The following is a 56750-nucleotide window of genomic DNA, read 5'->3' on the forward strand; positions in this document are numbered from 1 at the left end:
GAAGTGCGGCATCGTGTAGAAGCGCACCGCATCCGAGAGCATGCCGCCCCACGTCGGCGTCGGAGGCCTGATCCCCACACCGAGGAACGACAGCGCCGCCTCGAACAGGATGTTGCTGGGGATGAGGAGCGTGGAGTAGACGAGGATCGGCGCGATCAGGTTGGGCAGCAGCTCCCGGAAGACCACGTACAGGGGCCGGGCGCCCAGGCTGCGGGCCGCGTCGACGAACTCCCGCTCGCGCAGCGACAGCGTCTGTCCCCGGATGATCCGGCCGATGTAGGGCCAGTTGAAGAACCCGATCACGAAGATGAGCAGCCCGATCCGCAGCCCGTCGCCCTTGAAGCTGAGCTCGCTTTCGAACTGGCTCACCACGCCGACCAGCGCGATCGCGAACACCAGGAGCGGGAAGGCCAGGAACACGTCCATCGCGCGGCTGATCAGGGTGTCGACCCAGCCGCCGAAGTATCCGGCGACCACGCCGAGGACCGTGCCGATGATCACCGACACGACCGTGGCCAGGAACGCGATCAGCAGGGAGACCCAGGCGCCGGCGACGATCCGGCCGAAGATGTCCCGGCCGTTCACCGGCTCCAGCCCGAACGGGTGCTGCGCGCTCATCCCGCCGAAGGCGCCCTTGGGGGCGAGAGTGGACTGGTCGATGAGGTCCTGGTGGAAGGTGAGCGGGTCGAACCCGAGCGCCTTCGTGATGAAGGGCCCGACGATGGCCACGACGATGAGGAAGAGCACCACACAGGCGCCGGCCATGGCGACCTTGTCACGCTTGAGGCGCATCCAGGCGATCTGGCCGAGCGAGCGGCCCTGGATCGCCTTGGCGCCTCCCACCCCCTCCAGAACCGCCTCCGGAGCGGCCTCGGTTTGAGAGCCGCTGACGTCCATCGGCACGGTCATGGGGCCTCCTTGATCGGCTCCATGACCCGGGCGTGGTCCTGCGAGATGACCTTGCTTCGCGCGGTCATACGGTGTCGGCCCCCTGGGTCCCAGACGACATTGTTCAGGGGGCCGCCATTTTCGGCGGCGCCCCTGGAACGCACAATGTATGCGCTGAGCTGGGATGACTAGTCCCAGGGGCGTCGCTGTGGCTCAACTGTGATTTACGCGAAACTCATTCGTGTTGATCTTGAAAGATTTGTCGGAGTCTCGTTCCGGTTGTGTCCCGGATCTGTAACATTGCACTGACCGGTAACTTGGTCCCGGTATGTGGGATTTTTCAGCTGATCCCGCGGCGCTTCAGGATGTCCTCGATGTCGGAGAAATCGTCCGCGGCGGCAGGCTCCTTGGCCCGCTCGACGGGCCGTGGCGCGGGGTTGCCCCCGGCCGGCTTCGCGCCCTCCCGGCCCGGCCGCCTTCCGGTCGCCGCGCCTGCCACGCCCCCGGTGGCGGTCCCCCGCGCCGTCCCCGCCGTATCCGCGTCCCCCTGGGGGGCGCCGCCCTTGCGCGCCCGGGACAGGGCGCGGCCGCGCAGGGCGCCCGAGGCGAAGAAGAGCAGGACCGACAGGCCCGCCAGCACCACGCCGGCCCAGACCGCGGGGGACAGCACCAGCCCGGTGACGAAGCCGACGAGCGCCGCGCCGACGTTCCACAGGGTGCTCAGCGCCCCGGTGAGGTAGGCGGCGAGCGGGAGAAGCGACCATGCGGTGGCTCGCAGGCCGGCCGCGGCCCCCCTGCGCCGGAAGGCGAGATAGCTGAGCACGATGCCCACGCCGGTCAGCCCGCCGCATAGCGGCAGCCAGGCGATGTCGTTGAATGTCACGGCGGCCCCCTTGTGAACGGCGTACCTCCATCCTGGCACGCGGTCCGGCGGCCCGCCGGTTAATGATCTTGACTGGTTTCGATCAGTCGAAGAGCGAGCGGAGCAGGTGGATGTCCACGTCCACCAGCGACGGCATGACGAGCCTTCCCGGCGCCGGGGTGATCGGCACGACGCTCGGCACCGCCACGACGCGGCAGCCCGCCTCCGTCGCCGACGCCACGCCGTTCGGCGAGTCCTCCAGCACGACGCACCGGGCCGGGTCCACCGCCAGCAGGGACGCGGCGGTGAGGTACGGCTCGGGGTGGGGCTTGGTCCAGGTGACGTCGTCCGCGGTCACGATCACCTCGAAGTGCTCGCGGCTGATGGTCTTGAGCACCGCGTCGGCGATGACCCGCAGCGACGAGGTGACCAGCCCCGTGCGCACTCCCTCGTCGGTCAGGGCGCGCAGCAGCTCCAGGGCGCCCGGCATCGCCACGACGCCGGTGGACAGGCGGCTCTCCATCCCGTCGATGAGCCACTCCCCGACCACCTCCGGGGCGATGTCGGCCCCGGTCAGCGCCAGCATGTAGGCGACGGTCCGGTCCCATGAACCGCCGACGAGGCGCTCCTGGTGCTCCGGGCCCCACGACCCGCCCAGGCGCACCGCCACCTCGGCCTCGACCTCGAACCACACCTTCTCGGAGTCGACGAGCAGCCCGTCCATGTCGAAAAGAACAGCGTCCACGTGGCCCCTTCCCCCGGCGAGCGGACCCCCGATGAGGGGGGACTGACATCGTAGATGTCACCCGGGGTCGTACGGCTCGGCGGGAGCCGTGTAACGCTCCTCGATCAGCTCACGGATCCGGCGGCGGCCGTCCTGGGCGGAGTCCCGGCAGTCACGCTCCACCTCGGCGACCAGGTCCGCGAGTTCCTGGTCCTTCACGCACGTGGCGATCCAGGCGGAGTAGTCCCCGGCCCGCAGGTGGTGCAGCCACGTCTCCTCGTCCACGCCGTCGCCGATCCGGAGGAACAGGGTCAGGTTGTCCGCCGGCAGGTCGAGCCGCCCGCCGGGGCCGCGGAAGCGGAAGCTCTCCTCCTCCCCCAGACTGCCCGCGGCGTACTTGCGGCGGTGGCGGTGGCGCTCCCCCTCGGGCGGGGCCAGCACGGCGTGGACGGGCGGCCCCTCGGACGGCTGCCAGATCACCAGCTCACCGGTCGGCAGCGCGTCCCACTCGCCGCCGGGCGCCTCGACGCCCAGTGAGCGGGCCAGGCCGTCGAGCACCTGTCCGGGCCGGTCGCCGATGGCGATGACGCCGGTCAGGATCTTCCTGACCTCCTCGCTCACCGCCTCGGGATGCACGGTCACCATGAGCAGCGAGCCGGAGTCCGCGAGCCCCGACGCGTTCTCCAGCGCGAAGCCGGTGGGCATCAGGTGATGCGCCTCGTCGACGACCACCCAGTGCGGGGTCCCCTTGGCCGACCGCGACGCCGCGATCCTCGGCAGCAGGTCCTCGAAGAAGCCCGGCCGGTCGTCCAGCCGCACGCCCAGCAGGTTCACGACCACGCTCAGCCCGGGGTCGCCCAGCGCCTTGGCCACCTCCTCGACCACCGGGGCCCGCCGGGCGTCACCGAGCACCAGCGCGCCCTTCAGCCCGTCCGCGTAGTCGCCCTCGGGATCGATCAGGCAGAACTGGTATCCCGCCGTGCCGATCCGTTCCAGCAGCGCGCCGGTCACCGTCGACTTGCCGCTGTGGGACGGCCCGGCGATCAGCAGGCGCGTCCCGTAGGGCGACAGCCGCACCTCTTCCCCGTCACCGGCCCCATCACCGCTGTCACCGGCCCTGTCACCGGCGCTGTCACCGGCGCTGTCACCGGCCACCGAGCCGAGCAGGATGTGATGGCGGTCGAGCGGCACGCCGGACAGGTCGTCGTCGACGAGGCGCTCGACCAGCTCGGCGACCCCGCCGCCTTCGTCCTTCGACGTCACCAGGTCGCACCGTTCCTTGACCGCGGGCAGCGCGCCGGCGACCGCCACCGCGCACTCGCACATCGACAGGAACGCGTGGTCGTTCTCGGCGTCCCCGACGCCGACGATGCTGTGCGGGGACAGGCCGAGCTCCGCGGCGGCCTCGGCCAGCCCGGTCCCCTTGGTGACGCCGGCCGGCAGCACCATGACCGCACCCTTGTTGAAGATCACTTGGAGATCGAGCCCGAGCTCGCGTACGGCCTCCAAGGCCACGGTGTGGTGCGGCTCCACCGTCGCGACGATCACCTCGCCGGTCTCCAGCGGTTCGACGCCCTCCTCGCGGAGCCGTCGGGCGAAGTCCTCCGGCGGCGCCTGGGCGAGCGTGCGGGTCTCGCGCTCCGCCGGTCGATGGAGGACACCGCCGTTCTCCGCGACGACCACGTCGAACAGGTCGAGCCGGTCGAACGCGGCGGCCAGCTCCTCCAGCCGCCGCCCGGTGACGAGGATGAGCCGCCGCCCGGTCCGGCTGAGCCGTTCCAGGGCGGCGACGGTGTAGTCGTCCACCCGCCCGCCCGAGGCGAGCGTGCCGTCGAAGTCACATGCCAGGGCGTGAAAGCGCATGAGCGCCCGCTACCCCTTTGGGACCGCGCCCAGACGGCACAGTCCCTACACGTTGAAGTACTTGGCCTCGGGGTGGTGGGTGACCAGGGCGGACGTGGCCTGCTCGGGGTGGAGCTGGAACTCCTCCGAGAGGGTGACGCCGATGCGCGCGGGGTCGAGCAGCTCCATGACCTGAACCTGATCCTCCAGGTTCGGGCAGGCGGGGTACCCGAAGGAGTAGCGGCAGCCCGCGATGTTGACCTTGAGCATGTCGGTCAGCGACTCGTCGCCCCCGATGCCCAGCTCCGAGCGGACCCTGGCGTGCCAGTACTCCGCGAGCGCCTCGGTGAGCTGGACGGACAGGCCGTGCAGCTCCAGGTAGTCGCGGTAGGCGTCCTTGGCGAACAGCTCGGCCGCCGCCTCGCTGACCCGGTTGCCCATCGTGACGACCTGGAAGCCGACCACGTCGACCTCCCCCGACTCACGCGGCCGGAAGAAGTCGGCCAGGCACAGGTGCCGGTCGCGCCGCTGGCGGGGGAAGGTGAACCGGGTGCGCTCCTTGCCGGCGTCGTCGAGGATGATCAGGCTGTCGCCCTCGCTCACGCAGGGGAAGTAGCCGTAGACGACCGCCGCCTCCAGCAGGTTCTCCGTCTGCAGCCGGTCCAGCCACATGCGCAGCCGCGGCCGGCCCTCCTTCTCCACGAGCTCCTCGTACGACGGCCCGTCCCCGCCCCGGGAGGCCTTCAGGCCCCACTGGCCCATGAATGTCGCCCGCTCGTCGAGGTAGGCGGCGTAGTCGCCGAGCGGGATGCCCTTGACCACCCGGTCGCCGAGGAAGGGCGGGGTGGGCACCGGGACGTCGGTCGCGACGTCGGACCGGGCGGGCAGGTCCTCCACCGCCGTGCGCTCCAGGACGGCCCCCGTCTTCACGCGGCGCTCGCGCAGCGGCGGCAGGGTCGCGCCGTCCTCGCCGCGCTTGACGGCCATGAACGCGTCCATCAGCCGCAGGCCCTCGAAGGCGTCCCTGGCGTAGCGGACCTCGCCCTTGTAGAGGTCGGCCAGGTCCTGCTCGACGTACGCCCGGGTGAGGGCGGCGCCGCCGAGGAGCACCGGGTACTTGCCGGCGATGCCCCGGGAGTTCATCTCCTCGAGGTTCTCCTTCATGATGACCGTCGACTTCACCAGGAGCCCGGACATGCCGACCACGTCGGCGTTGTGCTCCTCGGCGGCCTCGAGGATCGTGGAGACCGGCTGCTTGATGCCGAGGTTCACCACGTCGTAGCCGTTGTTGGTCAAGATGATGTCGACCAGGTTCTTGCCGATGTCATGCACGTCGCCCTTGACGGTGGCCAGGACGATGCGCCCCTTCGTGCTCCCCTCGACCCGCTCCATGTGCGGCTCCAGGTAGGCCACGGCGGTCTTCATCACCTCGGCCGACTGCAGCACGAACGGCAGCTGCATCTGGCCCGAGCCGAACAGCTCGCCCACGGTCTTCATGCCGTCGAGGAGCACGTCGTTGATGATCTCCAGGGCGGGCCGCTGGGCCAGGGCCTCCTCGAGGTCGGCCTCCAGGCCCTTGCGCTCCCCGTCGACGATGCGCCGCTTGAGCCGCTCCCACAGCGGCAGCCCGGCGAGCTCGGCCGCCTTGTCGGCCTTCATCGAGGCCGCGTCGACGCCCTCGAACAGCTCCATGAACCGCTGCAGCGGGTCGTAGCCGTCGCGACGGCGGTCGTAGACCAGGTCGAGCGCGACCTGCCGCTGCTCGTCGGGGATCCGGGCCATCGGCAGGATCTTCGACGCGTGCACGATGGCCGAGTCGAGCCCGGCGTTGACGCACTCGTTCAGGAAGACGGAGTTGAGCACCATCCGAGCCGCCGGGTTGAGGCCGAACGACACGTTGGAAAGGCCCAGCGTCGTCTGCACCGCCGGGTAGCGGCGCTTCAGGTCGCGGATCGCCTGGATCGTCTCGATGCCGTCACGCCGCGTCTCCTCCTGGCCGGTGGAGACGGGGAAGGTGAGGCAGTCGACGATGATGTCCTCGACCTTCATCCCCCAGTTGTGGACCAGGTCCTCGATGAGCCGGGTGGCCACCCGGACCTTCCACTCGGCGGTGCGGGCCTGGCCCTCCTCGTCGATGGTGAGCGCGACCACGGCCGCACCGTGCTCCTTGACCAGCCGCATGACCTTGGTGAAGCGCGAGTCGGGCCCGTCGCCGTCCTCGTAGTTGACGGAGTTGACGACGGCGCGCCCGCCGAGCATCTCCAGGCCGGCCTCGATGACGGCGGGCTCGGTCGAGTCGATGACGATGGGCAGCGTCGAGGCGGTGGCGAAGCGGAAGGCCAGTTCCTTCATGTCGGCGACGCCGTCGCGGCCGACGTAGTCGACGCACAGGTCGAGCAGGTGGGCGCCGTCGCGGGCCTGCGCCCTGGCGATCTCGACGCACTCCTCGTAGTCGCCCTGGAGCATGGCCTCGCGGAACGCCTTGGAGCCGTTGGCGTTGGTCCGCTCGCCGATCGCCAGGTAGGAGGTGTCCTGGCGGAACGGCACGGCCTGGTAGAGCGAGGCCGCGCCCGCCTCGGGGCGGGGGCGCCGCACGCCGCGCTCCCTGCCGCCGACGCGCTCGACGACCTGGCGCAGGTGCTCGGGGGTGGTGCCGCAGCAGCCGCCGACCAGCGCGAGCCCGTAGTCGCGGGTGAACGCCTCGTGCGCGTCGGCCAGCTCGCCGGGGCTGAGCGGGTAGTACGCCCCGTCCGAGGTGAGCTGCGGCAGCCCGGCGTTGGGCATGCAGGACAGCGGCACCCGCGCGTGCCGCGCGAGGTAGCGCAGGTGCTCGCTCATCTCGGTCGGGCCGGTGGCGCAGTTGAGGCCGATCAGGTCCACGCCCAGCGGCTCGATCGCGGTCAGCGCCGCGCCGATCTCGGAGCCCAGCAGCATCGCGCCGTTCGTCTCGATGGTGACCTGGGTGATGATCGGCACGTCCCGGCCGGCGGCCTCGACGGCCCGCTTGGCGCCGACGACGGCCGCCTTCACCTGGAGGAGGTCCTGGCACGTCTCGACGATCAGCGCGTCGGCCCCGCCGGCGATCAGGCCTGCCGCGTTGTCCCGGTAGGCGTCCCGCAGGGTCGCGTACGGCAGGTGTCCCAGGGTGGGCAGCTTGGTCCCCGGGCCCATGGAGCCGAGCACGAAGCGGGGGTGGTCGGGGGTGGACCAGTGGTCGGCCCGCCCGCGCGCCAGCCGCGCGCCCGCCTCGGACAGCTCGAAGATCCGGTCGGCGATGTCGTACTCGCCGAGCGCCGCCCGGTTCGCGTTGAAGGTGTTGGTCTCGACGCAGTCGACGCCCACTTCGAGATACGCGTCGTGGACGGCGCTCACGATGTCGGGACGGCTGACGTTGAGCACGTCGTTGCAGCCCTCATGCCCCTGGAAGTCGTCGAGCGTCGGGTCGTAGGACTGCAGCATCGTCCCCATGGCCCCGTCGGCGATCAGAACGCGATGGGACAACGCTTCTCGGAAGGACGGTCGGCTGGTCATGGAGCAAAGCTTAACGGCCCTTGCTCGAGGATGACTTGACCGCTGATCGAACAGGGGAACTCCTGTTCCAGACGGCGGGCCGGGGCACGCGCCCCTCGGTCGCGGCCCGCCGCGACCGGCCGAGGGAGCCGCGAAGGTGCCGCGAGGGTCCGCCCACCGAATAGTCTTGGAGTGAGCGATACTGCTGTGGGCCACTGAGGGAGGCGGCGTGTGATCGAGTTCGAAGGGCTCCCCGAGCTCGTCGACCCGGTGCTGATCGCCGCGTTCGAAGGGTGGAACGACGCGGGCGAGGCGTCCAGCGGCGTGCTCGCCCACCTCGATGCGGAGTGGAAGGCCACCCCCCTGGTCGAGCTGGACCCGGAGGACTACTACGACTTCCAGGTCACCCGGCCCATCGTGGAGATGGGCGACGGCTTGACCCGCTCCATCGTGTGGCCCACCACCCGGCTGCTGCTCGCCCGCCCGCCGGGCGCCAAGCGGGACGTCGTGCTGCTGCGCGGGATCGAGCCGAACATGCGGTGGCGGTCGTACTGCGCGGAGATCGTGGGGCTCTGCCACGACCTGGGCGTCGACCTCGCCATCCTGCTGGGCGCGCTGCTCAACGACTCGCCGCACACCCGGCCGGTGCCGATCGTCGGAGCGGTGAGCGACCCCGGCATGGCCCGCGCGCTGAACCTGGAGCTGACCAAGTACGAGGGCCCCACCGGCATCGTCGGCGTGCTGCAGCACGCCCTGGGCGGCGCCGGGGTGCAGGCCGTGTCGCTGTGGGCGTCGGTCCCCCACTACGTCGCGCAGCCGCCCAACCCCAAGGCCACGCTCGCGCTGCTGCGCCGCATCGAGGACATGCTCGACATCCCCATGCCGTACGGCGAGCTGGCCGAGGAGGCCCGCGCCTGGGAGCACGGGGTCGACGAGCTCGCGGCCCAGGACACCGAGGTCGCGGAGTACGTCAAGGAGCTGGAGGAGCGCAAGGACGCCGCCGAGCTCCCCGAGGCCAGCGGCGACGCCATCGCGGCCGAGTTCGAGCGCTACCTGCGCCGCCGCGACCGCGGCACCGACCGCTAGGACGCCTCCCGCACGGGTGCGGGCGCGGCCGGCAGCGGGCGCGGCTCGGCGAGTTCGTGGGCGGAGCGGGCCAGCCAGATCAGCGTCAGCGCGTCGGCGGCCACCGTGGCCGCTTCGTAGACGACTCCGGTGTCCACCAGCGGCAAGCCCACCAGTGCGGAGCCCGCCAGGGAGGCGGCGCCGTACCGGACCGTGGCCCGCCGCCAGCGCTCGTCCCGCCGCTGCGCCCGCAGGACGAGCAGAGTCCAGATCAGCGCCGCCAGGCCGCAGACCTGGAACAGCCAGTCGGCGTCGGGCCAGTCGAGCGCGTCGAGCACCTCGCCGGCGGCGGCGCCTCCGTAGGCCAGCGCACCGGTGGCCCGCACGCGGTCGGCGTGCCTCAGGTCGCCCGCCACCACCGGATGGAACAGCACCACGACCGCCAGCATCACCACGGCGTCGAGCACCCTCGTCCACCAGGGCCACGACGACATGAGGAAGTACAACAGCCAGGTCGCAGCCGACGCGTACAGTCCCCCCCGCAGCCGCCGCGCATCCCGGTCCGGCTCGGGCGGCGGGCCCGTCAGCGGCCCGCGCAGGCTCTGCCACAGCGCCCAGGCCCACAGCGCGCCGAACAGGATCAGGGCGAGCACGTTCGGCCACGTCCCCGCGACGCCCTCGTCCACCTCCATGAACAGCGTCAACCGCCACAACACGCCGAGGTCGCCGGTGGCCGACGCGATCACGGCGGCGACCATCACCGCGACGGCGTACGCGACGACGACGAGCAGGGCGGGAACGCCGAAACGGTGGCGACGGAGCATGCGGCACTTCCTGGGGAACGGGAGCGGGCAGCCCACTTTAGCGGCCGTCGCCGCGAATACGATCAAGCATCCCGATGGCCGCGCCTGATCCCGCGTCTCCCGCCGCCGGCCGTTCCGCCGTCGCTCACGCCCGTCGCCCGTCGGCCGGGGGCCGCCGCCGGCGGGGCGCGGCGTGCCGTCAGGCGGCGGGCGCGGGCTGGGAGCCGGACAGGCGCCGGGTGCGCCGGGGGGCCGCGGCCTCGTCGAACCGGGTCCACACGAGCTCGGCCACGTCGCCGTCCACCCCTATGGGGGCGCTCACCACGTCGGCGCCGCTGGTGACCAGCCGGTTGTGGAAGAAGCCGGGGGCGAGCAGGTAGGACGCGACGGCGACCCTGGGGGCGGGCCCCGACCGCACCCGCTTCATGGCCTCGGCCACGCCCGGGTCCCCGGCGGAGGCGAAGGCCGCCGTGACGGGCCGCGAGAGCCGTACGGACAGCAGGCGGGCGGCGGCCCGCACATCCTCCAGGGCGGCCGGGTCCGACGAGCCGGCCGCGCCGAGGATCACCGCGTCCCACGGCCGCAGCCCGGCGGCGGCGAGCCGCCGGGCCAGCACCGAGGTGAGCAGCCGGTGCGGCCCGAGCGGCCCCGCCATCAGGGCGTCGGGCCTGACCCGCGCCACCACGGCCGGCAGGTCGATGTGGACGTGGTATCCGCCGGCCAGCAGCAGCGGGACCACCACCACGGGCCCCGGCACCGCGGCCAGTACGTCGGCGAGCAGCGGCGAGCTGATCTCCAGGTAGCCGAGCTCGACCCGGCGGCCCGGCCGCGCCCGGCGCACCCGGTCGGCGAGGGACTCCATGACGCATTCCCACTCGCCGGTGCGTGCGCCGTGCGCCGCCAGCACCAGGGTCGGCGTCACCGGTCATCCCTCCCGCAGGCCAGGCGGTAGCCGCGCTTCACGACGGTCTCCACGATCCCGGACGGCCCGAGCGCCCGGCGCAACCGGGTGATCGCCATCTCGACCGCGTGCTCGGCGGAGTCCCGGGAGGGCCCTCCCGGCAGCACGACTCGCAGCTCGGAGCGCGCCACCACATGGCCGGGCCGCTCCGCGAGCCGCTTGAGAACGGCCATCGGGGCGGGCGGCAGGGGCTTCAGGTCGCCGTCGACCACGACGGCGTGCCCGCGGATCTCCAGCTCGTGGCCCCCCGCGACCAGCCGCGTGACGCTGCTGGCCGGCAGGTGGCGGGCGAGCGTCCGGGCGAGGGCGCCGAGCCGGGCCCGGTCGGGCTGGACCACCCGGACGCCCCGCGACGTGAGGGGGTTGGCGGTGACGGGCCCCACGCAGGCCGCCACGACCCGGGTGTCGAAGGCGGCCAGCAGCGCCTCCTCCAGCCCGTCGCCGCGTGCCGCGTTGAGCATGGCGAGGACGGCGGGCGCGCTGGTGAACGCGACCGCGTCGACCCCGCCGGAGACGGCCTGGCTGACCAGGCGCCGCAGCGGGGAGGTGTCACGGTAGGGCAGCCACCGGTAGACGGGGACCTCGATCACGTCGGCCCCCGCGTCCCTGAGCGCCGCGACGAAGCCGGTCAGCGGCTCGCCGTGGAGCTGCACGGCGATGCGGCGGCCGCGCAGGTCCTGGGCGAGCAGGTACTGCTTCACCTCCTCGCACGACTCGGTGGCCGGCGTCCAGGCGTCGACGAGCCCGGCGGCACGAACGGCCCCCCTGGCCTTCGGTCCGCGGGCGAGGAGCCGGGCGCCGCCCAGGTGCTCGTTCAGGTCGCCGGACAGGCCCCAGCCCTCGGCCGCGGCCATCCAGCCGCGGAACCCGACCCCGGTGGTGATCACCACGTCGTCGACGGGCGCCTCCAGGCAGGCTCGGGTGGCCGCGAGCAGCCCGGTGTCCTCGGCGAGCGGCACGATGCGGATCGCGGGGGCCCGGACCACCCGGGCCCCCCGCCGTTCCAGCAGGGCCGCCAGCTCCTCGCGGCGGCGCGTCGCGGTGACGCCGATCGTGAAGCCGGCGAGCGCGTCCGGCGCCGTCTCCAGGCTGACCAGGGGATCGTCCATAAGCGCGGTCATGCCACGCTCACCTCCACGGTTCCATCGGTGACGCGGACGGCGTAGGTCGGGACGGCGACGCCCGGATCGTCCACACACGCCCCCGTGGCGAGTGAGAAGACCTGTTTGTGCATGGGGGACGCCACGGTGGGCTCGCCGTTCCTGGTGCCGACTATGCCCCGGGACATGACGTACGCCCCGCTGTAGGGGTCCAGGTTGCCCAGCGCGTAGAGGGCGCCGTCGAAGGTGCGGAACAGCGCCACCTGTTCCGCGCCGACCAGCACCGCCGCTCCCCGTTCCGGGAGCAGGTCGGTGTAGGAGCAGACGGGGGTCCAGTGGAGCCGCCCGGCCGGGGCGGCCGTCTCGTTGAGAATGGTCATCTGCGTGCTGCCTCCAGGGGGATCAACACCGGCTTGATCTGGTCGCGTTCGGTCTCGAAGGTGATGGAGGGGTCGGGGACGCCGGGCGCGTTCACGAAGCTCACGAACCGGCGCAGCTTGTCGGGGTCCTCGATGGCGGTCCGCCACTCGTCCACGTAGGTGGTGACGTGCCGCCGCATCTGGGCGTCCAGGTCGGCGCAGATGCCCAGCGAGTCCTCGATGATCACGGAGCGGAGGTAGCCGAGCCCGCCTTCGAGGCTCTGCACCCAGGCCGACGTCCGCTGCAGCCGGTCGGCCGTGCGGATGTAGAACATCAGGAACCGGTCGATGGTCTGGATCAGCTCGTCGGTCGACAGGTCGGCGGCGAGCAGGTCGGCGTGGCGGGGGGTGAAGCCGCCGTTGCCGCCCACGTAGAGGTTCCAGCCCTGCTCGGTGGCGATGACGCCGAAGTCCTTCGAGCGGGCCTCGGCGCACTCCCTCGCGCAGCCGGAGACGGCGGACTTGAGCTTGTGCGGTGAGCGCAGGCCCCGGTAGCGCAGCTCCAGGGCGATGGCGAGGCCGACCGAGTCCTGCACGCCGTACCGGCACCAGGCGGATCCCACGCAGGACTTCACCGTCCGCAGCGCCTTGCCGTACGCGTGACCGGACTCGAACCCCGCGTCCACCAGCCGCCGCCAGATGTGCGGGAGCTGCTCGACGCGGGCGCCGAGCAGGTCGATGCGCTGACCGCCGGTGATCTTCGTGTAGAGGCCGAAGTCGCGGGCCACCTCACCGATCACGATGAGCTTGTCGGGGGTGATCTCCCCGCCGGGGATGCGCGGCACCACCGAGTAGGTGCCGTTCTTCTGGATGTTGGCGAGGAAGTGGTCGTTGGTGTCCTGAAGTGCGGCCTGCTCGCCGTCGAGGATGTGGCCGTGCCCGAGGGAGGCCAGGATGGAGGCCACCGCAGGCTTGCAGATGTCGCAGCCGCGCCCGGTCCCGTGCTCGGCGATGAGCTGGGAGAACGTGGTGATCCCCCGGACGAGGATGATGTCGTACAGCTCGGCCCTGCTGTGCGTGAAGTGCTCGCACAGCGCCTTGCCGACGTCGACCCCCGACTTGACGAGGATCTGCTTGAGCATCGGGACGCAGCTGCCGCACGTCGTCCCCGCGCGGGTGCAGGCCTTGATGCCCGCCACGTCGGTCAGGCCCTTGTCCGCGATGGCCGCCGAGATCTTGCCCTTGGTCACGTTGTTGCAGGAGCAGACCTGCGCGTCGTCGGGCAAGTCCACCGAGGACGTGCCGGCGCCGGAGAACAACAGGTCGCTGGGGGCGCCCGGCAGCGGCTTGCCGACGAACGGCCGCAGCGTGCTGTACGGCCCGGCGTCGCCGACGCAGACACCGCCGAGCAGGGTCTTGGCGTCGTCGCTGATGAACAGCCGCTTGTAGACCCCGGCCACCGGGTCCATGTAGGTGACGTCCAGCGCGCCGGACATCGCGCCGAACTGGGCGACCTCGACGCCGAGGAGCTTCAGCTTGGTGGACATGTCGGCGCCCTCGAAGGTGGCCGCGCCGCCGAGGATCCGGTCGCCCGCCACCTCCGCCTGGGTGAAGCACGGCCCGACGAGCCCGTAGACCATGCCGCCCGCGAGGGCGCACTCCCCCACGGCGTAGATGTGGGGGTCGGAGGTCCGCATGCCCTCGTCGACGACGATCCCGCCGCGCTCCCCGACTTCCAGCCCGCACTGGCGGGCCAGCTCGTCGCGCGGCCGGATGCCTGCGGAGAAGACCACGACCTGGGCGCCGATCGCGTCGCCGTCCGGCTTGACCAGGGCGGCCACCCGGCCGTCCGGCCCCGCCGCGATCGACGAGACCCCCGCGCTCGTGTGGATGGTCAGCCCGAGCGCCTCGACGTGGCCGCGCAGCACGGAGCCGCCGCCCTCGTCGACCTGCCGGGGCATCAGACGGTCGCCCATCTCGATGACGTGGGTCTCCAGGCCGAGCCCGCGCAGCGCGTCGGCCGCCTCCAGGCCGAGCAGGCCGCCGCCGATGACGACGCCGGCCCGGGCCTCCCGCGAGGCCTCCCTGATGGCGTCCAGGTCGTCGATGGTCCGGTACACGAAGCAGCCGGGCAGGTCCCTGCCGGGGACCGGCGGCACGAACGGCGCCGAGCCGGTGGCCAGCACGAGCACGTCGTACGGCTCGACGTGGCCGCCGTCGGTCGCGACCGTACGGTTCTCGCGGTCGATCCCGACGATCCGGCCGCCGAGCCGGACCACCACGCCGTCGGGCACGGGGTAGGTGAGGTCCTCCACGCTGACGCCCGCCAGGTAGGAGGTGAGCGCCACCCGGTCGTAGGCCGGGCGGGGCTCCTCCCCGAACACGGTGACGGTGCCGTCGAAGCCCCGGTCGGCGAGGGTCTCCACCAGGCGGTGGGCCGTCGGCCCGTGCCCCACAACGACGAGTCTCCTGGTCGTGCTCATGCGCTCACACCCTCCTGCTCGCACAGCCAGCCCACGATGCCCTCCACCGCGTCGCGGCAGCCGCCGCACCCGGTGGTGGCCCTCGTGGCGGCGGCCACAGCCTCCACGTCCCGCGCGCCGGACTCCCAGCACGCTCTGATCTGGCCCTTTGTCACGTTGTTGCACTGGCAGACCCGCGCCGAGTCCGGCATGCGGGTCGGGCTGTCGGCCACCGGCATCCCGCCGACCCCGGGGAACAGCAGCCCCGCCCGGTCGGAGGGAAGCGGCCCTCCCCTGTCGAACAGCTGGGTCAGCGTGCCGACGGCCGAGGTCTCGCCCAGCAGGATCGCGCCGACCAGCCGGCCGTCCCGGATGACGAGCTTGCGGTAGGTGCCGTTGTGCCGGTGGGAGAAGCGGACGATCTCCGCCTCGTCCTCCGTGAGGTGGGTCTCGCCCATCGCGGCCAGCTCCACGCTCCTCGCCTTGAGCCGGGTGACCAGGCGGGAGCCGCGGTACCTGGCCTCCTTGTCCGTCCCGGTGACCAGGTCGGCCACCACAGAGGCCTGCTCCCACGCCGGCGCCACCAGGCCGTAGACCCGGCCTGCGTGCTGGGCGCACTCCCCGATGGCGAAGATCGACGGGTCGTCGGTGCGCAGCTCGTCGTCGACGACGACCCCCCGGGCCACCTCCAGCCCCGCGTCTCGGGCCAGCCCGACGACGGGGCGCACACCGCAGGCGAGCACCACGAGGCCTGCGTCGACCAGCTCGCCCGTGGACAGCTCCACGTGCCGCTCGCGCACGGCGCTCAGGGTGACGCCGGTGCGGATGACGACCCCCAGCTCGCCGAGCGTCTGGCGCAGGATCAGCCCGGCCTCCTCGTCGAGCTGGCGCTCCATCAGGTGGCCGCCCAGGTGGAGCAGCGTCACCGGGACGCCCCGCCCGGCCAGGCCGCGCGCGGCCTCGATGCCGAGCAGCCCGCCTCCGACGACCACCGCGCTGCGGGCGTCTTGGGCCGCGTCCCGGATCCGCTCGCAGTCGTCGAGAGTCCGGAACGCCGTTGCCCGCTCCACGCCGGGCACGGGCGGCACCACCGGCTCGCTTCCCGTGGCGAGCACCAGCACGTCGTATGGCTCCCGCGTCCCGTCGGCGGCGATCACCGTCCGGCAGTCCCTGTCGATCGCCGTGACGGGGACGCCGAGGCGTGCCGTCACGCCGTGGTCGGCGTACCAGCGAGGGTCGAGCAGCCGGACCTGGTCCGGGCTCGACGTGCCGGCGACCACGTTCGACAGCAGCACCCGGTTGTACGGCTGCCACGCCTCGGCGCCGAAGACCGTGATCTGCACGTCCTTGTCGCGTGCGCGGACCTCGCTCACCAGGCGCGCGCCGGCCATCCCGTTCCCCACGACCACGAGCCTCACGCGACACGCTCCCCGGGGGTGCAGCGCTCGACGGCGGCCGCGCAGACCTTGAACTCCGGCATTCGCGAGACCGGGTCGAGCGCCGGGTTGGTCAGCGCGTTCACGCCCTCCCAGTGGAACGGCACGAACACGGTGTCGGTGCGGATCGCGGCGCTCAGCCGGGCGGCTCCCTCCACGGCGCCCCGGCGGGTGCGGACGCGGACCCGGTCGCCAGGGTCGATGCCCAACCGCTCGGCCAGCTCGGGGTGGAGCTCCACGAACACCTCGGGCGACGCCTGGACGAGAGCGCGGATCCGCCGCGTCTGCGCGCCCGACTGGTAGTGGGCGAGCACCCGCCCGGAGGTCAGGTAGAGGGGGAACTCCTCGTCGACGTCCTCAGCCGGCGGCCGGTGCTCGACGGGAACGAGCCGGGCCCGGCCGTCGGGGGTCGCGAAGCCGTCCAGAAAGGGCCGCGGCGTCCCGGGGTGCGGGGCGGCGTCCTCACCGGCCGAGGGGCAGGGCCAGAAGACCCCCGTCTCGGCGGCGATCCGCTCGTAGGTGATGCCGGAGTAGTCGGCGATGCCGCCCGCGGACGCCTCGCGCAGCTCGTCGAAGACCGTGCGCGGGTCCGGGGAGAACCGGTGCCCGTGGCCGAGCCGCTCGGCCAGGCCGGACAGGATGGCGAGGTCGGTGCGCGGGCCGGGCGGCGGCGCGGCGGCCTGACGGCGGAGCAGGACGCGTCCCTCCAGGTTCGTCATCGTGCCGGCCTCCTCCGCCCACTGGGTCGTGGGAAGCACGACGTCGGCCATGGCCGCGGTCTCCGACAGCACGAAGTCGGAGACCACGAGCAGGTCGGTGGAGGCCAGCCGGTCGCGGACGTGGCCGGCGCGGGGCGCCGACACCACGGGGTTGGAGCCGAACAGCAGCAGCGCCTTCGGCCCGGCCGGCGTGCCCAGCGCGTCGAGGAGCTCGTACGCGGACCGGCCCGGCCCCGGCAGGTCGGCGGGGTCGACGCCCCACACGCGGGCGACGTGGGCCCGCGCCGCCGGGTCGTCGATCTTGCGGTAGCCGGGGAGCTGGTCGGCCTTCTGCCCGTGCTCCCGGCCGCCCTGCCCGTTGCCCTGGCCGGTGACGCAGCCGTAGCCCGAGCCCTCCCGGCCGGGAAGGCCCAGGGTGAGCGCCAGGTTGATGAACGCGGTGACGGTGTCGGTGCCCTTGGAGTGCTGCTCGGCGCCCCGGCCGGTGAGGATCATCGCCCGGTCCGCGGTGCCGAGGATCCGCACGGCCTCACGCATCAGGGCGATCGGGACCCCGGTGACCCGCTCGACCCGCTCCGGCCACCAGGCCGACACGGACGTGCGAACCGCTTCGAAGCCGCTCGTGCGCTCCGCCAGGTAGCCGAGGTCGGCGTACCCGTCCGCGATCGCGAGATGCAGCAGGCCGAGCGCGAGCGCGAGGTCGGTGCCCGGGGTGACCTGCAGGTGGAGGTCGGCGAGCCGGGCCGTCTGGGTGAGCCGCGGGTCGATGACGACGAGCTTGCCGCCGCGGCCGCGCATCGCCGTCAGGTGGCGCACAAAAGGGGGCATGGTCTCCGCGACGTTGCCGCCGGCCAGGAGCACGGCGCCGGCCCTGCCGATGTCGGTGATGGGGAACGGCAGGCCCCGGTCCATCCCGAAGGCCCGGTTGGAGGCCGCCGCGGCCGAGGACATGCAGAACCGGCCGTTGTAGTCGATCTGGCTGGTCCGCAGCGCCACCCGGGCGAACTTGCCGAGCTGGTAGGCCTTCTCGTTGGTCAGCCCGCCGCCGCCGAAGACCGCGACGCCGTCGGGCCCGTGCTCGGCCTGGATCTCCAGGATCCGGCGGGCGACGAACGCCAGCGCCTCGTCCCAGCTCACCGGCCTGCCGTGCAGCAGCGGTGTGGTGAGCCGTTCCGGTGAGGCGAGCAGCTCAGCCGCCGTCCACCCCTTCTGGCACAGGCCGCCGGCGTTGGCCGGGATGTCCTCGCGCGGGCTGATCTCGCCGCCGGCCACGTACATGCCGCACTGCAGCGCGCAGTACGGGCAGTGGGTGGCCGAACCCACGGGGACCTGCGACATCACAGGACCGGGAGCGGACAGTGAGATCGGCATGGATCCGATGGTGCTTTCAGGCGGTTTCACAGCTGGGTCCCTTCTGTTACCGCTGTGCTACAAGCCGCCAACCGCGCTAACTTCCGCGGTAGCGGGATGTGAGAGACCCCGTCGTCTCGAAAGCTCACTAGTGCTGTCACCTGCGGTGAGGTGTACGGCCGAAAAGAGCGGGCGCCGGAGGCGCCCGCGACGTGGCGGATGCGGATCGCCGGGTCAGACCCGGGCGGCCGCGAGGCTGGAGGCGGAGCGCACGCCGGCCGTGCGCATGTAGCAGAACCAGGTGATCGCGAAGCAGGCGGCGTAGAAGGCGGCGAAGGCGGCGATCGCCGCGCCGGCGCCGCCGGTGGCCGCGATCGAGCTGCCGAAGCCTCGGTTGATGAAGAACCCTCCGAACGCGCCGATCGCGGAGATGAAGCCGATCGCCGCCGCGGCGTCCCGCTTGCCGGCCCGGACCGCCTCCTCGTACTCGGGGGTGCCGGCCTCCAGCCCCGCCACGGCCTTCGCCCGGAAGATCGCCGGAATCATGCGGTACGTGGAGCCGTTGCCGACGCCCGCCGTCCCGATCAGCAGCATGTACGACGCGAAGAACAGCACGAAGGCGTGGCCCGACAGCCCGCGCCAGACCAGGAGGACGGCGGCGATCATGGCGGCGAAGTTCCAGAACGTCACCGTGGCGCCGCCGAGACGGTCCGACAGCCAGCCGCCCACCGGGCGGATGAGGGAGCCGACCAGCGGGCCGAGGAAGGCGAGCGTGATCAGCGAGGCGTGCTCGGGGAACTGCGACTTGATCAGCAGCGGGAAGGCCGTGGAGTAGCCGATGAACGAGCCGAACGTGCCGATGTAGAGGATGGACATGATCCACGTCTGCGCGCGGCCCGCCGCCTTGGCCATCTGCCTGGGGTCGGCCTTCGCGGAGGAGAGGTTGTCCATGAAGAAGTAGGCGCCGGCGGCGGCGGCCAGGATGAACGGCACCCAGAACAGGCCCGCGGCGGCCAGCCCGAGCCCCCCGATGACCAGCGGCATGACCAGCTGCACGGAGCTGACGCCGATGTTGCCGCCAGCGGCGTTCAGGCCGAGAGCCGCCCCCTGCCTGCTCTGCGGGTAGAAGTAGGTGATGTTCGCCATGCTGGAGGCGAAGTTCCCGCCGCCGAAGCCCGCGGTCGCGGCGATGACGAGGAACGCCCAGAACGGCGTGTCCGGGTTGCTCACCGCCACCGCCAGCAGCGCCGCCGGGATGAGCAGCAGCAGCGCGCTCACGACCGTCCAGTTGCGCCCGCCGAACTTCGCGGGAGCGAACGTGTAGGGGATGCGCAGGGCGGAGCCCACGAGGTTGGGCAGCGAGACGATCCAGAAGAGCTGGTCGGTGGAGAACTTGTAGGCGCCCATTTTGACGGCCACGATGCTCCACACGGTCCACAGCGTGAACCCGAGGTGCTCGGCGAAGATCGAGAAGATCAGGTTGCGCCGGGCCACCCCCTTGCCGGAGCCCTCCCAGAACGCGGGGTCGTCCGGCCGCCACTCGCCGATCCAGCGCCCCTTCCCTGGGGTGGGCTGCGCCACCTCTGTCACCGTCATCGTTCCTCCTGCGTCGTCCGGGGGGTCGTCGGGTAGGCCGGGAGCCGCAACCGAAGCTAGGAGGACCGCGTTACGCACCTTGACAATCAGTGACGGTGCATCCGTTAAGTGTGCCGCACCCCTGAAACATGTCATCCACACGCATAACTGGCGCAACATGGATTTAACAAAGATTGACCGCCCGCAAAGTTGGGAATTCCCCCCGATGACCGTCGTCGCAGCGGGGAGCGTGCATGACCGTCCGCCAGATACGCATGTTCGGCGATCCCGTCCTCCGGGAGGCGGCCGCACCTGTCACCACGTTCGACCGTGAGCTTCGCGACCTGGTCCGGTCACTGACCGCGACCATGCGCGCGGGTGCGGGGCGGGCCGGGCTCGCCGCACCGCAGCTCGGCGTCCCCCTCCGGGTGATCGTCTACGACGTCGACGGGAGGGCCGGTCACATCGTCAATCCCCGGCTGGAGCGCTCTGGACGCACGGTCGTGGCCGACGAGGCGTGCCTGTCCGCGCCCGGCGTCTGGTGGCCCAGGGAGCGGTCGTTCTCCGCCGTCGCCCGCGGCAGGGACATGTACGGCAAGCCGGTCACGGTGCGTGCCATCGCCATGCTGGCGCGGGTGCTCCAGCACGAGGCGGACCATCTGGACGGCGTGCTGTTCATCGACGACCTGCCCGCCGAGGATCAGCGACGTTTTCTCGCCGCCATTCCCTGAGATACTCCGGCGGCTCACGATATTTCGGATATCACGGCCTTCTTACCGGGGCGAGTTATTCAGCGCCGGAGAATGTCCGGGACATATCGGCTCACATGTGACCGGTTTCCGGTCCGCAGGAATAGCCGCGACGGTGGCAGGGGATATCGATGCAGCCTCCCGCCGGACGCGTGCCCATGCACGCGCTCAATCGGGGAGTGCGCATGCCAGCGATCACACGCCGGGCGTTCCTGTGGGTGGGCACGGGTGCCGCCGGGGCGGTCCTGCTCGGGCCCGCGGCCCGGGCATCGTCCGCGGTCGAAGGCGGCGTCCCATCCGGCCCCCCATCCGGCCCCCCATCCGGCCCTCCGTCTGGCCCTCCGTCTGGCCCCGCAGCGCCACCGGACACCGCGTCGAGCACCGGACCGGACACGGCGCCGGGCACCGCATCCGGCACCGCATCCGGCACCGCGCCGGACGCCGCGTGGGACGCCGCGTGGGACGCGCCGGGCAGCGCGTGGGACGCGGAGCTCCCCCAGCCGGGCCCTTTCGGCGCCGATCAGGATGCGCAGACCGCGGCCCTCGCCCCCGAAGAGACCACCGGCAGGGCCGTCACACCGGCCCTGCGGCCCGCCGCGCGGCCCCCGGCACGCCCGCGGGTGTACACGCGCACCGACTGGGGGGCGGACCCGCCCAAGAGCAAGGCGCAGGTGCTCGACCGCGCCCCGGACCGGATCGTCATCCACCACACCGCGACGGGGAACACGGGCGGCACGAGCCGCGACGCCGCGTTCCGGCTGTCGCGCGCCATCCAGCGCTACCACATGCGGCACAACGGCTGGGAGGACATCGGCGAGCAGTTCACGGTCGGCCGCGGCGGCCACATCATGGAGGGCCGCAACCGCACGCTTCCCGCCATCGCCCAGGGCAGGCTCGTGCTTGGCGCGCAGGCGGCCGACCACAACGCGCACACACTGGGGATCGAGACCGAGGGGACGTACACGTCGGAGCTGCCCACCTCGGCCCAGCTGTCCTCCCTGACCGCGCTGCTGGCCTGGCTGTGCTCCACCTACTCGCTCGACCCCGAGACGGCGATCATCGGGCACCGCGACCTCAACGCCACGTCCTGCCCCGGCGACCGCCTCTACGGCTACCTGCCCCAGCTCCGCGCGAACGTCGCCCGCCGCCTGGGCCGGCGGCCCGCCCGGCTCGGCATGCCCTACCCAGGCGCCCTTGCCTTCCGGGGCCCGGACTCCGCGCGGCTCATGCCGCCGGACGCGGCTTCCGCCGCCGCGCCGCGAGCCGTGCGGGGACCACTGCCCGGTCCGTCCGGGCCGTACGACCACGGGCCCGCCGTCGGCCCCTTCGACCGCCTGCGGTGGGGCGTCCGCCTGTAGGGCCCGTGCAGCGGCGGGTCACGATTTGGCTACGGCGGTGCACTCCATGTGACCGGCGAACGTCCGCGTTGACAGCGGGCAGGGCCCTTGGTCAGATAGGTATAACGATCAGCGGCCGCCCGGGTTATGCTGCTCGTCCCCATGAAGCGGGCCTGCCGGGCGGCGGCTTCCGTTCATCCGATTCCGGCGGGGGTGAGGGCATCGATGGCCTTCAGTACGAAGATCGCGGCTGCGGCCGATTCGCGTGGTGCCACACCTGGGGAAAGATCGGGACGGTAGCCTCGGGTTTCCGCGGGGTTTCGGTCGGTCTGCCCGTCCGATGCCCACATCGCGGCGAAAGCCATTGTCGGATTCGTACGACGTCCTCGCAGCTACGCGGCACGCGACGTGCGACGTGCGGCGACGCCGAGCACCATCCCCCGGAGGATCCACACACCATGAACCCCGAGAGCACCAGATCTCTCCCCTTTTCACATCTGGGAACGCTTGCCGTAAAGCAGGGTGTTGACGGATTTATCCGCGTTTCGCCGCTGATGGCCATCACGCCGCGGGTGAGCATCGTGGTGCCCGCGCTCAACGAGGCCGAGAACCTGCCCCACGTGTTCGCGACCCTTCCCCGGTGGATCCACGAGGTGGTGCTCGTCGACGGGAACTCGACCGACGACACGGTCGAGGTGGCACGGCTCCTGCGGCCCAGCCTGCGGATCGTGCGGCAGCGCGGCAAGGGAAAGGGCGACGCCCTGGCCGAGGGCTTCGCCGCGTGCACCGGTGACATCATCGTGATGATCGACGCCGACGGCTCGACCGACGGGCGGGAGATCGTCCGGTTCGTCGGCGCCCTCGTCGCCGGCGCCGACTACGCCAAGGGATCCCGCTTCCTGAACGGCGGCGGCAGCGACGACATCACCGTCAGCAGACGCCTGGGCAACCTCGTGCTCAGCTCGCTGGTCAACCGCCTGTACGGCACCCGCTACACCGATCTCTGCTACGGCTACAACGCCTTCTGGGCCCGCCACCTCGACGCGCTCACCCCCGACTGCGCCGGCTTCGAGGTGGAGACGCTGATGAACATCCGCGCCGCCAAGGCGGGGCTGCGCATCCACGAGATCCCCAGCCATGAACGCAACCGCATCCACGGGGCGAGCAACCTGCGGGCCGTCCGCGACGGCTGGCGGGTGCTGAAGACGATTCTGCGCGAGCGCGCCGACCGGATGCCCGTGCCGGCCGGATCGTCCGCGACCATCTCTCCGGCGACCTCCCCCGCGACCTCTCCCGCCAACGGCTCCACGGCTCCTTCGCCGGCCGCCGACCAGGGGGCCGCCTGACAGTTCCGGCGGCCTCGCCCCGTCGAGGCTCCGGTTGCGGTCCGGCGGCGTGCCGCCGGACAATCACGTGAGTTCTGCCGCCCGCGCCGGCGCGGCCGGCCTGAGCAGTACAGGGGGTTTCGCTGTGTCTCGTCCGCATGCGGGTCCACGCCGTTCCGGGGTGGACGCGGCTCCGGGCCCTTCCCGGGCGGACGCGGCTCCGTGACCGAGACCATCCCCCGCACCCCGGCCGAGCCCGGGGCCGGCCCACCGGCCGGGCCGCAGGCGGAGGCGGGCGCGCGGCGCCGCCTCCCGGCGGGCCTGGGCGACCCCCTGTTCCGCAACGCCTACGCGCTGATGGTCAACGCCGGCGCCTCCGGCGTGCTCGGCCTGGTCTACTGGGTCCTCGCCGCCCGTCTGTACGACACGGCCGACGGCGGGCGCGCGATGGCGGTCATCGGGGCGATGCGGCTGCTGGCGGCCCTCACCTCGTTCGGCTTCGTGGGCACCCTGACCCGGTTCATCGCCGACACCGGGCGGTCCACCGGCAAGTTCATCGCGGGCGTCTACATCGTCTCGGCCGGCGCGGCGGCCGCGGCCACCGTCGTCTTCCTGCTGACGATCGACCACTGGGGCGACAACTACCGCGACCTCAGCGGGGCCGGCCCCGGGCTGCTGTTCATCGGCGCCGTGCTCACCTGGGTCGTGTTCACCCTGCAGGACGTCGCGCTCACCGGGTTGCGCAAGGCGACCTGGGTGCCGATCGAGAACATCACGTTCGGCATCGCCAAGATCGTGCTGCTGGTCGTGCTGGCGGAGACGCTCCCCGGGGACGGCATCACCGTCTCCTGGGTCGTCCCGGTGGCGGTCACGCTGCTGCCGGTCAACCTGCTCATCTTCCGCAAGCTGGTCCCCGAGCACAAGCGGGAGACCGAGGGCCGCAGGCCGCCGACCGTCCGCAAGCTGAGCCGGTTCCTCGCGGGCGACTACCTCGGCTCCACCTTCGTCCTCGCCATCACGTACCTGCTGCCCGTGATCGTGGGCGCGTACGTCGACGCGACGACGTACAACTACTACTACAGCGCCGGGATGCTGGGGGCGATCCTGGAGCTGCTCGCGATCACGATGGCCACATCGCTGACCGTCGAGGGCGCGTTCGACGCCGCCTCGCTCGCGGCGAACGGGCGGCGCGCGCTCGTGCGCACCTTCGTCATCCTCTGCCCGATCGTCTTGGGCACGGTGCTGCTGGCGCCGTACCTGATGGCGGCGTTCAGCCCCGGGCACGCCGAGCACGCGACGACGCTGCTGCGCCTCACCGCGATCGCCACGCTGCCGCGCGCGCTCGTCGAGCTCTACCTCGGCGTGCTGCGGGCCAAGAGCAGGCCGAGGCGGCTCGCGTACGTCCAGGGCGGCATGTGCACGGTGGCCTTCGCCGCGACCATGCTGCTGCTTCCCCGTCTCGGCATCAACGGCGTGGGCCTCGCCCTGCTGCTGGCGCAGCTCGCCACCGCCGTCGTGATCACCCCGCCGCTGCTGCGGACGCTGGTGGTCACGGGCGGCGGTGCCGCGGGGGCCCGGCCGTACTCCATCATGGACCTCGTGACGACGATCACCGACCGGGCGGCCTCGGCGTGGCGCAGGACGCGGGTGGTCCCCGCGATCCGGGCGGAGCGGGCCAGGAGGTGGCTGCTCCCCCTGCTGGCCGCCGAGGGGTTCGCGATCTACCTGCTGGCGCTGGTCGGCCCGCTGAGCTCGCTGACCGGCGTCGATCCCGAACGGATGAACGGCCTCGGCCTGATCTCGGTGATCCCGCGGGCATCGCTCGCCGGGCTCGCGCTGCTGATCGGCGCGTTCTTCGCCACGCTGGCCCAGCGCCGCTACCGGCCGGTGCTGCTGCTGCTGCAGCTGTTCGCCATCACGTTCTGCTTACACGGCGCGTCCGCGCTCGTCTCCGCCGAGCCCCGCTTCCCCACCGCGTGGCTGCACGTCGGGTTCATCGAGTACATCGCGCGGACCGGCGGCACGCTGCCGGGGCTCGACGCGCGGTTCAGCTGGCCGGGGTTCTTCGCGGTGTTCGCGTTCGTCAGCGGCGCCCTCGGCATGGAGAACTTCCGCGAGTTCGTCAACTGGGTGCCGGTCGTCTCCAACCTGCTCTACCTCGTGCCGCTGCTGCTGATCCTGCGCAGGATGCGGGCCGACCGGCGGGCCAAGTGGCTGGCTGCCGTGCTGTTCGTCACCATGCAGTGGATCGGCCAGGACTACTTCTCCCCCCAGGGCACCACCTACCTGTTCTACCTGCTGTTCCTGGCGATCCTGGTGACGTGGTTCGGCCGGCAGGAGTCCCGGCCGGAGCCGGACGAGCCGGCCGGGCTGCTGCGCCGCATCGGCCGCCACCTCGACGAGGCGGAGCCCGGTGAGTTCCTCTCCCGACCGGCCGACAAGGGCACCCGGATCGCGCTGTACGTGGTGCTGCTGATCCTTGGGGCCGCCACCACCGCCACCCACCAGATCACCCCGTTCATGATGGTGTCCGCGTCGCTGGGGCTGGTGCTGCTGCGCCGCTGCTCGCTGTCCACGCTCCCCTGGCTGATCGGCGGCTTCGCGGTCGCCTGGGTGAGCTACCTCGCCACGCCGTACTGGTACGGCCACCTCGGCGACATGATGGGCGGCATCGGCTCGCTGGTGGGCAACCTGACGGCCAACACGACCGGGCGGTTCGAGGCGGCCACGGGCGACCCGCTCCACCCGTACGTGCTCAAGGCGCGTCTCGGGTTCGCGGGGATCCTGGTGCTGATGGCCGGTCTCGGCATGGCCCGCAGGCTCCGCCGGAAGGTGATGGACCGCGTCGCGCTGGTGCTGACCGTCACGCCGGTGACCGCCATGGCCCTGCAGAGCTACGGCGGCGAGATGGGGCTGCGGGTCTACTTCTTCATGCTGCCGGGCGCGTGCATCCTGGCGGCGTACGCGTTCTTCCCGGAGTCGCCGGGCAGCCTGCGTGGCATGCGGCAGATCGTGGGCCGCCCGTCGCTGCTCGACCAGGTCCGCGCGAAGCTGCCGATGCCGGTCGCGTTCGTCGCCGTGCTGGCGCTCGCCGGCGGGTTCTTCGTCACCCGGTACGGCAACGAGCAGTTCGAGCGCGTCACGACCGGAGAGGCGCAGGCGCTCGACTACATCTACGCCAGGGACCGGCCGAGCGCCCGTGTGCTGCTGCTCGCGCCCGGGGACACCAAGCCCGGCACGGTCAGCTCGGACATCACCTACAGCGTCGTCCCCTGGCGTGAGAAGGACGTCGAGCGGGTGGAGTGGCTGGGCACGCCGCCGCCGGCGAACCCGGCCGACGTCGGGCCGATCGTGTCCGCGCTGCGCGGGCTCGGGCCCGGCTCGTTCCTGCTGACCATGCGCAGCCAGGACACGATGCTCGAGGTCACCGACCCGCTCGGCCAGGGCATCGCGGACGGCTGGGGGGATCGCATGCGCGCCTCGCTGTCCGCCTCCCCCGACCTGGTGACGCTGTTCGCCGACGGCGACGCGGCCGTCTACACACTGCGCCGCCAGCCGCCGGGATCGGTCCCTCCCTCGGGGGACTACACGCTCACGCCGCCGGGCTTCACCTCCTGGACGCCCGTCGGCCTGGCCGCCCTCGCCCTGTACGCCGGTCTGCTCGTCACGCTGGAGCTGATGAGCATCAACGGGACGATCACCGCGAGGCGCCGGCGCAGGCTGCTGCGCGTCACGGCGTTCGTCACGGTGGTGGCGATCGCCGTGGTGATCGAGCGGTTCGCGTCGCTGGGCCTGTGACGCCGCCCCGGCCCGTCTCCCCCGTGCACGGCCCGGCCCGCCGGCGGCGAGCCGGGACGCCGGCGGGCTCCGATTCCGTCGTGGCGGCGCTCAGGCGAGGACGGCCGGCTTGAGCACCTCCTCGCACCACTGCCGGAAGGTGGTGGGGGTGGTGGACCGCGGGGTGCGCGGCTCGGCGGTGTAGATGCCCTGGTCGACCGCGGCGGCCATGTCGACGATTCCCTGGGCCCATGCCTCGGTCACCCCATACTGGATCAGGGTGGCCTTGTACGCGTCGCCGGGGACCTGCTGGTAGCGGACCGGCCGCCGCAGCACCTCGGACATGATCTGTGCCATGTCGTTGTAGGACAGATCCTCGGGGCCGCGGATCGGCACGCTCTCCTGTCCGTGCCAGGAGTCGTCGAGCAGCAGATCGGCCGCGACGGCGGCGATGTCGCGGGTGGCGCAGACGGGCACCTTGCGATCCCCGGACATCGGCAGGGAGAACACGCCCTGGCTTTTGATGGACGCGGTGGCCCGGAGGATGTTCTCCATGAATCCCGGCGGGCAGAGCGACCGGTAGCTCACCCCCGTGCTCTCGATCAGCTCGTCCATGGCGAAGATCGCGGATATCTGCCCGGCGTTCTTGGCCGTCCCGCGCCCCAGGCTGGAGACGCCGACCACGCGCTTGACGCCATGGTCGCCGATCGCCTGGTACAGCGGCCGGACGAAGCCCAGGACGTGCTCCGGGACGCTCTCGGCGCGGGGGTTGGGAGGCACGAGCCAGAACACGGCGTCAGCGCCCGCGAGGGCCTCGCCGACGACGCCGGCGTCGTCCGTGGGCCCCTGCACGATCTCGACCTGCTCGCGCACCTGCGGGGAGAGGCGGGACGGGTCGCGGGCGATCACCCGGACCGGCTCCGGGCCGTCGAGGACGCGCTCAAGGACCTGGCGGCCGATCCGGCCGGTGGGAGTCGCAATCACGATCATGAAACTTCGGACCTCGCTCTGGTGGTAGCGGAAGCGGAATTACGCTTCCTGTTGGTGCTTGCGCACGTTACGGAATTAGGATTCCGATTGTCAAGCGGCGACCGAGACGTGTGAGCGATGACTGAGACCGAACGACCCATGCGCGCCGACGCGCGCCGCAACCGCGAGCGGATCATGGCCGCCGCCGGCGAGCTGTTCGCCCGGCAGGGGCGCGAAGCCCAGATGGAGGACATCGCGGCCCGCGCCGGCCTCGGCATGGGCACCCTCTACCGCCACTTCCCCAACAAGCAGGCGCTGCTCATCGCGATGGTGGGCGAGCGGTTCCGCGGCATGGCGGACCTCGCGCGCGCCGCCGAGCGGATCGCCGACCCCGGCGACGCCTTCGAGGCGATGCTGCGCGGCTACCTCGAGACCGCCGACGGCGACGCCGCCTTCCAACTGGCCCTGATGGGCTCGGACGACCTCGAATGGGAGCGCATCAGACAGCAGAAGGCCGACTTCTCCGCGGCCGTCACCCGCGTCATCGACCGCGCCGTCGCCTCCGGCCAGGTGCGCGCCGACCTCACCCTCGCCGACTTCACCGTCGTGGCCAGCGGTGTCATCTCCACCATGTACTTCAAGCCCGGCGGCAACTGCGACTGGCGGCGCCATCTCCAGCTCGTGCTCGACGGCATCCGCCGATAACGGCTCCCCGGGTTCCCTGTCTTACTGGCCGGGTCTTACTGGCCGGGCGCGCGGTCCATCCAGCGGACCTCGTACGGCTCCAGCGTGACGCCGTTGCCGTCCACGGTGACCGCCTGGGCGCCGCCGGTGGTGTTGACGACCACCACGCGGTCCTCCTGGGCGATCGCGCGGACCTGAGGCGCCGAAACCTTCACCGGCACGAGCGGGGTGCCTCGGGGGAACCAGCGGGCGAAGTCCTGCAGGAGGCGGAGTGTGGCGGTGGCGGTCCCGTCGGCGTTGGACACCAGGCACAGGGGGCAGCCGTCCCGCTTGTCCCGCGGCGCGTAGGTGTCCCAGTAGAGGACCGTGTCGGCGCCGCTGCCCGCGAGCTCCATGAGCGCGGTGGCGACGACGGCGACCCGGCGCTCCTCCGGCCACTGCAGCGCGGGGCACGAGCCGCCGGGGTCGATCGAGGCGCACGGCAACGGGTAGAACTCCGCCCACCATACGGGCAGCCCGGTCGTCTCCCTCAGCCACCGCGTCACCGCGCCGAACTTGGCGGCCGCGGCGAACTCGTCGGGACGCGTCGAGCCGTCGTGCGAGGCCGAGGCGCCGTCGACCACGACGAAGTCCGCCCCGCGCTTGTGCCGCGTCCAGTAGTCGACGGCCTTCAGGACCCGGCCGTCCACCGAGCCCCAGGGCCCGCTCACCTCCGACGCCTGCGAGGCCCCCTCGGCGTAGGTGTCGACGGGGATGTACGGCCCGCCCACCTGGATCTTGGGGTCCACGGCCTTGAGCGCGTCGTACACCCGGTTGTAGAGCTCGGTGTAGGCGACGGCGTTCCACTCGCTGTGCTGGGCGTCCCACAGGCCCTTGAACTCGTTCCACACCATGAACCGGCGCACGTGCGGGTACCGCCGGGCGACGGCCGCGGCGAGCCGGGCGAAGTCCTCGAAGTGCTCCTGGCGGGGCGCGGCCTCGATGAGGTTCCAGTCGGTCTTGCCCGCCTTGCCGCCCTTCATCCAGTCGGGGGCGCAGCACAGGGTGATGACGGGGGCGCCGCCGGTGTCGGCCATCAGCCGCACCCGGGCGTCGAGCGAGGCGAAGTCGAACTTCCCCGGCCTCGGCTCCGGATTGTCCGCGCCGAAGCCCATGATGTGCTGGTTCTGCACCAGGCTCTGGGCGGCGAGGGCCTGCCTGCCCGGCCCGGAGACCTCCGGAACGTCGTCGCTGGGGGTGTACTGCGTGTGGGTCAGGCCCCAGCGGGGCCAGCGGTCCGGCTCGGCCGGCGGCGTGACCGCGAGCGGCTGGACGGTCGCCGCGGCGTCCCGGCCGGGCGTGACGCCGGTCTTGGCGTCCCTGCGGAGGGCGACGACCGTGAGGATCGCCGCGACGGCACCGACGGCGAGCACCGCCAGGGCCACGCCCACCTGCCACTTGGGGGAACGGGGAGCACCCGCATGGCGTCCTCGGCGTCCTCCCACGCGGCAACGATATCGGGCACGGAGACCCTCTCGGGTCCGTTTGGGCCGTTTCCTGCCGGCCGTCGTGCGGCTTGGCGCACACGCGGTCCCAGGAGACGAGAGGATGTGCGGGTGCAGATATCGGTGATCCATCCCCGCGAGCTCGGCGAGCCGGAGCTGGCGCGGTGGCGCAAGTTCCAGGAGGCCGATCCCGAGCAGGACAACCCCTTCCTGTCCGCGGAGTTCGTCCAGACGGTCGCCGAGCTGCGGCCGTACGTCAGGGTGGCGGTCGTGGAGGACGGCTCGGGCATCGGCGGGTTCTTCCCGTTCGAACGGCACCGGCTCGGCATCGGCAGGCCGGTCGCGGCCGGCCTCACCGACCTCCAGGGCATGGTGTACGCCGCCGGGCTGGAGCTGGACGCCGCCCGGCTGCTGCGCGCGAGCCGCCTTTCGGCCTGGGAGTTCGACCATCTCCACGTCGGCCAGCCGATGTTCGCCCCCTACCACGGCAGCCGCCATCCGTCCCCCGTCATCGACCTCGACGAGGGGTACGACTCCTACCTCGCGGGCCTGCGCCGCCGCTCCCCCACCACCCACCGGATGACGCGGTACAAGCGCAACCGGCTGGGCCGGGAGGTCGGCGAGGTCCGCCACGTGGCCGAGTCGTCCGACACCGCCGCGCTGGGCGAGCTGCTGAGATGGAAGTCGGCGCAGTACCGGCGCACCGGCCGCGCCGACAGGTTCGCCCACCCGTGGATCGTCGAGCTGGTGGAGCGGCTGCACGCGCAGCGCACCGACCGGTTCGCCGGCAGCCTGTCTCTGCTGTACGCGGGCGACGAGGTGGTCGCCGGCCACTTCGGGCTGCGCACCGCGAGCCAGCTGTGCACGTGGTTCCCGGCGTACGACCCCCGGTTCGGCAAGTACTCCCCCGGGCTGCTGCAGCACCTCGGCATGGCGGAGGACTTCGCCGCGATGGGCCTGCGGTTCATCGACATGGGCCGCGGCGAGAAGGACTACAAGGAGAGCCTGAAGACCCGCGACCTGCAGGTGGCGGAGGGACGCGTGGCCCGCGCGACGCCCGGCGCGGCGGCGCACTGGCTGGTCCGCGTGCCGCCCCGGGCGCTGCGCAACACGGTCCTGGCCACGCCGTTCCTGCGCGACCAGGCCGACCGCGTGCTCAGGACGTACGCCCGGCTGACCAAGGGTGACCAGACGGGGTGACCAGAAGGGGTGACCAGAAGGGGTGACCAGAAGGGGTGACCGTCAGAAGGTGACGGGCAGCCGCCGGATCGCGTTGTTGAACGTCGACACCATCGGCTCCGGCGGCGCCGCGGTCCTGATGCCGGGAAGCCGGGTGAACAGCTCCCTGAGCAGCACCGTCAGCTCCCGCTTGGCGAGGTGGGCGCCGAGACAGTAGTGCGCGCCCGGCCCGCCGAAGCTGACGTGCGGGTTGGGCCCGCGCGTGATGTCGAAGACGTCGGGGTCGGTGAAGACGCTCTCGTCCCGGTTGGCCGAGTTGTAGAACATGACGGCCTTGTCCCCGGGAACGAGCCGCTGCCCGCGCAGCTCGTGCTCGGCGATGACGGTCCGCTGGAGCTGGGTGATCGGGGAGGCGTACCGCACGATCTCGTCGACCGCGCCCCCGATGTGCGCGTCGAAGTCGGACAACAGCAGCTCCCGCTGCTCGGGGTGCTCGCTCAGCAGCGCGACGGCGTGCGAGAGCGTGTGGCCGGGAGTGTCGATCCCGGCGACGACGAGCAGCAGGAAGAACGCCCCGAGCTCGGTGCCGGTGAGCCGCTCGCCGTCGACGTCGGCGTTGGCGAGGGCCGAGATGACGTCGTCGCTGGGCTGCCTGCGCCGCTCCCTGCCGAGCCGGATGACGAGGTTGCGCAGCCCGAACGTGGCGCGGGTGTTCTTCACCGCGAGGCGGAGCATCTCCTTGGGGTCGCTGCGGACGGCCTGGTACTCCACCGTGTCCCTGACCCAGCCCAGCACCTTCGGGCGGTCCTCCTCCGGGATGCCCATCAGGTCGCACACGACGTGGGTGGTGAAGGTCTGGGTGACCAGGTCGACGAAGTCTCCGGGCCCCGCCTGGGCCAGCTCCGCCACCACCGTCTCGGCCCGCCGCTGCATCTGGCCTTCCAGCCGCGCCATCATCCGGGGGGCGAAGGCCCGGGACACGATCCGGCGCAGCCGGGTGTGCTCGGGGGCGTCCATGTTCTCCAGCGAGTCGCCGTAGATGTACTTGACCCACCGGGGCGGCTCGGGGTTGCTCACCGCGGGGCTGTTGGCGAAGACCGCGGCGTTGCGGCTCGCCTCCACCACGTCGGCGTGCCGTACGAGTGCGTAGAAGCCCCTGCCCGAGCGGGCCAGGGGCACCTTGGGCTGGGCGAAGAACACGGGGCGCTCCTGACGGCGGAGCCACGCGAAGGCCTCGGCCCGCTCGGCGGCGGGCCGCTCCCAGAAGTCCAGCCTCGCGATGTCGAGATCGGCGATGACGGTCACGCCCATAGCGTCCCACAGGCCGCCGGCCGCGCATCACCGGAAACGGGCACGCGCTTGACCCTAGGATGGTGGTCCTCTCCGCCGCCCCCCGTGAACGACCGTGTGAAGGATCCCATGCAGATCACCGTCATCCGTCCCGGCGAGCTCGGCCCCGGTGAGGTCGCCGAGTGGCGGGCGATGCAGCAGGCCCAGCCGCATCTCGCCAGCCCCTTCCTCGCGCCCGAGTTCGCCGTCGCCGCCGGCGAGGTGCGGCGGGACGCCTACGTGGCGGTGATCTCCGACGGCGGCCGGACCATCGGGTTCTTCCCCTTCGAACGGCACCCGCTGCGGGTGGGCAAGCCGATCGCCGGATGGGTGTCGTTCGCCCAGGGGGTGGTGCACGCCCCCGGCGCCGAGCTCGACGCGGCGGCCCTGCTCAAGGGGGCCGGCCTGGACGTGTGGGAGTTCGAGTTCCTGGTGGGCGGCCAGCCGTGGTTCGCGCCGTTCGCCGTCCTGGAGGCGGAGTCGGTCCTGATCGACGTCTCCGGCGGGTACGACGCCTACTTCGAGCGGGTGAAGGCGGGCGCGCCCCGCACGGTGAAGACGGCCATGACGCGGATGCGCAAGCTCGGCCGGGAGATCGGGGAGCTGCGGGTGGAGCTCCACTCGGACAGCGTCGAGGAGCTGCGCCGGCTGATGGAGTGGAAGTCCGCGCAGTACCGCCGCATCGGGCGGCCGGACCGGTTCGCCCAGCCGTGGGTGGTGGAGCTGGTCGAGCGCCTGCACGCGACCCGTGCCCCCGGCTGCTCCGGCGCGCTCACGATGATGTACGCCGGCGACAAGCCGATCGCCGGGCACATCGGGCTGCGGTCGGACACGCTGCTGGCCGGGTGGTTCCCCGCCTACGACGCCGACTACTCCAAGTTCTCCCCCGGCCTGCTGCAGCACCTGCTCATGGCCAAGGTCGCCGCCGAGGACGGGATCCTGCTCATGGACTGGAGCACCAGCAAGGGCGACGACTACAAGCAGACGCTGCGTACGGGCGGCCACATGGTGGCGGAGGGCGCCGCCAGCCGCCGGTCGGCGGGAGCGGCGCTGCACTGGGCGAGGAACACCCCTGTCCGCCGGGTCCGCCAGATCATTCTCGACAGCCCACGGCTGCACGGGCTCGCCGACAGGGCCATGCGCCGCTACGGCGGCCTGCGCGGCGGTTCGGCCACCCCTCCTGACCAGCACTGATAAGCATGCTTTCCGCTTTGCCCATAACGCGGGAATTGCCGGCCACAGGTGACTTGTGAGGCTGGTGTGGCCGGCTCATGGGCTCATGGTGACGAAGTGCTTACGGTCACCCGTCCGGCTAGGGCGCTCGATTAGAATCTTGGTGTGCCTGCTATCTGGATGTACCACTCGATCGACCATTACACGTACGACCCGTATACCGTGACGGTCGATCCACGCAATTTCGAATCCCAGATCAAATGGCTCTACAAGCACGGCAGACGAGGCGTGTCCACCCGGGAGCTGCTGGCCGCCCGCGACCCCCGCGGCCTGGTCGCCCTGACGTTCGACGACGGCTACGCCGACTTCGCCGAGCACGCCCTTCCCGTGCTGCGGCGCTACGGCTTCACCGCGAGCCTCTACATCGTCTCGGGCCTGCTCGGCGAGTACAACAAGTGGGACGAGCCGGGGCCGCGCAAGCCCCTGCTCACCGCCGGGCAGCTGCGCGAGCTCAGCGACGAGGGCATGGAGATCGCCTCGCACGGGCTGACCCACGCCGCCCTCACCACGATGGACGACGAGACGCTGAAGCACGAGCTCACCGAGAGCCGGGCGATCCTGCGCGACATCACGGGCCAGGCCGCCGACGGCATCTGCTACCCCTACGGCTTCGCCGACGCCCGCGTGCTGGAGGCGGTGCGCGCCGCCGGATACGTCTACGGATGCGTGACCGTCGACTGGCACGCCCAGCCGGAGCCCTACGCCTACACCCGCTCCTGCGTCGGCGACGGCTACGGAGCCCTCCGGCTGAGTGTGGCGCCCGCCGAGAAGTGGCTGCGTACGCAGCTGCGGCGGGTGCGGCCCGTCCACGCGGCCGCGCCGGTGGCCGCGGTGCCGCCCCTGCTCGAAGGGCTCGGCCACATCGGCGACCACGTCCCGTTCTGACCTGCGGCGTCACATGCCGGCCGTGCCGGCCCCATCCCGGCCCCGTGCCGGCCGGCACGGGGCCGGGATGTCGCGCGGGTCCCCGCCGTGGCCGCTCCGCCGGACGGCCGGGCTAGCTGGTGGCGCCCACCGCGCCGAGGCGGCGCTCCACCCACCCGCGGGACACCGCACCCACGGCGACCGCACCCACGACGTACGACCGGATCTCCAGGGGGCTCGCCAGGAACGCCCGGCAGGCCCATCGGAGGGCGGCGCGCCGGGCGCCGTACATGCTCCAGGCCAGGCCGATCTGGCCGGCGAGCCGGGCGAAGCCCCTCCGCTCGGTGGAGAACTCGGGATGGCTGGCGAGCAGCCACTCGTTGGCGGAGGCGATCGTGGCCCACCGGCCGGAGAAATGGGACCGGCGGCCGTGGACGCGCACGCGCACCCCGACCTCGGGCACGTACACGATCGGCGCGTGACGGGCGGCGCGCAGCAGCATGTCGTAGTCCTCGGCGAAGCCCCCCGGGATCTCCTCGGAGAACAGGCCGATGGGGCCGAGCAGCCCCTCCCTGCGGACCAGGAACGAGTCGGTGCAGGCCTCCTTCACCCGCGACTCCAGCAGGTCGGCGTGCGCGATCTGCGGCTTGCGCCACAGGCAGGTGCTGGTCCGGTCGCCGTAGTCGGTCGCGGCGCCGCATGAGGCGAACAGCGCCCGCGGGCGCCCGGCGAGCGCCGCGACCTGGCTCGACAGCTTGCCCGGCAGCCAGACGTCGTCGTCGTCGCAGAACCCGACCAGCTCAGAGCCGGTGGCGAGAATGCCGGCGTTGCGGCTGGCCGACGAGCCCGGGCCGCGGTCGCCCCGCATCACGCGGACCTCCCGCGGATGAGGCGAGGCGTGGCGCACGCGCTCGCTCAAGGCCGGGTCGGGCTCGGCGCGGTCGTACACGACCATCACCGTGATCGGGCCGGGATAGTCCTGGCGGACGATGGAGTCGATGGCCTCCGCGAGTAAATCGGCGCGGTCGCCGCGCGTGCAGACAATCGCATCAACAGAAGGCATGTCGCTCATGAAAAAAATGCTAACCCATATTCCGGGCCATTCTCGGCGAATACCGTCCGCTCGCGGGTATGGTCTAAAGGTTTACCGCGATTCCGGGAACTTGCCTGGCGGCAGTGATAGAAACGCGTTACCCGAGGTTAGGGCGACATCCTCCGCACCGCCACCTTCCACCGATTCGCGCACCGTCGCCGGGCCGCGACGGGGAGTACGGAGCGGGCCGGCCCAGCGTGCTGAAGGTACTTCCCGTGCCGTTCGCGCGCCACGGCGGGAGACGGTTCAGGACATGACGGATTTCGCGGAGTTCCACAGGACCCCACGGTTGAGCCGGTCGGGGTAGGCGGCGAGGATCGCCTCGTACAGATCGGTGTGACTGCCGGCCTTCTCCACCGCGGCCGCGAACTCCTCGATGTAGCGGCGGGTCCTGCCGATGTCTTCTGGGCTGTCGGGGTCGCCGTCGCGCTTGTGGCCCGAGACGACGGCGCTGGGCTGGAGCCTCTCGATGACGTCCAGGGAGTGGAGCCACTCCTGCCCGCCGCCGCCCTTCGACTCGGCGAGGTAGAGGTGGACGTCTCCATACACGGCGTCGCCCGCCACGACCAGCCCGATGGACGGGACGTGCAGCGCGCTGGTGCCGTCGCCGTCGGTGTGGCCCAGCTCGATCGCGCGAAGCTGTTCCCCCTCCAGCTCGATGAGGCCGTCGCCGGCCAGCGGCCACGCGGCCACGTGCCGATCCGAGATCTGGCCGGGGAAGCGCGGGCTCCAGAATCCGTCGAACCAGCGCGGACCCCATTGGGCGCCCATGTGCGCCGCGACGCCCGGCGTGGCGACGACCGTGGCGTCAGGGAAGCGTTCGAGCACCGCGGGGGTGCCGAAGAAGTGGTCGCCGTGCGCGTGCGTGACGAAGATGGTGGTCACGTTCTTGCCGGTGGCCACCACCCAGTCGGCCAGGGCACGCGACTCGTCGATGGTCAGGAGCGGGTCCACCAGCACCGCGTCGTTCGCGCCGTAGATCAGAGTTGACGCGGTCGGCGACCACATCCGCCGCGCCTCACCGGGGGGCAGGTCGTCGGAGACCGCGATCTTCGACGGGGCGACGTACACGGAGTAGTCAAGCCTTGCCATGAGAGCACTCCCTTGATGGGTCGGTTCAGGATGCCGTCGCCTTAGCGCGACATAGGCATAATCGCTTTTGCCTCTGTCATCCTGCACGCGTCGGCGACCGGAGTCAAGTAGACTTTGCCTATGTCATGGATGGCGACGGAGAGGTTCGGGGCCCGGACGGCGCCGGGCGGGCTGGCGATCGTGCAGGAGCTGGTCAACACCCACGGCGTCCCCCGTTACGGTGCGGATCTGCTGGCCGGCCACGCCACCGCTCAGCAATGGCTGCGGGCGGCCGCCGGCCAGTGGGCGCAGGACCACGGACTGGAACCGCCGGAGCTCTCCCTGTCCGCGACGGACCTGGACGCGCTGCGCGAACTGCGGACCGTGGTGCGCGAGATGCTCGCGATCCCGCCGGACGAGCGGTCCACCGGCCCGTTCCACGCGACTGGCGCGCTGCCGCGCGCACAGGTGCGGCTCGTCTCCGACGAACGGGGGCGCGTGGCCATGGTCCCGGTGGGCACGGGTGCGAGCTGGCTGGCGTCGGCGGTCTGGTCGCAGATCCTTCTCGCCCAGCACGACGGCGCCTGGTCACACGTCAAGCTGTGCCGTGGACCCAGGTGCCGCACAGCCTTCTACGACGCCTCCCGCAACGGCAGCGCGGTCTGGCACAACGTACGCACCTGCGGAAACCTCGCGAACCTGCGCGCCTCACGCGCGCGCAGGAAGGACGCGAACCAGGACCCGCGGCAATCCCCATGAGGGCCGGCCGGACTTCGATCGCGTATGAGGCCGCCGGCCCAGACCCGCGCCAGGCAACAGCACCAAGCCACCGACGGCCGGCCCACCGCCCGACAGTCATCAGCCGAACGGCAACCTGAACGACCTAGGGGAATGGCGACCCCCAGCATGGTCGGCGGCTGTCAGACGCCCCTGGTCGACGAGGTCCGGTCAGCTTGATGGAGAACCCTCGCCCGTTTACTCCGGTTGCGCGAGTCCCAGTGACCTGATCAGGTCGATCATTTCAGCGTGGTAGAGCTTGGCGGGCTCGCGCGTCTGCGGGCCGAGGTGGCCATAGATCTCCAGGACGATCAGGCCCTGCATGCGACCCCACACACGGAGGGCCAGGGCGAGCGCCGCGGCCGGCAGGTCGGGAAAGGCATCCCGGACCGTGGCCACCAAGGTGGGGGCGAAATCGGACCATTGGTGATCGCTGCCGGCCTGCAGGGACTGGGCGTGTGACCAGGCGGCGGCGACCAGTCCGGTCAGCCCCAGGCACGCACGTTTGGCCGCTTCGGGAGCCGGTCCACTCTCCGGCGCCTGATATCCGGCGACCGGATCGCCGTAGATGAGGCGGAATCCCTGTGGGTTGGCCAGCGCCCACTCGCGTACGGCCTGCCCCCAGGCGAGGATCCGGTTGGCCGCGTCGTCCGGCCGGCAGGCGTCCCGGGCGGTCTCCACCTGGTCCATCAGTGAGGTGTAGACGTCGTTGATCAAGGTGGTGATCAACGCGTCACGGGTCTCGAAGTAGCTGTAGATCGCACTGCCGCTCATCCCCATCTCGCGGGCGATCGCACGCAGCGAGATGGCGTCCGCGCCGCCATCGGCCATGAGCTTGAGCGCGACGTTCTTGATCTCCGCGGTGGTCTGCGCCCTCAGTCGCGCCCGCCTCCCGGGTACCTGCTCGTCCACTCTTGACACCTTACACCGCTCGCGTAGAGTACACCGCGTTAAAGTTGAACGGTGCGCGGAAAACGAGCGCCGTACAGAAACGGGAGCGGGCGCTGATGGACGCTACGGCGGTGCTGTTCGACGAGTTGGGCGGGCCTGAGGTGCTGCGCCTCGAACACGTGCGCCTCGATGAGCCCGGCGAGGGCGAGGTGCGGGTGCGGGTCGACGCGATCGGGCTGAACCGTGCCGAGGCGCTCTTCCGCTCCGGCGGGTACTACTACCAGCCGGCTCTGCCCGCCTCACGAATCGGCACCGAGGCCGCAGGCGTGGTGGAAGCCGTCGGGCTGGGTGTCGAGGGGTTCGCCGTCGGGGACGCGGTCAGTGTTCTGGCCACCGGCATCCACATGTCCACCCATGGCGTTTATGGGGATCGGGTCAACGTTGCCGCCCGCAGCCTGCTACGGCGGCCGGACTCGGTGGACACGGTCACGGGTGCCGCCGTGTGGCTGTCCTATCTCACCGCCTACGGCGCGTTGGCCGAGGTGGGCCGGACGAACCCCGGCGATGAGGTGGTCATCACCGCCGCCTCCAGCAGCGTCGGCATGGCGGCCATCCAGATCGCCAACCACATCGGCGCCGTCCCCATCGCCGTCACCCGCACCGCCGCCAAGACCGATCGGCTGATGCGGGCGGGAGCCGCACACGTTCTGGCGATGGACGAAGACGACCTGGTCGAGCGTGTCGCGGGGCTCACCTCGAACCGTGGTGCCCGGTTGGTCTTCGACTCCGTGGGCGGCCCCGGCCTGGCCGACCTCGCCCGCGCCGTGGCCCGAGACGGCATGCTGATCGTCTACGGCTGGCTCGACCCGCGCCCCGCCCCGCTACCGATGAACTGGCCGCTCAACATATTCGGATTCGCCCTCAACGTCGTCACCGACGACCCAGCCGCTCTACGGCGCGGCGAAGCGTTCATCAACGCCGGCCTGCGCAGCGGCGTCCTGGCCCCGGTGATCGACGCCACCTTCGCCCTGGCCGACATCGCCGACGCCCACCGCCACATGGAGGCGAACGGCCAACTCGGCAAGATCGTCGTCACCGTCCCGCACTGACCAGCGGAGGAAACCCCATGAGCAGCACCCACGCCGAACTCGTGCACCGGCTGATCGACGCGATCAACGACACCGACCCGGTCGGCCGCCGCGCGACGATCCAGGAAATCTTCACCCCCGACTGCGCCTACACCGATCCCGACGACGCGGTCGAAGGCCATGACGCCCTCGACGCCTTGTTCGCCCGGCTCCAAAGTCAGGCACCACCAGGGTTCCGCTTCGATCTGGCGGCTCCGGTCAATGCCCACCACCAGCAGGCCCGCTTCGCCTGGAAATACGGTCCGCTGGACAGGCCCACACCGGTCGCCACCGGCTCCGATGTCATGACGTTCCGCGACGGGCGCATCCACCGCGTCTACGCCTTCTTCGACGACAGGTCGGCCTGACCGATCAGCCATCACCAAACCGGCGTCGTTCTCCCGAAGCTCAGCGACGCGGACACGAAGGCTCCTCAGCGGCATACCTCAGACGACACGCCGCCACCGTTACTCAGTCTCATCGACATCTCCGGTCCGGCAAGATCCCGAGTTCTCCGGCGGCCGAGGCGTCATCCGAGACGTTCTCCTGGCTGGGCGGGTTTCCGGCCTCGGACACGGCTTCTGCCGGACGGCCGCTCAGGAGCGGGATGTGCGTCAGCGTGCACCACAGGCGAATGCCGGCGAGGCCATGTTGGGCGCGGCACGAGCGAGATCGGGTGGCGCGCCGCACTCGATCAGGGCAGGTCGGTCAGTGTGGATCGCACCTCGGCGGCGAAAAACCGCGCCGGGTCGAACGGCATACCGGTGAAGTGCCCGGCCACCTCCAGACTGATCACCCCGTGCACCCGGGTCCAAAAGGTCAGCGATCGGCGCAACGTCTCATCAGGATCATGTGAGAAGGCGTCCTGCACAGGGGCGAAGATGCGGCGGGCCAGGTCGGTCGCCTCGGCCGGCGCGGTGTATCCGGGCACCGGTGTCCCGTACAGCAGGAGGTAGCGGTGCGGGTTGGCACGGGCCCACTCGCGGATCACCGTCCCGATGGCGGTCAGCCGGTCGTGCGGGGCGCCACCGGCGCCGGCCGCGGCCTCGACGCGGTGCGCCAGGTCGCGGTAGGCGGCCAGGATCAGCTCGGTCAGCAGGTCGTCGCGGCTGGCGAAGTACCGATACAGCGCCGGCGCGGTGACCCCCATCTGCTTGGCGATCGCCTTGAGCGACAGGCCGGACACGCCGGCCTCGGCCAGCTGGTTCCAGGCGTGCTCCTGCACTTCGGCCCGGATCTGCTGCCGGTAGCGCTCGCGCGGTCCCGTCGGCGCATTCACCGGCTGCCGCCTGGCCGTACGGGTCTCGTCCACCCATCCGCCCCTCTCCCTCGCATTGACGGCATCTTACCTTGGTTATATGGTGTAACTATCGCTACTGATTATCACTAAAAATCGAGGAGTCACCATGAACCGCTTCCCCGGCACGACCGCCACCCCCCAGCAGTCCGACGGGCACGGCGATGCCGGCCGGACAGAGCAGCACGAGCAGCTGATCCGCGCCTGGGTCCTGCTCTGGAACGGCGACTACACGCTGGCCGAGCGCATCATCTCCCCCGACGTCCGCGTCCGGGCCGCGCTGCTCGACGGCGGTGACGGCAGCGCCGTCAACGGCCCGGCCGGCATGGTCGACCTGATCGGCCAGATCCGGGGGGCCTTCCCCGACCTGCGCTTCAGCGTCGAGGTCGGTCCGATCATCGACGGTGACCACGCGGTCGTGCGGTGGGTCGCCAACGGCACCTACGGCGGGGGCTTCCCCGGCGCGACAGCGGCGCTCGGCACCGAGGTCCGCTTCACGGGCACCGACACGCTGCGTATCAAGCGCGGCCTGATCACCGACTACTGGCTCAACGCCGACACCCTGCTGCTCGTCACCCAGCTCGAGCTCGCAACCGTCTAGACCACAGCTGGGGCGTCTTCCGCCACCAAACGCCGATACTGCGCGAATTCTCCGCCCAGATACTGGAGCTGTAGTGAGTTTCGAAACTGCGCTGGAGACCCGCCGTGAACCTACGATCCTCGCCGACCGGACCGGTCGCTACCTGACTGTCCTTGCGGCGCTCATGACCGTCGCCGCTTCTGTCAATGGTGTCATGGTCATGATCGGCGCGTCCGATGACCGCATCTACGTGGAGGCCTGGCGCACATCGGCCTACCTGGTCTTCGCCGGCCTGTTCGTCGTCGTCGCCTTGGCACCACGTTCCCGGCCGGGCGTATGGGAGCTGATCATCGCCCAGAAGACCTCTCTCATCGCCTTCAGCGTGGTGATGAGCGATGTGCCCGAGGCCCGCCTTGCCGGCTGGGTCGACTTCGTTCTCCTGATAATCGTCGTGTCGGGCTACGTGCTATGCCGGGGCTGGTACAGCTGGAAGTCGAACGTGGCAGTGACGGTCAGCGCGTATATGGCCGACTCGGCCACATGACACTCTTGCGCGGCGAAACAAGGCAGCGGTCGTCGGCGTGACCCAGGCGGACACCGGGGTGGCGTGCGACCGCCCCGGAGACGATCCGCCCGCCCGGGAAGTTTCGGGAAGCGGTCAGGAGGAGGTGCGGGGGATCCAGCGGATCTCGTAGGGGGCGAGTTTCATGCGCTTGCCGTCCACGGTCGCGGCGACCGCGCTCGGCTCGGTGTTGACGACGACCGTCGTCTCGTCGCGGGCGAGCGCCCGGACCGAGGCGGGCGACACCTTGACGGCGACGGTCTTCACCCCGAGTGGGAACCAGCGGGCGAACCCCTGGAGGGCCTTGAGGAGGACCGTGGGCTGCCCGCCGCCACGCTGCCTGGGGCTGGTCCACAGGCACCCGGGCGGGCACTGCCCGCCCTCCTCCTGACGGTTCCAGTAGAGGACGGCGGCGGACTTCGTCCGGGTGAGCTCGATCATCGACACGGCCGCGACGGCGGCCCGCTTGGCGTCGGTCCAGCCGGAGTCGTCCGGCTCGGGATACCACTCGGCCCACCAGATCGGCAGGCCGATGTGCTTGTGCAGCCACTGGTTGACGGCGGCGAACTTCTCCTGCGCGCCGAAGTCGTCGGGGGTCATGCCCTGGTCGGTCTCGGCGGAGCCGTCGACCACCACGAAGTCGGCGCCCTTCTTGTGCTTGTCCCAGTACCTCAGGACGTCGAGCACCCGCTGGTCCACGTTGCCCCAGTCGCCCTTCAGCTCCGAGGGGGCGTCGAAGTCGGCCATCACCGGGTACGGCCCGCCGACCTGGATCTTCGGGTTGACCTTCTTCAGCGCCTTGTAGACCCGGTTGTACATGTCGGTGTAGCCCTCGTAGTCCCACCGGTGCCGGCCCTCGTCGAAGAAGCCCTTCAGCTCGTTCCAGACGATGAAGTGGGTGACGTACGGATAGCGCTCGGCGACCTTGGCGGCGAGGTCGGCGAAGTCCTGGTAGTGCTTGCGGGCCGGGGCCACCTCGATGTGGTTCCAGTTGGTGCGCCCCTCCCGGCCGCCCTTCATCCAGTCGGGCGCGCAGCACAGCGTGATCACCGGGAACCCGCCGGTCCTGCGGATGAGATCCATCCGGTCGTCGAGCGAGCCGAAGTCGTACTTCCCCGGGCTCGGCTCGGGGTTGAGCGCGCCGAAGCCCATGATGTGCTGGTTCTGCAGCAGGCGCTGCTCGCCGATGGCACGCTGGGCGGTGGCCAGCGCCTTCGGCTCGCCGTAGTCCGCGGTGTACTGCGTGTGGGTGAACCCGAAGACCGGCCAGCCGCGAGGGCCGCGCACGGGCGCCTCGGCCGTCGCCGCGGAGGCCTCGGACTGCGCGCTCGGGGACGCCGCGCCGGAGGAGGCCGCGCTCGGCGGGCGGGTGGCGCCGCTCGACGCGCCGCTCTCCGGGACGGAGCAGGCCATCATCACCAGACCGGCGGCCAGGACTCCGGCGGCGGTGCCGGCCAGCCGGCGCAATCGCACGCGAACCCTCTCCCTCTGTGTCGCCGCGGTCTCCCGCCTCCGGCCTCTCTGCCGAGGCCGGGCGCGATCAACGCTATAGCACGGTCAACGAAACCAGCGGACCTTGAGCGGAGGCTGTGGGAAGCTTGAAGATTCGCTGAAGGCCCCTGCCGGTCAGCGGGCAGGACAGCGGGCCGGTCAGCTGGCCGGACAGCGGACCGGCGGCGGGAACGTCCGGCGCGGCCGGGCCGATCAGCCCGCCCGGCCGGGCAGCGCCACACCGAGCAGGGCGTCGGCGACGTCGCGGACCAGCCCGGGCGCCTCCGTGTCATCGCCCTCGCCCGCCGCCCATGCGTCGATGAGCGCCAGCGCGCCGGGCGCGTCCAGGTCCTCGGCGAGGCGCTCACGCACCCCGGCCAGCAGCGCGGACGCGCCGGGACCGGAGGGCCGCTCCACCGCGGCCCTCCAGCGGGCCAGCCTCGCCTCGGCCTCCTGGAGCTGTTCCGGCGTCCACTCCCAGTCGGACCGGTAGTGGCGGGCGAGCAGCGCCAGCCGTACGGCCATGGGGTCGGCCGTCTCGCGCAGCCGGGAGACGAACACGAGGTTGCCCTTGGACTTCGACATCTTGGCCCCGTCGAGGGCGACCATGCCGGCGTGCACGTACGCCTTGGCGAACGGCCACTCCCCCGTGGCGACGTGGCCCTCGCAGGCCCCCATCTCGTGGTGGGGGAAGATCAGGTCCGAGCCGCCGCCGGCGACGTCGAAGCCCGAGCCGAGGTTGCGCAGGGCGATGGCCGTGCACTCGATGTGCCAGCCGGGCCGTCCGGGGCCGAACGGCGCGGGCCACGACGGCTCTCCCGGCCGCTCGGCGCGCCACAGCACCCAGTCGAGCGGATGGCGCTTGCCCTCACGCTGGGGATCGCCTCCGCGCTCGGCGAACAGGTCGAGCATGGTGTCCTCGGAGTAGCCGGAGACGGCGCCGAACTTGGGGGCGGCGGCGACCGAGAAGTAGACGTCGCCGTCCAGCCGGTAGGTGGCCCCGCGCTCGGTGAGCCTGCCGATCAGCTCGGCGATCTGCCCCACGACCTCGGTGACGCCGACGTACTCCCGGGGCGGCAGGATCCGCAGGGCCTCCATGTCGGAGCGGAACAGCTCGATCTCACGCCCGGCGAGGGCCCGCCAGTCGGTCCCGGTGGCCTTGGCCCGCTCCAGGAGCGGGTCGTCGACGTCGGTGGCGTTCTGCGTGTAGTGGACCTCGTGGCCGCCGTCCCGCCACACGCGGTTCACCAGGTCGAAGGCGAGGTAGGTGTTGGCGTGCCCGAGGTGCGTGGCGTCGTACGGCGTGATGCCGCAGACGTACATCCGCGCCGGTCCGGCGGGGGCGGTCTCGCGGAGCCCTCGGGCGGCGGTGTCGTACAGGCGGAGCGGAAGGCCCGAACCGGGCAGACGGGGGACGTTCGGAGCAGACCACGATCGCATGGTGTGAAGCCTATCCATGGCTCCGTGAGCTCCGGTCAGCCGGTGCCCACGCGATGCCAGGTGGCCGGGTCGTCCGGCTGGGGGCAGAAGTCGTAGCGCACGCCCTCCTCGGCCAGAGCGACCAGCGTGACCGACAGGCTCGCGAAGATCCGCCCGTCCTCCAGCCGCTGCCGGACGATCAGGGCACGGGGATCGTCCGCGGCGAGCCCCGCGCCGGACGCCAGGCCGAGCCACTCTCCCCAGAAACGTTCAGGGGAGCCCCCGCCCGTCCACCCCGGGCGCGCGGCGGCGGCGAACGCCGGCCGGAACCAGGCGGCGCGCGGATCGTCGTCGCCCCGCTCCCAGCCGCTGTTGACCAGCACGTGCACGCCCTCGGGGAGCTTGTCCTCGCTGAGCCGCTCGCCGTTCCAGCTCCACACCCGGACGCCGTCGAGCCCGGCCACCACCAGGTGGAACGGGTCGTAGCGGGGCAGGTCGAGGGGGGGCAGCTCTCCCGCCGCGGCGGCGAGCAGCGGCAGCTCACCACGGGAGCGGCGGATCTCGGGCGGCGCGAGGGCGCCCTGGCCGTTCAGCAGCGCGGCGACCTTGCGCGCGGCCGGATCGGCCGCCAGCCATGTGCCGCCCGCCTCCAGGTCACGGCCGCCGACCAGGCCGGGATGGCCGGGCCAGTGGCGGGCGGGAGACATCCACGGCCGCGTGACGAACTCGTCACGCACGCCCGCGAGCAGCACCGGGGCCGCCGCGTCCGGGGCCCAGCTCACGATGACCGTACACAAATGCGCGTTCCCTCCAACAGCGGTAGAGACCTCTGCAGAGTGCACAAAACCGGCGCCCTACGCAAGTGGCCCTAGATCGGCGGCCATGGGATGGGCGGCCAGTCCTCCGACGGATGGGGGTGGACGCCCGTCGCCAGCAGCCGCTTGACGCGCTCCCAGGTGGCCTCGACCTCGGCGGGGGTGAGCAGCTCGCGGAGCCTGCGGCCGAGCCGGCCGCGCTCGATCTCGCGTTCCAGCTTCGTCAGCACCGTGACCGCCTCGCGCGACAGGGACTTGCCGCGCCACTGCCACAGCACCGTGCGCAACTTGTCGTCCTCGGCGAAGCACACCCCGTGGTCGACCCCGTAGACGTGCCCGTCCGGCAGCGGCAGCAGGTGGCCGCCCTTGCGGTCGGCGTTGTTCACCACGGCGTCGAAGACGGCCATGCGGCGCAGGGCCGGGTTGCGGCTGCGCATGAGGGCCATCAGGTCGGTCTCCGGATCGGCGTCGATCCACAGCTGCACCATGCCCGGCCCGAAGGGGCCGTCGCGGTAGACCGTCGGGGGCACGATGCGCCAGCCGGTCGCCGCCGCCACCTCGTACGCCGCGACCTCCCGGGCGGCGAGCGTGCCGTCGGGGAAGTCCCACAGCGGGCGCTCCCCCCGCACCGGTTTGTACACGCAGGCCGCCATGTTCCTGCCGTCGCCGATGGAGCAGTACAGCGTCATGTTCGTGGCCTCGACCAGCCGCCCGGCCACGTCGAGGGTGCCCTCCCGGAGCAGGGACATGGCGGCCCCGTCGTCCAGCCCGGGCCCGTCCACGTCGCCGATGCTCGCCTCGCCCTCAGCCGTCATTCGGTCCCCTGCCCGCCTGTACGCCGCCGGTCCTGGTCTGTCTCCGCCTCACGCCGTCAGCCCTCCGGGATGGTGGCCGTTCAGGCGGACGCAGATGTGGCCCTCGGCATCCAGAGGGCGGCCGCACAGCGGACAGGGCGGCCGGCCGGCGGAGACGACCTTGAGGGCGCGCCGGCTGAACTCGCGGGCGGCGGCGGCGCTGATGCGGACCCGCAGCACGGCGGGCTCGGGACGGTCGCCGGCGAGCGGGTCGCCGTCGTCCTCGTCCTCCTCGTCGCCCTCGCCGGCTTCCTGCGCCTCGATGATCACCTGCGCCGTCTCCGGGTCCCACCCGAGCACTATGGTCCCGACCCGGAAGTCCTCGTCGATCGGGAGCTCCAGCGGGGCCTCGTCGGCGAGCTCTGCGGGGGCCATGGCGGGCACCGGGGCCCGGCCGCCGCTGCGCCGCAGCACCTCGTCGAGCAGCTCGTCGAGCAGTTCGTCGAGGCGGTCGGCCAAGACGGCCACCTGGAACTTCTCGAGAGCGACCGTCGTGACCCTGCCCTGGCCGCGCGCTTGCAGAAAGAAGGCTCGTGCGCCCGGTTGCCCCACGGCACCGGCCACGAACCTGTCAGGCGGATCGTAGTCGAAGACCGGCATAGCCCGACCTTATGTGGTCCCGGATCCGCCGCCGACGGCGGCGTCGCTCACGGTGGTTGTTTCTCCCCCGTCTTCTTGTTCCGGAACCCCGGCCGGGGGCACCAGATTGGCCACATCACCGCCCACGTCGTTGCTCCTGAGCAGGAAGGGACGCAGGGGGGTGTAGCGGATCACGGTGACGGACGCCGGGTCGGCGGCGATCCGCTGGAACTGGTCGAGGTGCAGCCCGAGCGCGTCGGCCACGATCGCCTTGATCACGTCGCCGTGACTGCAGACGAGGTAGGTCGCCTTCTCCCCCAGCCGCTCGTTCCACTCCCGTACGGCACGAACCGCCCGGCTCTGCACGTCCGCCAGGGCCTCGCCCCCGGGGAAGACGGCGGCGCTGGGATGGGCCTGGACGACCTGCCACAGAGGCTCCTTGGCGAGCTCCTTCAGGGGCCGGCCGGTCCACTCGCCGTAGCCGCACTCCCCGAAGCGGTCGTCCGTCTGCACCGAGACGGGGCGCCCGCCGGCGATGGCGGCCGCGGTCTCCTGGCACCGCTCCAGGGGGCTGGACACGATCGCGTCGAGCTCCAGCGGCGCGAGCCGCCCGGCCACCGCTCTGGCCTGTTCGAGGCCGCGCTCGTCGAGATGGACATCCGGCGTCCATCCGGCGAGGACGGGCCCGGTCATCGCCGTGAGACCGTGCCGTACGAGCAGGAGGGTCGTCATGAGGAGATCACGCCCAAGGCCAGCAGGGTGAGCAGGAAGGTCCCGGCGAAGACCCGGTAGACCACGAACACGATCGTCGAGTGCCGGGCCACGTAGCGCAGCAGCCAGGCGATCGAGGCGTACCCGACGACGAACGCGACGACGGTCGCGATCAGGGTCGGCACCAGTGGCACCCCGCCGCCCGTTCCGACGTCACGCAGCTCGAACAGCCCGGAGAGGATGACCGCCGGGATCGACAGCAGGAACGAGTAGCGGGCGGCGGCCTCCCGGGTGTAGCCCAGGAACATCGCGCCGGTCATCGTGGACCCCGAGCGGGAGGCACCCGGGATCAGTGGCAGCATCTGCCAGGCGCCGATGATCAGGCCGTCGCGCATGTTGAGGTCGGCGACCTCCTTCTTCTTCCTGCCCATCTGGTCGGCGGCGAGCAGGAGGAGGCCGAAGACGATCAGCATGCTCGCGTTGAGCCACAGGTTGCGGGCCGGGCCCTCGATCGCGTCCTTGAACAACAGGCCGGCGACGCCGATCGGGATCGTGCCGAGGCCGATGTACCAGCCCATCCTGGCGTCGAGATCGTCACGCAGCTCCGGCGTCCAGAGGCTGCGCAGCCATGTCCAGAAAATTCGTACGATGTCGCGCCAGAAGAAGAGCACCACCGCGAGCATGGTCCCGAGCTGGATCACCGCGGTGAACGCGGCGCCGGGGTCCTGCCATCCGGCGAGCTTGGGCACGATCAGCAGATGGGCGGAGCTGGAAATCGGCAGGAATTCGGTCAATCCCTGCACAATGCCCAGCACGATGGCCTGTAGTACGTCCATGGTGGCGACAGCCTATCGGCTAGTCTTACCGGACAATGGACCAGCGATTTGTCGGGCGCAGCGGTCTTTCGGTGTCCAGGATCGGGCTCGGAACGATGACCTGGGCCCGGGACACCTCGGCCGAGGAGGCGACGGCTCAGCTGACGGCGTTCGCCGAGGCCGGGGGCACGCTGATCGACACGGCCGACGTGTACGGCGGCGGCGACGCGGAGCGCCTGATCGGCCGGCTGATCCGCGACGTGGTCCCGCGCGCCGAGCTGGTGATCGCCACCAAGGCCGTGCTGACGTCCGAAGGCGGCAGGGACGCCTCCCGCCGCCACCTCATCCGCGCGCTCGACGCCTCCCTGGCCCGGCTCGGGCTGGACGAGGTCGACCTGTGGCAGCTCCACGCCTTCGACCCCCGGGTCCCGCTTGAGGAGTCGCTCGCCGCCGTCGACTTCGCCGTCTCCACGGGCCGTACGGCGTACGCCGGGGTGTGCGACTACACCGGCTGGCAGCTCGCTGCGGCGGCCGTGTGGCAGAGGTGCGGGGACGGCCGGGCCCCGATCGTCGCGGCCCAGGTGGAGTACTCCCTGCTCGCCCGCGACCCGGAGGTCGAGCTGCTGCCCGCAGCCGGGCACGTCGGAGCGGGCCTGCTCGCGTGGTCCCCGCTCGGGCGTGGGGTGCTGACCGGCAAGTACCGCACCGGGATCCCCGCCGACTCGCGGGCCGCCACCCCGCATTTCGCCGAGTTCGTCCAGCCGTACCTCGACGAGCGCTGCCGCAGGATCGTGGAGTCGGTGACCACGGCGGCGGAGGGCCTCGGCGTGTCGCCGCTGTCGGTCGCGCTTTCCTGGGTGCGCGACCGGCCGGGCGTGGCGTCGGCCATCGTGGGCGCGCGGACCCACGCGCAGCTCCTCGGCGTGCTCCAGGCGGAGAAGCTGACCCTGCCCTGGGAGATCCGCGAGGCGCTGGACGACGTCTCCGATCCTTGAGAACGAGAATCGGTCTCACGTATCACACATCGATACCGAACTGCAATGTTCTACTGCATAACCCCGCGCTCTGGCGAAGAGTGGCGGGTATGGCGAGGGGTGGAACGCAGCATGGCGGAAGGGGACACATGGGGATCGCACGGAACGCCTCCGCGATCTCTGCCGGGGCTCTCGCGCTCGCTCTCGGCGGAGGACTCCCCCTCGCCGCGGCGGCCCCGGCGCAGGCGTTCGACTGCGGTGGCGGCGGCGGGCTGGTGTCCGGCGTCACCGGAGCCGTCTGCTCGGTGGTGGACGGCGCGGCGAAGACGGTCGACGGCGCGACCGACGTGGTCGACCGGGCGACCGGCGGCGCGACCGGCAAGGTCACCGACACCGTGGACGACACCGTCAGCGGCGTGACCGGTACGGCCGGCTCCACCGTGAGCGGAGCGGGCAAGGCCGTGGACGGCGCCGTGAAGAAGACGACGGACGCCGTCGCCGGCACGGTGGACACGGTCGGCAAGACGGTCGGCAAGACGCTGAGCAAGGCATCCGGCCAGACGGGGAGCTCCTCGGGCGGCACCGACGCGGGGAACACCGTGGGCAGCACGGTGGGCAACGCGGTGGGCAACACGGTGAAGCACACGGTCAGCGCCGTGACGGGCGCTGTCGGGAGCCGTACGGCGAGCCCCGTCGCCTCTCCCGCGCAGAAGGTCACCGATGGCCTGGCGCGCACGATCGGGGAGACGTGCCTCCCTGTGGTGTCCGGCGGGGCCTGCGAGGACGCCGGATCCCGGCGGGCGGGCGAGGAGAAGCCGTCCCCGCCCAAGGTCTCCGTGACACCCGGGGGCGTTCTGCCCACCGACCCGTACCGGCCCGTCCTGCGGCCGCGCCTCGTCGGCTCCGGCCGGCCCGCGGAGCTTCGCGTCAACCCCGACAGGGACGCCGTCATCCCGCTGCTGTGGCCGGGTCAGAAGCTGCCGGACCTCGGCAGCCGGATGGTGGGCGCGCCCGTGCGGCCGAGCAACGCGTACGACGCGGCGGGCACGGCTCTGACGGCGGTGCTACTGCTGTCGGCGGTGCTGGCCACACGCGTGGTCTCGGCCAGGCGGGCCCGCACCGGCGGGCAGGACTCCATCCCCTTCGAAGGCGGCCTTCACCTGCCGGGCGGCTCAGGCCGCCACCGTCTCGCCTGACCGTCTGGCCTGACTGTCTCCCTGACCGGGCCGGCGCGGCCCCCCGCCGCGCCGGTCGCGGCCACCAAGGCGGCCGTACGGCTGGGGTCAGGTGCCCATGGCGTGGACGCCGCCGTCGACGTGGACGATTTCGCCGGTGGTCGCCGGGAACCAGTCGGACAGCAGGGCGACGCACGCCTTGGCGGCGGGCGTGGTGTCGGCGAGGTCCCAGCCGAGCGGCGCCTTGGCCGGCCAGCTCTCCTCGAACTCCTGGAATCCGGGGATGCTCTTGGCGGCCATCGTGCGCAGCGGCCCGGCCGCGACCAGGTTGACGCGGATGCCGTGCTTGCCGAGGTCGCGGGCCAGATAGCGGGAGCACGACTCCAGCCCGGCCTTGGCCACGCCCATCCAGTCGTAGACGGGCCACGCCTTGCTGGCGTCGAAGTCGAGGCCGACGACCGCCCCGCCTTCCTTCATCAGGGGCAGGCAGGCGACCGCGAGCGACTTGAACGAGAAGGTGGAGACGTGCACGGCCGTCGCGACGTCCTCCCAGCTCGTGTTGAGGAAGTTGCCGCCGAGGCAGGACTGCGGCGCGAAGCCGATGGAGTGCACGACGCCGTCGAGCCCGTCGAGGTGCGCGCCGACCCGGTCGGCGAGGGTGCCGAGCTGCTCGGCGTCCTGCACGTCCAGCTCGATCACCGGCGGCGGCTCCGGGAGCCGCTTGGCGATGCGCTCGACCAGGCTCATGCGGCCGAACCCGGTCAGCACGATCTGGGCGCCTTCCTCCTGGGCCAGCCGCGCCACGTTGTAGGCGATCGACGAGTCGGTGAGGACGCCCGTCACCAGCAGTCGCTTCCCGTCCAGCAAACCCATCTTGAGCTCCAGTCTCTCGTCCGTCCGGGGATGGATGGTCACCGGGCGCGGCTCAGTGTCCCATCCCGAGACCGCCGTCCACGGGGATGACCGCGCCCGTGATGTAGGAGGCTTCGTCGCTCGCCAGGAACCTGACGACCCGCGCGATCTCCTCCACCTTGGCCTGCCGCCCGAGCGGGATGCTCTTGCGGATGTTCTCCTGCTGGGCCTCCTCCAGGCCCGCCGTCATGTCGGTCTCCACGAACCCGGGCGCCACCACGTTGACCGTGATGCCGCGGGGACCGAGCTCGCGGGCGAGCGACCTGCCGAAGCCGACGAGGCCGGCCTTGGACGCGGCGTAGTTGGTCTGGCCGGCCGAGCCGAGCAGGCCGACGACGGAGGAGATGAGGATGATGCGGCCGCGCCTGAGCCGGAGCATGGGCCGCACGGCCCGCTTGGCGACGCGGTAGGCGCCGGTCAGGTTGGTGTCGATGACGTCGGTGAAGGCCTCCTCCTTCATCATCGGCAGCAGCGTGTCGCGGGTGATGCCCGCGTTGGCGATGACGACCTCCACCGGGCCGTGCTCGGCCTCGGCCTTCTCGAAGGCGGCGTCGATGTCGGCGGAGCTCGTCACGTCGCAGCGCACGCCGAACAACCCCTCGGGGGGCTCGCCCGACCTGTAGGTGACGGCGACCGCGTCTCCCGCGGCCGCGAGCTCGCGGGCGATCGCGAGGCCGATGCCGCGATTTCCGCCGGTGACGAGAACAGAACGAACCATGCGACCGACGCTATCGGCTACCAGGGGGTAGCCGTCTTGTCCGCAGGGCACAAGATCACAGGGTTAGGATCGTGGACATGCGCCAGATCGACTCCGACTTCGTCGCCCTGCCGCTGCGGCGGCTGGCCGACGCGGCCCTGCAGCGCGCCCGTGACCTGGGAGCCGAGCACGCCGCCTTCCGGCTGGAACGGGTACGCGGCGAGACGCTGCGACTGTTCGACGCGCGGCTCGAGGGCTCCATCGACGCCGACGACCTCGGCTTCGCCGTACGGGTGATCAAAGACGGGACGTGGGGCTTCGCCTCGGGGATCGAGCTGACGCCCGAGGCCGCGGCGCGGGCGGCCGAGGAGGCCGTGCGGGTGGCCGCGGTCAGCGCCCCCATCAACCGGGAGCCGGTCGAGCTGGCCCCCGAGCCGGTCCACGGCGACGTCACGTGGGTGTCGTCGTACGAGGTGGACCCCTTCGACGTGCCGCTCCCCGACAAGGTGTCGCTGCTGGCCGACTGGTCGTCCGGCCCGCTCGGCCGGGTCGACCACGTGTCGGCCTCGCTGATGCAGGTCAAGGAGCAGAAGTTCTACGCCGACACCGCGGGCACCGTGACCACCCAGCAGCGGGTGCGGGTCCACCCGTCGCTGACGGTGATGAAGGCCGAGGGCGAGCGGTTCGACGACATGCGCACGCTCGCGCCGCCGGTCGGCCGGGGGTACGAGTACCTGACGGGCACGGGGTGGGACTTCCCCGCCGAGCTGGCCGAGCTGCCCGAGCTGCTGGCCGAGAAGCTCAAGGCGCCGTCGGCCGACGCGGGGACCTACGACCTGGTGATCCACCCGTCGAACCTGTGGCTGACGATCCACGAGTCGGTCGGGCACGCCACCGAGCTTGACCGGGCGCTGGGCTACGAGGCGGCCTACGCCGGCACGTCGTTCGCCACCTTCGACCAGCTCGGAAGCCTGCACTACGGTTCGGCCGCCATGAACGTCGTCGGCGACCGCACGGCCGAGCACGGCCTGGCGACGATCGGCTGGGACGACGAGGGCGTCGCGGGCCAGTCGTTCGACATCGTCCGCGAGGGCACCCTGGTCGGCTACCAGCTCGACCGGCGGATGGCGCTGCTCAAGGGCCTGGGGCGGTCGAACGGCTGCGCGTTCGCCGACTCCCCCGGCCACGTGCCGATCCAGCGGATGGCCAACGTGTCGCTGCGGCCGGCCGACGGGGGTCCCTCGACCGAGGAGCTGATCTCCCGGGTGGAGCGGGGCGTCTACGTGATGGGCGACAAGAGCTGGTCGATCGACATGCAGAGATACAACTTCCAGTTCACCGGCCAGCGGTTCTACCGCATCGAGAACGGCCGGCTGGCCGGGCAGCTGCGCGACGTGGCCTACCAGGCGACGACCACCGACTTCTGGCGGTCGCTCGAAGCGGTCGGCGGCGCCGGGACGTACGTGCTGGGCGGCGCCTTCAACTGCGGGAAGGGCCAGCCGGGCCAGGTGGCGCCGGTCAGCCACGGCGCCCCGTCGGCCCTGTTCCGCGGCGTGCGGATCCTCAACACCGTCCAGGAGGGTGGCAAGTGAGCGTGCAGAGCACACCGCAGGAGACGGTGGAGCGGGCGCTGGCCCTCAGCGAGTCCGACGCGTGCGTCGTGATCGTGGACGAGGGCTCGACGGCCAACCTGCGCTTCGCGGGCAACACGCTGACGACCAACGGGGTGGCGCGCTCGTCGCGGCTCACTGTGATCTCCGTCGCCGGGCAGGGCGTGGGCGTGGTCTCGCGCTCCGCCGTACGGCCGGACGGACTCGCTGACGTGGTCGCGGCGGCGGACCGGGCTGCGCGGGAGGCCAGGCCGTCGGAGGACGCGCGCCCCCTCGTGGAGGCCGCCGCCTCCGCCGACTGGGACCGCCCGGTGGAGCCGACGTCGATCGAGGTCTTCGCGGGCTTCACGCCCGCGCTCGGCGAGTCGTTCGCCGCCGCCGAGGCGTCCGGCCGGCGGCTGTACGGCTTCGCCGAGCACATCCTGACCTCCACGTTCGTCGGGTCGTCGGCGGGGCTGCGGCTGCGCCACGACCAGCCGACCGGGCGCCTGGAGCTGAACGCCAAGTCGCCGGACATGGCGCGCTCGGCGTGGACCGGCGTGGCGACCCGCGACTTCACCGACGTCGATGTGGCCGCGCTCGACGCGACGCTCGCCGGCCGGCTGGAGTGGGCCAAGCGGCGGATCAGCCTGGAGGCCGGGCGGTACGAGACGCTGATCCCGCCGAGCGCGGTCTCCGACCTGCTCATCTACCTGTACTGGTCGGCGGGGGCCAGGGACGCGGCCGACGGGCGCACGGTCTTCTCGCGGCCCGGTGGCGGGACCCGGGTCGGTGAGCGGCTGTCGCCGGTCCCGCTGCGGGTGTACAGCGACCCCGCTCACCCCGGCATCGAGTGCGCGCCGTTCACGGTGGCGCACGCCTCCAGCCGGGAGCAGTCGGTCTTCGACAACGGCCTGCCCCTCGGCCCCACCGACTGGATCTCGGACGGCACGCTGGCCAACCTGCTGCAGACCCGGCACTCGGCGGAGCTGACCGGGCTGGCGGCCACTCCGGCGATCGACAACCTGATCATGACGGGCCCGGAAGGGGGCCGGTCGCTGGAGGAGATGATCGCCTCCACGGAGCGGGGCCTGCTGCTGACCTGCCTGTGGTACATCCGCGAGGTGGACCCCCAGACCCTGCTGCTCACCGGGCTCACCAGGGACGGGGTCTACCTCGTCGAGAACGGCGAGGTCGTCGGGGAGGTCAACAACTTCCGCTTCAACGAGTCGCCGGTGGACCTGCTCGGCCGCCTCAGCGAGGTCGGCGCGAGCGCGCAGACGCTTCCGCGGGAGTGGAACGACTACTTCACCCGGGCCGTCATGCCGCCCGTCCGGGTGCCCGACTTCAACATGTCGACGGTGAGCCAGGCGAGCTGACCGTCACATTCGCCCCCGCCCTGCCGCGCTCGCCCTGCCGCCTTGCCTTGCCTTGGGCCGCCTCCGGCGGGGGCGGGCTCTCAGGCGTCCTCCAGGCGGAAACCCACCTTCATCCCGACCTGGAAGTGGGCGACCTCCCCGTCCACGATGTGCCCTCTGACCTCGGTCACCTCGAACCAGTCGAGGTGCCGCAGGGTCTGCGCCGCCCGCCGGATGCCGTTGCGGATGGCCTGGTCGACATTCTCCTCCGAGGTGCCGACGATCTCGGTCACGCGGTACGTGCGATCGCTCATCTGTCCTCCTGATGGTCTTGCGCGTGATCGTATCGCCGTCCCGGGCGAGGCACCCGGAACGGGCGGGGTCTACCGTGGGAATCATGAGTCCATTGCGCAGATTCAGGCGGGAACGCGCGGCGGTCCACCAGGTGACGGACGCGCAACCGTCGCTGAGCGACGACATCAGGCGCAGGGAGCGGAGCTACCTCATCAAGATGGGCATCCGGCTCGTCTGCCTGATCCTGGCCGTGGCGCTGCCGGCGCCGTGGCCTGTGAAAGGCCTTCTCGTCGCCGGCGCCGTGCTTTTGCCGTACCTTGCCGTGATCGGGGCCAACCAGCGAGGTCACGAGCCTCCGGCGGCCACCGGCATGACCTTCTCCGACCAGAACGAGATCCCACGCCACCGACGCGAGATCGGGTCGTGACAAAGTCTTGACGCAACCCATGGGTTGGAGGTGTACAGTTTAGACCAAGCGCTCTGGTCCCCCGTCGGAGCGCTAGTGCCGGCGTTCCGGGCCCCCGTCGGAACGCCGATGAAGCGACGCCGGGTGGTTTGCCCCCGTAACCACCCGGCGTCGCCCTTTTCTCAGACTTCTTCGTTTCACCGGTCGCCGAGCGTCTCCGCCGTGGCCGTCGCCCAGTCCCCCGCCATCCGCGACAGGCGCTCCAGCGCGTCCGCGGGAGCGGTGCCCGCGCCCTGGGCCAGCCCCAGCAGGTACGCCGTCAGCGGGGCGGCGGGCCGGGCCACCCCGTGGGCGACGTCCCTGGTCAGATCGAGCACCGCGTCCCTGTCGACCCGCGCGGGGTCGATCCCCAGCTCCCGGCAGACCAGCGCGGTCCACTCCTCAAGCACGTTCATGCGCACTCCTCGCTCACTCGGTGATCACTCCCATCCTGCCCTCCGCGGAGCTCACCGGGCGCCGGAGGGGCCGGCCGAGCGGCGCGCCGCGCCGAGATCGGCCTCGGTGTCGCAGTCGAACCACGGCGGACGGCCTCCCTCTGGGGCGGGCAGACGCACGAGCACGGGCTCCAAAGGGGTGAGCAGCCCGTGCAGGGACCGGCCCCGGTACTGCCGCAACGC

General features: G+C 71.7%; 51 protein-coding genes (2 of these 51 running past the window's edge). 19 read left to right on the forward strand and 32 right to left on the reverse strand.

Going from position 1 to position 56750, the window contains the following annotated elements; genetic code table 11:
- The 5 genes from AB0B72_RS13890 to metH all read right to left on the reverse strand — a co-directional run.
- On the reverse strand, positions 1–909 hold the 5' portion of the coding sequence (locus AB0B72_RS13890; protein WP_367739078.1) for an ABC transporter permease. 96 nt of this gene lie to the left of the window's left edge; 909 of the gene's 1005 nt are visible here — the first part of the coding sequence; the start codon lies at positions 907–909; its stop codon lies off the left edge, out of view.
- A 319-nt stretch (positions 910–1228) separates the two neighbouring features.
- The gene (locus AB0B72_RS13895) at positions 1229–1771 is read right to left on the reverse strand and encodes a cellulose synthase (RefSeq protein ID WP_367739079.1); all 543 of its coding nucleotides are present in this window, start codon (positions 1769–1771) and stop codon (positions 1229–1231) included.
- 82 nt (positions 1772–1853) lie between these two features.
- Positions 1854–2495, reverse strand: coding sequence for an HAD family hydrolase (locus tag AB0B72_RS13900; protein WP_367739080.1), 642 nt, complete (start codon positions 2493–2495; stop codon positions 1854–1856).
- A gap of 57 nt (positions 2496–2552) precedes the next feature.
- Entirely contained in the window at positions 2553–4337 is a 1785-nt protein-coding gene (locus tag AB0B72_RS13905) for an HAD family hydrolase (RefSeq protein WP_367739081.1), read from the reverse strand.
- A gap of 45 nt (positions 4338–4382) precedes the next feature.
- Positions 4383–7847, reverse strand: coding sequence for a methionine synthase (gene metH, locus AB0B72_RS13910; RefSeq protein ID WP_367739082.1), 3465 nt, complete (start codon positions 7845–7847; stop codon positions 4383–4385).
- 210 nt (positions 7848–8057) lie between these two features.
- Here metH and AB0B72_RS13915 point away from each other — a divergent pair, with 210 nt between their 5' ends.
- Positions 8058–8912 (forward strand): PAC2 family protein, encoded by an 855-nt coding sequence (locus AB0B72_RS13915; protein ID WP_367739083.1) that lies wholly within the window; start codon positions 8058–8060, stop codon positions 8910–8912.
- On the opposite strand, the gene AB0B72_RS13920 is transcribed toward AB0B72_RS13915, so the two are convergent.
- The 8 genes from AB0B72_RS13920 to AB0B72_RS13955 all read right to left on the reverse strand — a co-directional run bounded on the left by AB0B72_RS13920 (position 8909) and on the right by AB0B72_RS13955 (position 19677).
- A complete protein-coding gene (locus tag AB0B72_RS13920; RefSeq protein WP_367739084.1) occupies positions 8909–9715 on the reverse strand; it encodes a hypothetical protein in 807 nt (268 codons plus the stop codon). The two genes, AB0B72_RS13915 and AB0B72_RS13920, sit on opposite strands and share 4 nt — an antisense overlap.
- A 178-nt stretch (positions 9716–9893) precedes the next feature.
- On the reverse strand, positions 9894–10616 hold the full coding sequence (locus AB0B72_RS13925) for a sirohydrochlorin chelatase (protein WP_367739085.1): 723 nt from the start codon (positions 10614–10616) through the stop codon (positions 9894–9896).
- A complete protein-coding gene (locus AB0B72_RS13930; protein WP_367739086.1) occupies positions 10613–11776 on the reverse strand; it encodes a uroporphyrinogen-III synthase in 1164 nt (387 codons plus the stop codon). Before AB0B72_RS13930 ends, AB0B72_RS13925 begins: the two co-directional genes overlap by 4 nt.
- Positions 11773–12135: a nitrite reductase small subunit NirD gene (nirD, locus tag AB0B72_RS13935; RefSeq protein ID WP_367739087.1), complete on the reverse strand. Its 363-nt coding sequence runs from the start codon at positions 12133–12135 to the stop codon at positions 11773–11775. Before nirD ends, AB0B72_RS13930 begins: the two co-directional genes overlap by 4 nt.
- Complete coding sequence (gene nirB / locus AB0B72_RS13940; RefSeq protein ID WP_367739088.1) at positions 12132–14597, reverse strand: nitrite reductase large subunit NirB; 2466 nt, start codon at positions 14595–14597, stop codon at positions 12132–12134. Before nirB ends, nirD begins: the two co-directional genes overlap by 4 nt.
- Positions 14594–15994 (reverse strand): FAD-dependent oxidoreductase, encoded by a 1401-nt coding sequence (locus AB0B72_RS13945; protein WP_367739089.1) that lies wholly within the window; start codon positions 15992–15994, stop codon positions 14594–14596. The genes nirB and AB0B72_RS13945 overlap by 4 nt, the downstream gene beginning before the upstream one ends.
- On the reverse strand, positions 15991–18102 hold the full coding sequence (locus AB0B72_RS13950) for a molybdopterin oxidoreductase family protein (protein WP_367739091.1): 2112 nt from the start codon (positions 18100–18102) through the stop codon (positions 15991–15993). The genes AB0B72_RS13945 and AB0B72_RS13950 overlap by 4 nt, the downstream gene beginning before the upstream one ends.
- A 213-nt stretch (positions 18103–18315) precedes the next feature.
- Positions 18316–19677, reverse strand: coding sequence for an MFS transporter (locus tag AB0B72_RS13955; protein WP_367739093.1), 1362 nt, complete (start codon positions 19675–19677; stop codon positions 18316–18318).
- A 233-nt stretch (positions 19678–19910) separates the two neighbouring features.
- Here AB0B72_RS13955 and AB0B72_RS13960 point away from each other — a divergent pair, with 233 nt between their 5' ends.
- From AB0B72_RS13960 to AB0B72_RS13975, 4 genes are all read left to right on the forward strand, one after another.
- Positions 19911–20387: a peptide deformylase gene (locus AB0B72_RS13960; RefSeq protein WP_367739095.1), complete on the forward strand. Its 477-nt coding sequence runs from the start codon at positions 19911–19913 to the stop codon at positions 20385–20387.
- A gap of 203 nt (positions 20388–20590) precedes the next feature.
- Positions 20591–21763 carry a peptidoglycan recognition family protein gene (locus AB0B72_RS13965; RefSeq protein WP_367739096.1) on the forward strand — a complete coding sequence of 391 codons (1173 nt, stop codon included), beginning with the start codon at positions 20591–20593 and terminating at the stop codon, positions 21761–21763.
- A 551-nt stretch (positions 21764–22314) separates the two neighbouring features.
- Positions 22315–23088 carry a glycosyltransferase family 2 protein gene (locus tag AB0B72_RS13970; protein WP_367739097.1) on the forward strand — a complete coding sequence of 258 codons (774 nt, stop codon included), beginning with the start codon at positions 22315–22317 and terminating at the stop codon, positions 23086–23088.
- Between the two features lie 201 nt (positions 23089–23289).
- Entirely contained in the window at positions 23290–26865 is a 3576-nt protein-coding gene (locus AB0B72_RS13975; protein ID WP_367739098.1) for a lipopolysaccharide biosynthesis protein, read from the forward strand.
- Between the two features lie 90 nt (positions 26866–26955).
- On the opposite strand, the gene AB0B72_RS13980 is transcribed toward AB0B72_RS13975, so the two are convergent.
- Positions 26956–27834: an NmrA family NAD(P)-binding protein gene (locus tag AB0B72_RS13980; protein WP_367739099.1), complete on the reverse strand. Its 879-nt coding sequence runs from the start codon at positions 27832–27834 to the stop codon at positions 26956–26958.
- Positions 27835–27951: 117 nt separating this feature from the next.
- Here AB0B72_RS13980 and AB0B72_RS13985 point away from each other — a divergent pair, with 117 nt between their 5' ends.
- Positions 27952–28518, forward strand: coding sequence for a TetR/AcrR family transcriptional regulator (locus AB0B72_RS13985; RefSeq protein WP_367739100.1), 567 nt, complete (start codon positions 27952–27954; stop codon positions 28516–28518).
- A 35-nt stretch (positions 28519–28553) separates the two neighbouring features.
- On the opposite strand, the gene AB0B72_RS13990 is transcribed toward AB0B72_RS13985, so the two are convergent.
- On the reverse strand, positions 28554–29981 hold the full coding sequence (locus tag AB0B72_RS13990; protein WP_367739101.1) for a xylan 1,4-beta-xylosidase: 1428 nt from the start codon (positions 29979–29981) through the stop codon (positions 28554–28556).
- 111 nt (positions 29982–30092) lie between these two features.
- Here AB0B72_RS13990 and AB0B72_RS13995 point away from each other — a divergent pair, with 111 nt between their 5' ends.
- Positions 30093–31181, forward strand: coding sequence for a GNAT family N-acetyltransferase (locus tag AB0B72_RS13995; protein ID WP_367739102.1), 1089 nt, complete (start codon positions 30093–30095; stop codon positions 31179–31181).
- Positions 31182–31223: 42 nt separating this feature from the next.
- Here the strand turns inward: AB0B72_RS13995 and AB0B72_RS14000 are convergent, their stop codons facing one another.
- Positions 31224–32471 (reverse strand): cytochrome P450, encoded by a 1248-nt coding sequence (locus AB0B72_RS14000; RefSeq protein WP_367739103.1) that lies wholly within the window; start codon positions 32469–32471, stop codon positions 31224–31226.
- A 108-nt stretch (positions 32472–32579) separates the two neighbouring features.
- Here AB0B72_RS14000 and AB0B72_RS14005 point away from each other — a divergent pair, with 108 nt between their 5' ends.
- Both AB0B72_RS14005 and AB0B72_RS14010 read left to right on the forward strand, forming a co-directional pair.
- Complete coding sequence (locus tag AB0B72_RS14005; protein WP_367739104.1) at positions 32580–33683, forward strand: GNAT family N-acetyltransferase; 1104 nt, start codon at positions 32580–32582, stop codon at positions 33681–33683.
- A gap of 144 nt (positions 33684–33827) precedes the next feature.
- The gene (locus tag AB0B72_RS14010; RefSeq protein ID WP_367739105.1) at positions 33828–34607 is read left to right on the forward strand and encodes a polysaccharide deacetylase family protein; all 780 of its coding nucleotides are present in this window, start codon (positions 33828–33830) and stop codon (positions 34605–34607) included.
- A 112-nt stretch (positions 34608–34719) separates the two neighbouring features.
- On the opposite strand, the gene AB0B72_RS14015 is transcribed toward AB0B72_RS14010, so the two are convergent.
- Complete coding sequence (locus tag AB0B72_RS14015; RefSeq protein ID WP_367739106.1) at positions 34720–35649, reverse strand: glycosyltransferase family 2 protein; 930 nt, start codon at positions 35647–35649, stop codon at positions 34720–34722.
- 276 nt (positions 35650–35925) lie between these two features.
- Entirely contained in the window at positions 35926–36771 is an 846-nt protein-coding gene (locus tag AB0B72_RS14020; RefSeq protein ID WP_367739107.1) for an MBL fold metallo-hydrolase, read from the reverse strand.
- Positions 36772–36891: 120 nt separating this feature from the next.
- Here AB0B72_RS14020 and AB0B72_RS14025 point away from each other — a divergent pair, with 120 nt between their 5' ends.
- The gene (locus tag AB0B72_RS14025) at positions 36892–37509 is read left to right on the forward strand and encodes a CGNR zinc finger domain-containing protein (protein ID WP_367739108.1); all 618 of its coding nucleotides are present in this window, start codon (positions 36892–36894) and stop codon (positions 37507–37509) included.
- A 216-nt stretch (positions 37510–37725) separates the two neighbouring features.
- On the opposite strand, the gene AB0B72_RS14030 is transcribed toward AB0B72_RS14025, so the two are convergent.
- Positions 37726–38439: a TetR/AcrR family transcriptional regulator gene (locus AB0B72_RS14030; protein ID WP_367739109.1), complete on the reverse strand. Its 714-nt coding sequence runs from the start codon at positions 38437–38439 to the stop codon at positions 37726–37728.
- Between the two features lie 95 nt (positions 38440–38534).
- Here AB0B72_RS14030 and AB0B72_RS14035 point away from each other — a divergent pair, with 95 nt between their 5' ends.
- On the forward strand, positions 38535–39527 hold the full coding sequence (locus AB0B72_RS14035; protein WP_367739110.1) for a zinc-dependent alcohol dehydrogenase family protein: 993 nt from the start codon (positions 38535–38537) through the stop codon (positions 39525–39527).
- Between the two features lie 17 nt (positions 39528–39544).
- The gene (locus tag AB0B72_RS14040) at positions 39545–39913 is read left to right on the forward strand and encodes a nuclear transport factor 2 family protein (RefSeq protein ID WP_367739111.1); all 369 of its coding nucleotides are present in this window, start codon (positions 39545–39547) and stop codon (positions 39911–39913) included.
- Between the two features lie 326 nt (positions 39914–40239).
- On the opposite strand, the gene AB0B72_RS14045 is transcribed toward AB0B72_RS14040, so the two are convergent.
- On the reverse strand, positions 40240–40857 hold the full coding sequence (locus tag AB0B72_RS14045) for a TetR/AcrR family transcriptional regulator (RefSeq protein ID WP_367739112.1): 618 nt from the start codon (positions 40855–40857) through the stop codon (positions 40240–40242).
- Positions 40858–40951: 94 nt separating this feature from the next.
- Between AB0B72_RS14045 and AB0B72_RS14050 the strand changes: the two genes are divergently transcribed.
- Positions 40952–41443: an ester cyclase gene (locus AB0B72_RS14050; protein ID WP_367739113.1), complete on the forward strand. Its 492-nt coding sequence runs from the start codon at positions 40952–40954 to the stop codon at positions 41441–41443.
- Between the two features lie 163 nt (positions 41444–41606).
- A complete protein-coding gene (locus AB0B72_RS14055) occupies positions 41607–41966 on the forward strand; it encodes a hypothetical protein (RefSeq protein ID WP_367739114.1) in 360 nt (119 codons plus the stop codon).
- 114 nt (positions 41967–42080) lie between these two features.
- Here AB0B72_RS14055 and AB0B72_RS14060 read toward each other — a convergent pair whose 3' ends face one another.
- The 7 genes from AB0B72_RS14060 to AB0B72_RS14090 form a co-directional block, all read right to left on the reverse strand.
- On the reverse strand, positions 42081–43457 hold the full coding sequence (locus tag AB0B72_RS14060) for a xylan 1,4-beta-xylosidase (RefSeq protein WP_367739115.1): 1377 nt from the start codon (positions 43455–43457) through the stop codon (positions 42081–42083).
- A 231-nt stretch (positions 43458–43688) separates the two neighbouring features.
- Positions 43689–44915 carry a cysteine--1-D-myo-inosityl 2-amino-2-deoxy-alpha-D-glucopyranoside ligase gene (gene mshC, locus AB0B72_RS14065; RefSeq protein WP_367739116.1) on the reverse strand — a complete coding sequence of 409 codons (1227 nt, stop codon included), beginning with the start codon at positions 44913–44915 and terminating at the stop codon, positions 43689–43691.
- Positions 44916–44950: 35 nt separating this feature from the next.
- Positions 44951–45676 (reverse strand): NRDE family protein, encoded by a 726-nt coding sequence (locus AB0B72_RS14070; RefSeq protein ID WP_367739117.1) that lies wholly within the window; start codon positions 45674–45676, stop codon positions 44951–44953.
- 86 nt (positions 45677–45762) lie between these two features.
- Positions 45763–46524, reverse strand: a complete 762-nt coding sequence (locus AB0B72_RS14075) for an SCO1664 family protein (RefSeq protein WP_367739118.1) — start codon at positions 46522–46524, stop codon at positions 45763–45765.
- Between the two features lie 48 nt (positions 46525–46572).
- A complete protein-coding gene (locus AB0B72_RS14080) occupies positions 46573–47163 on the reverse strand; it encodes a DUF3090 domain-containing protein (RefSeq protein ID WP_367739119.1) in 591 nt (196 codons plus the stop codon).
- A 9-nt stretch (positions 47164–47172) separates the two neighbouring features.
- The gene (locus tag AB0B72_RS14085) at positions 47173–47874 is read right to left on the reverse strand and encodes a histidine phosphatase family protein (RefSeq protein WP_367739120.1); all 702 of its coding nucleotides are present in this window, start codon (positions 47872–47874) and stop codon (positions 47173–47175) included.
- Entirely contained in the window at positions 47871–48689 is an 819-nt protein-coding gene (locus AB0B72_RS14090) for an undecaprenyl-diphosphate phosphatase (protein ID WP_367739121.1), read from the reverse strand. Before AB0B72_RS14090 ends, AB0B72_RS14085 begins: the two co-directional genes overlap by 4 nt.
- A gap of 35 nt (positions 48690–48724) precedes the next feature.
- Here AB0B72_RS14090 and AB0B72_RS14095 point away from each other — a divergent pair, with 35 nt between their 5' ends.
- Together AB0B72_RS14095 and AB0B72_RS14100 are read left to right on the forward strand one after the other, a co-directional pair.
- A complete protein-coding gene (locus AB0B72_RS14095) occupies positions 48725–49663 on the forward strand; it encodes an aldo/keto reductase (RefSeq protein ID WP_367739122.1) in 939 nt (312 codons plus the stop codon).
- Positions 49664–49791: 128 nt separating this feature from the next.
- Positions 49792–50838, forward strand: coding sequence for a hypothetical protein (locus tag AB0B72_RS14100; RefSeq protein ID WP_367739123.1), 1047 nt, complete (start codon positions 49792–49794; stop codon positions 50836–50838).
- An 87-nt stretch (positions 50839–50925) separates the two neighbouring features.
- On the opposite strand, the gene fabI is transcribed toward AB0B72_RS14100, so the two are convergent.
- Together fabI and AB0B72_RS14110 are read right to left on the reverse strand one after the other, a co-directional pair.
- Positions 50926–51690: an enoyl-ACP reductase FabI gene (gene fabI / locus AB0B72_RS14105; RefSeq protein WP_367739124.1), complete on the reverse strand. Its 765-nt coding sequence runs from the start codon at positions 51688–51690 to the stop codon at positions 50926–50928.
- Between the two features lie 52 nt (positions 51691–51742).
- The gene (locus tag AB0B72_RS14110) at positions 51743–52447 is read right to left on the reverse strand and encodes a beta-ketoacyl-ACP reductase (RefSeq protein WP_367739125.1); all 705 of its coding nucleotides are present in this window, start codon (positions 52445–52447) and stop codon (positions 51743–51745) included.
- 77 nt (positions 52448–52524) lie between these two features.
- Here AB0B72_RS14110 and AB0B72_RS14115 point away from each other — a divergent pair, with 77 nt between their 5' ends.
- Together AB0B72_RS14115 and AB0B72_RS14120 are read left to right on the forward strand one after the other, a co-directional pair.
- Positions 52525–54018 carry a TldD/PmbA family protein gene (locus AB0B72_RS14115; protein WP_367739126.1) on the forward strand — a complete coding sequence of 498 codons (1494 nt, stop codon included), beginning with the start codon at positions 52525–52527 and terminating at the stop codon, positions 54016–54018.
- The gene (locus tag AB0B72_RS14120; protein WP_367739127.1) at positions 54015–55394 is read left to right on the forward strand and encodes a metallopeptidase TldD-related protein; all 1380 of its coding nucleotides are present in this window, start codon (positions 54015–54017) and stop codon (positions 55392–55394) included. The genes AB0B72_RS14115 and AB0B72_RS14120 overlap by 4 nt, the downstream gene beginning before the upstream one ends.
- 80 nt (positions 55395–55474) lie before the next feature.
- On the opposite strand, the gene AB0B72_RS14125 is transcribed toward AB0B72_RS14120, so the two are convergent.
- Positions 55475–55687, reverse strand: coding sequence for a dodecin (locus AB0B72_RS14125; protein WP_367739128.1), 213 nt, complete (start codon positions 55685–55687; stop codon positions 55475–55477).
- Positions 55688–55770: 83 nt separating this feature from the next.
- On the opposite strand from AB0B72_RS14125, the gene AB0B72_RS14130 reads away from it, so the two are divergent.
- Entirely contained in the window at positions 55771–56094 is a 324-nt protein-coding gene (locus AB0B72_RS14130) for a DUF3099 domain-containing protein (protein WP_367739129.1), read from the forward strand.
- Positions 56095–56270: 176 nt separating this feature from the next.
- On the opposite strand, the gene AB0B72_RS14135 is transcribed toward AB0B72_RS14130, so the two are convergent.
- Together AB0B72_RS14135 and AB0B72_RS14140 are read right to left on the reverse strand one after the other, a co-directional pair.
- Positions 56271–56528, reverse strand: a complete 258-nt coding sequence (locus AB0B72_RS14135) for a DUF6457 domain-containing protein (RefSeq protein WP_367739130.1) — start codon at positions 56526–56528, stop codon at positions 56271–56273.
- Between the two features lie 51 nt (positions 56529–56579).
- Positions 56580–56750, reverse strand: the 3' portion of a protein-coding gene (locus AB0B72_RS14140) for a molybdenum cofactor guanylyltransferase (protein ID WP_367739131.1). The gene runs 486 nt beyond the window's last position; the window shows 171 of its 657 coding nt (coding positions 487–657); its start codon lies beyond the right edge, outside the window; it ends in the stop codon at positions 56580–56582.

Origin of the sequence: Microbispora sp. NPDC049125 (assembly GCF_040802045.1) — a bacterium.
Taxonomy (GTDB): domain Bacteria; phylum Actinomycetota; class Actinomycetes; order Streptosporangiales; family Streptosporangiaceae; genus Microbispora.

What these genes read in the sequence shown, in the direction of transcription:
- AB0B72_RS14090 (WP_367739121.1), bottom strand. Translation starts at nt 48,689, where the DNA reads ATGGACGTACTACAGGCCATCGTGCTGGGCATTGTGCAGGGATTGACC.
- fabI (WP_367739124.1), bottom strand. Translation starts at nt 51,690, where the DNA reads ATGGGTTTGCTGGACGGGAAGCGACTGCTGGTGACGGGCGTCCTCACC.
- AB0B72_RS14015 (WP_367739106.1), bottom strand. Translation starts at nt 35,649, where the DNA reads ATGCCTTCTGTTGATGCGATTGTCTGCACGCGCGGCGACCGCGCCGAT.
- AB0B72_RS13965 (WP_367739096.1), top strand. Translation starts at nt 20,591, where the DNA reads ATGCCAGCGATCACACGCCGGGCGTTCCTGTGGGTGGGCACGGGTGCC.
- AB0B72_RS14085 (WP_367739120.1), bottom strand. Translation starts at nt 47,874, where the DNA reads ATGACGACCCTCCTGCTCGTACGGCACGGTCTCACGGCGATGACCGGG.
- AB0B72_RS13980 (WP_367739099.1), bottom strand. Translation starts at nt 27,834, where the DNA reads ATGATCGTGATTGCGACTCCCACCGGCCGGATCGGCCGCCAGGTCCTT.
- mshC (WP_367739116.1), bottom strand. Translation starts at nt 44,915, where the DNA reads ATGCGATCGTGGTCTGCTCCGAACGTCCCCCGTCTGCCCGGTTCGGGC.
- AB0B72_RS14110 (WP_367739125.1), bottom strand. Translation starts at nt 52,447, where the DNA reads ATGGTTCGTTCTGTTCTCGTCACCGGCGGAAATCGCGGCATCGGCCTC.
- AB0B72_RS13960 (WP_367739095.1), top strand. Translation starts at nt 19,911, where the DNA reads ATGACCGTCCGCCAGATACGCATGTTCGGCGATCCCGTCCTCCGGGAG.
- AB0B72_RS14050 (WP_367739113.1), top strand. Translation starts at nt 40,952, where the DNA reads ATGAACCGCTTCCCCGGCACGACCGCCACCCCCCAGCAGTCCGACGGG.
- AB0B72_RS13985 (WP_367739100.1), top strand. Translation starts at nt 27,952, where the DNA reads ATGACTGAGACCGAACGACCCATGCGCGCCGACGCGCGCCGCAACCGC.
- AB0B72_RS14115 (WP_367739126.1), top strand. Translation starts at nt 52,525, where the DNA reads ATGCGCCAGATCGACTCCGACTTCGTCGCCCTGCCGCTGCGGCGGCTG.
- AB0B72_RS14125 (WP_367739128.1), bottom strand. Translation starts at nt 55,687, where the DNA reads ATGAGCGATCGCACGTACCGCGTGACCGAGATCGTCGGCACCTCGGAG.
- AB0B72_RS14040 (WP_367739111.1), top strand. Translation starts at nt 39,545, where the DNA reads ATGAGCAGCACCCACGCCGAACTCGTGCACCGGCTGATCGACGCGATC.
- AB0B72_RS14080 (WP_367739119.1), bottom strand. Translation starts at nt 47,163, where the DNA reads ATGCCGGTCTTCGACTACGATCCGCCTGACAGGTTCGTGGCCGGTGCC.
- AB0B72_RS14100 (WP_367739123.1), top strand. Translation starts at nt 49,792, where the DNA reads ATGGGGATCGCACGGAACGCCTCCGCGATCTCTGCCGGGGCTCTCGCG.
- AB0B72_RS14055 (WP_367739114.1), top strand. Translation starts at nt 41,607, where the DNA reads ATGACCGTCGCCGCTTCTGTCAATGGTGTCATGGTCATGATCGGCGCG.
- AB0B72_RS14135 (WP_367739130.1), bottom strand. Translation starts at nt 56,528, where the DNA reads ATGAACGTGCTTGAGGAGTGGACCGCGCTGGTCTGCCGGGAGCTGGGG.
- AB0B72_RS14000 (WP_367739103.1), bottom strand. Translation starts at nt 32,471, where the DNA reads ATGGGCGTGACCGTCATCGCCGATCTCGACATCGCGAGGCTGGACTTC.
- AB0B72_RS14075 (WP_367739118.1), bottom strand. Translation starts at nt 46,524, where the DNA reads ATGACGGCTGAGGGCGAGGCGAGCATCGGCGACGTGGACGGGCCCGGG.
- nirB (WP_367739088.1), bottom strand. Translation starts at nt 14,597, where the DNA reads ATGAGCACGACCAGGAGACTCGTCGTTGTGGGGCACGGGCCGACGGCC.
- AB0B72_RS13920 (WP_367739084.1), bottom strand. Translation starts at nt 9,715, where the DNA reads ATGCTCCGTCGCCACCGTTTCGGCGTTCCCGCCCTGCTCGTCGTCGTC.
- AB0B72_RS13905 (WP_367739081.1), bottom strand. Translation starts at nt 4,337, where the DNA reads ATGCGCTTTCACGCCCTGGCATGTGACTTCGACGGCACGCTCGCCTCG.
- AB0B72_RS14005 (WP_367739104.1), top strand. Translation starts at nt 32,580, where the DNA reads ATGCAGATCACCGTCATCCGTCCCGGCGAGCTCGGCCCCGGTGAGGTC.
- nirD (WP_367739087.1), bottom strand. Translation starts at nt 12,135, where the DNA reads ATGACCATTCTCAACGAGACGGCCGCCCCGGCCGGGCGGCTCCACTGG.
- AB0B72_RS14025 (WP_367739108.1), top strand. Translation starts at nt 36,892, where the DNA reads ATGTCATGGATGGCGACGGAGAGGTTCGGGGCCCGGACGGCGCCGGGC.
- AB0B72_RS14095 (WP_367739122.1), top strand. Translation starts at nt 48,725, where the DNA reads ATGGACCAGCGATTTGTCGGGCGCAGCGGTCTTTCGGTGTCCAGGATC.
- AB0B72_RS13930 (WP_367739086.1), bottom strand. Translation starts at nt 11,776, where the DNA reads ATGACCGCGCTTATGGACGATCCCCTGGTCAGCCTGGAGACGGCGCCG.
- AB0B72_RS14020 (WP_367739107.1), bottom strand. Translation starts at nt 36,771, where the DNA reads ATGGCAAGGCTTGACTACTCCGTGTACGTCGCCCCGTCGAAGATCGCG.
- AB0B72_RS14035 (WP_367739110.1), top strand. Translation starts at nt 38,535, where the DNA reads ATGGACGCTACGGCGGTGCTGTTCGACGAGTTGGGCGGGCCTGAGGTG.
- AB0B72_RS13955 (WP_367739093.1), bottom strand. Translation starts at nt 19,677, where the DNA reads ATGACGGTGACAGAGGTGGCGCAGCCCACCCCAGGGAAGGGGCGCTGG.
- AB0B72_RS13950 (WP_367739091.1), bottom strand. Translation starts at nt 18,102, where the DNA reads ATGCCGATCTCACTGTCCGCTCCCGGTCCTGTGATGTCGCAGGTCCCC.
- AB0B72_RS14130 (WP_367739129.1), top strand. Translation starts at nt 55,771, where the DNA reads ATGAGTCCATTGCGCAGATTCAGGCGGGAACGCGCGGCGGTCCACCAG.
- metH (WP_367739082.1), bottom strand. Translation starts at nt 7,847, where the DNA reads ATGACCAGCCGACCGTCCTTCCGAGAAGCGTTGTCCCATCGCGTTCTG.